This window comes from Microvirga sp. KLBC 81 (assembly GCF_003075415.1).
GTDB lineage: Bacteria > Pseudomonadota > Alphaproteobacteria > Rhizobiales > Beijerinckiaceae > Microvirga.
The window spans coordinates 1-57,671 of sequence record NZ_QDAH01000022.1 but is presented as its reverse complement, the minus strand read 5'-3'; the positions used below and the strand labels follow the sequence as shown (position 1 = coordinate 57,671).

Below are 57,671 nucleotides of genomic sequence, written 5' to 3'. Positions count from 1 at the left end.
TTCCTCAAATGCCGGTCGCTCTTTTCCCCTCCTGGCCTCCGGTCCTTCGCTGCTCGAACGCTTTTCGGTCGTTGCGGGCAAGATACCGCAGCATATCCGGTTGCACGGGATAAAGGCCGCACGACGCGAGGTTCCAGGTAGCACCGGCATTTTCAATATCGACTTGGTACCGGTCTTGATGGTTGGGAAAGCAGACCTACAAACACGAAGGTACCATTATAACATAAACATGTGACAGGTGCATGGGACCCAACGCCTCCCGCCTGCCGGGCTAAAACTACAAATGGCCAGTAGAATAAGGAGTATACAGGATGAGTTCATATTTTGAGCCAGGCACGTATGCCCTGCAGAATGCGGGCGCTGGCTGGAGCTACACCGTAAACGGCGATACGATGCGCTTTGAGGTGCGCGCAGACGAGCGAGCCAGCTTCGACCCCACACGCGTCGAGCGCTCGGAAATTGCTAGTTACAAAGAGGTTGAATTCAACAGAACCTACACGATGAGTTACAAGATGATGATCGAGCCCGGTGCGGCCAATACGGCCGACTGGATGGTGCTCGGTCAGGTCCACCAATTTGAGGATCCCGACGACCTCGGTTGCAGCCCTCCCTTCGCGATCGAGCTTCAAGGCGAGTATATGCAGCTGGATATACGGACCACGGCTGATGCAATCACATCGACCCCACCCAGTGCCAATATCATATGGAAAGACAGCGCTCCCGTGGAGCGAGGGCACTGGTACGATATAAAGCTTGAGGTGCGCTTCGACCCATTCGGCAACGGCCTTGTGAACATGTGGCGCGATGGGGTGCAGGTGGCCCATTATGAGGGGCCTTTGGGCTACAATGACCAGAGAGGTGGCTACTGGAAGTTCGGGGCATACCGCGAAGCCTCTCAAGAAACAATTGCCGTTCAGTACGCCGGCATTTCCCTCGTGGAGGGGGCCAAATTCGGATCGTCCGGCAATGACCAGCTCTATGGCAGCGTCGGCGACGACACTCTTTATGGCGGCTACGGCAACGACACCCTCGATGGGGCGGGCAGCAACGATATCCTTAAGGGCGGCGCCGGCCGTGACACGCTCAGGGGCGAGACGGGCAACGACCAGCTCTGGGGCGGCTTGAGTAACGACTCTCTGATCGGCGGATCGGGCAAGGACATCTTTGTGTTCAACACCAAGCTCGGTACGGCCACGACCGACCGCACGGTGAATCTGGATACGCTCACCGACTTCAGTGTGCTCTACGACACGATCTACCTGGACAATGCAATCTTCAGGAAGCTGGGCGCTGGATCGCTCAGCAGCCCACGCAAGCTGAATGCGACCCACTTCACGATTGACGCAGCGAAGGACGCCAACGACTACATCGTCTACAACAGCAAGACGGGATATCTGTCTTACGATGTGGACGGTTCGGGTGCGAAGGCGGCGGTTGAGTTCGCAAAGCTCAAGGCAGGTTTTAAGATGACCTGTGCCAATTTCTACGTCGTCTGAGGCGGGCTCATCTGGTTGTATCGAAGCGGCCCCGGCACACCGGGGCCGCTTTTGTTTGGCATGAGGTAAAGGGCCCGGACGGCGAAGTGTCCTCAGCACAGCGCATTTTTGATCTGCAAGATCTCATTTTGCAGGCTCAGAATTTGTGAAACGGCACGCCCTCCCCGACCTTTTATAATGCCTGAGATGCTTTGATCGTCATTTGTCCTGATTCCCCACCGGAATCGGGCTATGAAGCGCCATCGCGAGCAAGGAAATCCGCAATGAAGCCTTCTTCTGATATCGCACGGCTCCTGGAGATCATGGCGGCCCTGCGTACGCCCGGGACAGGTTGCCCCTGGGACCTAGAGCAGGACTTCTCGTCCATCGTGCCCTACACGCTTGAAGAAGCCTATGAGGTCGTAGATGCCATTGAGCGTGGCGATCTGGCGGATCTTAAGGATGAGCTGGGCGATCTGCTGCTCCAGGTCGTGTTTCATGCGCGCATGGCCGAAGAAAAAGGCATATTCGCTTTCCCAGATGTGGTTGAGGCCATCACCCGCAAGCTGATCCGCCGCCACCCTCATGTGTTCGGCGAAACCAAGGATCTAGCCCCGCAACAGGTGAAAACGCTCTGGGACGAGATTAAGCGGGAAGAAAAGGCCGAACGCCGACAGGTTCGGGAGAAGATGGGATTACCGCCAGAAGCCCATGGAGGCGGCTTTCTCGGCGGAATTCCAACTGCCCTGCCCGCACTGACCCGCGCTCAGAAATTGACGACCAAGGCTGCGAAAGTTGGCTTTGACTGGCCAGATCCGGCCCAGGTTATCGATAAAATTCATGAGGAACTAGAGGAGGTTAAAGAGGCATCTTCAAGTGGCGAGAGGGGGCGCATTGAGGATGAGATTGGTGATCTTCTGTTCTCTGTCACCAACCTCGCGCGCCACTTCGGGATCGATCCGGAAACGGCGCTGAGGCGTACAAATGCAAAGTTCGAGCGTCGCTTCGGAGCCGTCGAGGAAGGGCTCAGGAGCCAAGGGCGCAGCCTGAATGGCGCTTCGCTGGAAGAAATGGAAGAGCTCTGGGTTCGGGCAAAGCTTGCCGAGCGGGAAACCTAGAGCATCGTGCGGACCCGAAGGTCCGCGTCAGCGAAAAGTGGATCCGGTTTTCGCTGACGCGGACCTCCGGTTCCGCTCGCAACGATGCTCTCATTCAAGGAGAAAGCATCGGACCCAAAAGTGCAAATCCACTTCTGGGTCCGATGTTCTAGAGCCGTTTCCACTTGCGTGGGATCGGCTCTCTTCCTTGTTCTGCCGCATTTTCTGACGGCGAACCGGATCCACTTCGCCGGAAAATGCTCTAAATCACCCTGGCATTCGAGAAGCGGTTCAGGAAACGGGGCTCCTTGCCGGCAACCAAGCGCACCTGGAGAAGGGTATGCCCAGTCTCCAGGGTCTTGCGCCCCAGAATCTCGGTGTTCTCATGAAGCCAGGCCAAGCCCTGTCCGTCCTCCGGAGCCACGTCGACCTCATAGGTCTTCCTGCCCATGGCGAGGTGCTGCTCGATGGTTTCGAGAAGTTCCGGCACACCCTCCCCGGTCAGGGCCGATATCAGGACCGGCCGCCGCTCTACACCGATGCGGTGTGAGGCATTAGCGAGCCGCTCCCGATCTGCAGGCGAGAGCAGGTCTGCCTTGTTCCAAACCTCGATGATCCTCTGCGTATCATCAGGATCAATGCCAAGCTCACGCAGGACCACGGCCACATCCCCAGCTTGGGCTTCCGTCTCGCCGTGAGAGACATCGCGTATGTGCAGCAGAACATCCGCCTCGACCACGTCCTCGAGCGTAGCCCGGAAGGCCGCCACCAACATGGTTGGCAGATCAGAGATGAAGCCGACCGCATCGGAGAGGATTGCCTTCTCGCCGTGGGGGAGGTCGATGGCGCGCGTGGTTGGATCGAGGGTGGCGAACAGCATATTTTCGGCCAGCACCTCGGCCCGTGTCATGCGGTTAAAAAGAGTCGACTTACCAGCATTGGTATAGCCCACGAGGGCCACGATAGGATAAGGCACCCTCCTCCGGCTTGTCCGGTGCAGCGAGCGGGTTTTGACGACGCTTTCGAGATCCCGTTCGATCCGGTTCATCCGCTCCTGGATCAGACGTCGGTCTGCCTCGATTTGCGTTTCGCCAGGGCCTCCAAGAAAGCCGAAGCCGCCACGCTGACGTTCTAGGTGGGTCCAGGATCGAACCAGACGTCCTTTTTGATAGGACAGATGGGCCAGCTCGACCTGAAGAGTGCCTTCTTTCGTACGTGCGCGCCGCCCGAATATCTCGAGGATCAAGCCGGTTCTGTCGATGACCTTGGCGCCCCAGGCCTTCTCTAGATTTCGCTGCTGCACGGGGCTCAGCGCACAATCCATGACCACAAGTCCGATCTCCTCGGCCCGGATCAGGGCCGCCAGTTCGTCGACCTTGCCGCTGCCGATATAGGTGGCGGGGCGCGGGGATGAGAGCGGAGCGATCAGAGACTGGACCACGGACAGGTCGATGGCCAATGCAAGTCCGGAAGCCTCATCCAATCGCGCTTCAGGCGGACGAGGGTTGGGTGTCTCCCCTTCCGCGTCGCCCATACCTGGCCGGCGTTTGCGGGTCAGATAAGGACCGACCACGAGCGTCTTGGTGCCGGCAGCGACCTCTTTTTCAGGCTCGGCCAGTTCTGCGAGACGGTGTTCCCCCGGAGTGCGCGGTTCAGTCACCTCAAGCCTTTTCGCCAGCCTCGTCGATCTGGTCGAACAATTGGACGGGCTGTCCAGGCATGATGGTGGAAATGGCGTGTTTGTAAACCAGCTGAGAATGACCATCCCTGCGCAAAAGAACGCAGAAATTGTCGAACCAGGTGACGACGCCCTGAAGTTTCACGCCGTTCACAAGGAATATCGTCAGGGGAATCTTCTGCTTCCGGACATAATTGAGAAAGGTGTCCTGCAGATTCTGCGCGCGATCGCCCGCCATTGAAGTTGCCTCGCCAGCCCATCACCGCCGGTCTTGGCTATTGGGCCGCTTGTATATGGTTGTCCGCTATCGTGCGGTCGTTAACCGGCATGCATATTACAGGGCGAAGTTGACCGTTCGGCAAGAGGGCCTCGGCCGTTCTACCCCCTTAGAAGCATATTTTCCGTGGATGAGGGTTTGCGGAAAGTTAATCTTGTTTATCCCGCAACCCTCTCCCGCAAGCGAGAAGGCACCCCGTTAGCCGCCAATACCAAGCGATTTCAGCTTCCGGTGAAGGGCCGAGCGCTCCATCCCAATAAACTCCGCAGTTCGGGAGATGTTGCCGCTGAAGCGGGCGATCTGCGCCAGGAGATACTCTCTCTCGAAGATCTCGCGCGCCTCTCTCAGGGGCAGGCTCATGAGCTTCTCGCCCCCTGCTCCACCGGGTGTCGTCGGCACAAGCGTTCCGATCTCCGACGGGAGCATGTCGGCTGTAATCTCTGCATCCGGATCTCCAGAGCTGAGGATCATCAGTCGTTCAACGTTGTTGCGGAGCTGACGGACATTGCCTGGCCAGTCATGAGACTGCAGAACGGCCATAGCATCCTCCGCAATCCGCCGCTTCGGCAGGCCCGTGGTGGAGGAGATCTGGTTCATGAAGAATTCGATCAACTCCGGCACATCCTCGCGCCTTTCTGCCAGCGACGGCACGCGGATCGGAATAACGCCAAGGCGATGGAAGAGGTCTTCCCTGAAATTCCCAGCCGCGATTTCAGAGGGCAGGTCGCGGCTAGACGAGGATATTATACGAACATCCACGTGAACGCGGGTCGTACCACCCAAGCGTTGGAAGTTCTGATCGACGAGAACACGCAGGATTCGGTTCTGCGTCTCCCGCGGCATATCCGCAATTTCATCGATATAGAGTGTGCCGCCGTGGGCTTCCTCAAGGGAGCCGACACGACGTCCGCCACCCTCCCCGCCTTCGGTGCCGAAGAGTTCGGCTTCCATCGTTTCGGGCGTGATGGTTGCAGCCGTCATCACCACGAAGGGGCCATTGGCTCGGTTGGACATGCTGTGAATGGTGCGGGCCGTCAGCTCCTTGCCGGAGCCTGGGGCGCCTGTAATCAGAATGCGCGCGTTGGTCGGCGCCGCACGCTCCACAGCCTGCCGCAGCTGATTGATCACGATCGATTTGCCGGCAATGCGGTTCGCTTGAACCGAGCGGGATCGTAGATCACGCACCTCTCGCTTGAGACGAGATGCTTCAAGAGCGCGCTCCGCCACGAGAACCAGGCGGTCCGCCTTGAACGGCTTCTCAATGAAATCGTAGGCTCCGGCCTTAATGGCGGAAACCGCCGTTTCGATGTTGCCATGCCCGGAGATCATCACAACGGGCAAGTCGGGATGCTGCGCCTTGATGATCTCCAGCACCTGCAGGCCATCGAGACGACTGCCTTGCAGCCAAATGTCGAGAAAAACGAGATGCGGACGTCGCGCCTCGATAGCCGCCAAGGCCTCATCCGAGGTCCCTGCCGTACGTGTGCGATGGCCCTCATCTTCCAGGATGCCGGCCACAAGCTCACGAATGTCGACTTCGTCATCGACGACGAGAATATCAGCGCTCATAGGCTTGCTCTGCGAGTTTCGTTGCGATCCGAGGTAGCAGAGACCTCTTCAGCAACCTGCTTCGTCTTTGGGATCCACATCCGAACCTGTCCGCCCCGTCCTGCGGGATTATCGACGAGGTCCATGCCTCCCCCATGGTCTTCCAAAATTTTCGCGACGATCGGCAGACCCAATCCGGTACCGCCTTCGCGGGTCGTCATATATGGCTCCAGCAGTCTTTGCCGCCCCTCGACCGGAAAGCCCTTTCCATTGTCGGTCACCGCCAGGATCAGGTAGTCGGGATGCGTGTCATCCAGCACTATAGTGATTTGTGGCTGGCCACGTTCATCTTCCGGAACGGCGGCGATCGCCTCGGTCGCATTCTTGACGATGTTCGTGACCGCCTGCGAGATGAGGCGTCGGTCGAAGGGCGCAACTACCGGCCCGGAAGGAAACTGATCGACGAATTCAATCTCGGGGTGTGCGATCCGCATCATAAAGACTACTTGGCGGATGGTCTCGGCCATATCCTCTTGCCCGATAGTGGGTTTTGGCATGCGCGCAAAGGACGAAAATTCATCGACCATACGCTTGATGTCATCCACTTGCCGCACGATCGTATCGGTACACTGATCGAACACCTCGCGATCCGTGGTGATGACTTTGCCGTATTTCCTGCGGATACGCTCGGCCGAGAGCTGGATCGGGGTCAGTGGATTTTTGATCTCGTGCGCGATCCGCCTTGCCACATCGGCCCAAGCAGACGTGCGCTGCGCAACGACCAGATCCGTAATATCATCAAGCGTGATCACGAGATCGCGTTTGTCGTTGCGCGTCTGTTCGCTCGTCACGCGCACGTTGATAGTCCGCTCTTTCCCCTTCCGGGAAATCTGGATCTGCTCTTGCATCAGGCGCTGGCGTCCCTGGATCATCTCCAGAAGGAGTTTAGTCACCTCTGGCAGAACCTCTGTGATCGGACGCCCAACCAACTCCTCTCGGGATGTTTGGAGCAGCGCCTCCGTGGAGGGGTTCACGATCGTGATCAGGCCTCGTGCGTTGATGCCGATGACCCCCGCTGACACGCCTGCCAAGACGGCCTCCGTAAAGCGTCGCCTACGGTCAATCACTTCACTGGCGGCCGTCAGACCATCGTGCTGTCGGCGCAACTCCGATGTCATCTTGTTGAAGGTCTCGCCCAGGTGGCCGAGATCGCCCTCGCCGCGTTTGACAGGGACCTGAACATAGAAATTGCCAGTTGCCACTTGGTCTGTCGCATGGATCAGCCGCCGGATGGGCGCGACGAGACGATTTGCGAAGTTCAATCCGAACCAAATGGCGGAGAGAAGCACGATGAGTGCAATGAGGGTGAACATGGAGGCGAAGGCAATCTGGATGCCTGCCTTCTTCTGGTCGAGAGCCTGATACAGCGCGACACCAGCTTCCGCGACGGGCGGAAACTCGATAGCCCGGGGATCGACCTCCCGCGCGATATAGAGAATGCGCCCTCCATGCGCCTCGAGCTTGAGGACGGAACGGAAGATGTTGCCGGTTCGCGGAAACAGGCAGAGGGCTTCCTGATTGCTCGCCTCCTGAAGATCCCCCGGTGTTGCGTCTGGAACTCCTTCAAGTTTCTTGGCCTCTATCCGTTCGACGACCGTACCATTGGGTTCAAGGATCATGGCCAGCGGAAAGCCGAGGAAGACGGCACGGGAATTCATGAACTCCCGGAACAGCTTGCGATCCGCATCATAGAGGACCTTGGCACGGTTGAGATCGGCGGCCATCAGCTGCGTCTCACGAGCAAGCGTTCTGCACTGCACTTCTCTATAAGAGCGAGCAATTTCGACCGTGTTGAACATCAGCTCCTTGAGTGAGCCGGTAAACCAGGGATCCAGTCCGCGCTCCAGTGTCACCGTTGCGACGCCCGCGACAAGAATCGCCGGCAGGACGGCAACAAGGCTGAAGAGGCCGACGATCCTGACATGTAGGCCAGCCGCCGCCGCGCCGGCGCGATGCTCACGCACCAGCTTCCTGGCCTGCCAAGCCACGATGCCCAGAAGCAGGACGATCAGGATGCCATTCAGGATGAACAGCCAGACAACGACGTTATGCGTCGGCAGAATGGGCGTCGCGCCAGCGAGCACAAGGAAGGTCGTGAGAGCTGAGCCCAGCGCCGCGAGAACGGCAACATAGCCCAGCCAGCCTAGGCCGCCCTGAGCCTGTTCTGCTATTTGGCGTTGTTCCTGTATGCTCTGGTCGGTCAAGACGTGAGGCCCCACAAAACCGGGCACCTTCGATCCAGCACCCTTTGGAGGGTGATGCACCAACACAACACTGTGGTCAAATTATTACAGCTGTCTGCTCAGGACCGGTTGGTCCGAACCACCATGAGCTCCAGGTCACGCACCTTTTTGCGCAAGGTGTTGCGATTGACCCCCAGGAGCTCGGCAGCGCGAATCTGGTTGCCTCGGGTCGCTGCCAGGGCCGCCCCAATCAGGGGACCTTCGATCTCACGTAAGATTCGGTGATACAGGCCCGGAGGCGGCAGACTGTCGCGGAAACCAGAAAAATATTCCGCCAGGTGCCGCTCGACAGCCTCGGAGAGGCCCTCGGAACCTTGCTGCGCCGGCACAGCGGGTTTGCCCGCCGGCTGGGGAGATAGAAGGGGCTGAGAATCGATCTCCGCATCGATGATCGCACCGGTGATCGTGTCCTGCGGATAGAGCGCAGCGAGGCGGCGAACAAGATTTTCCAGCTCGCGGACGTTCCCAGGCCAGCGATAGCGTTTGAGGCGGTCCATAGCCTCCACGTCAAGCTGCTTGCGCGAAAGCCCCTCCTTCTCCACCAGCATGAAGAAGTGGCGGGTGAGGTCAGGGATGTCTTCCACTCTCTCGCGCAGAGGCGGTAAGCGGAGCGGAACGACGTTAAGCCGGAAATAAAGATCCTCCCGGAACAGCCCCTGCTGGATGAGCACCCGCAGATCCTTGTTGGTCGCGGCAACGATGCGGACGTTGGTCTTAATCGGTACTCGGCCACCAACCGTCGTGTACTCGCCTTGCTGGAGGACACGCAGGAGACGGGTCTGCGCCTCCATGGGCATATCACCGATTTCATCAAGGAACAGCGTGCCACCCTCTGCCTGCTCGAACCGACCGGTATTGCGAGACGTAGCCCCCGTAAAGGCGCCCTTCTCATGGCCGAAGAGTTCGGATTCGATCAGCTCGCGCGGAATGGCCGCCATGTTCACTGCAACGAAGGGCCCCTGGCGGCGCTTGCCATAATCATGCAGCGCCTTGGCTACCAGCTCCTTGCCGGTACCAGACTCACCCGTGATCATTACGGTGAGGTCGGTAGGCATCAACCGCGCCAGCGCGCGATAGATTTCCTGCATGGCATGGGAGCGTCCGACCAGAGGAATGTCCTCATTCTCGACGGGGCTTGCGCTCGAAATCGCCGTCCGGGGACGAGAAAGCGCACGCCCGACGACAGCGACAAGCTCCTTGAGGTCGAACGGCTTAGGCAGATACTCGTAAGCCCCCCTTTCGGAAGCCTTGATCGCCGTCATGAACGTGTTCTGCGCACTCATGACGATGATCGGAAGTTCCGGCCGCAGTTTCTTGATGCGCGGCAGAAGATCGAACGCATTCTCATCGGGCATCATCACGTCGGTGATGACGATGTCCCCTTCGCCTTGTGCCACCCAACGCCAGAGTGTGGCCGCGTTGCTGGTCGACCGAACCTCATATCCGGCTCTCGACAAAGCTTGGTTCAGAACCGTTCTGATTGCAGCATCGTCGTCGGCGAGAAGGATTTGTCCGCTAGGCATGTCTTAGCCTCACTTGTCAGCATCAGCGCCGGGGCTGGCGCGATGCATCGGCAAAAGGATTCGGAAAGTCGTGCGCCTCGGCGCAGGCTCGCACTCAATGATGCCGCCGTGGTCTCCGACGATCTTCGCGACAAGGGCAAGCCCTAAGCCGCTGCCCTGAACCTTTGTGGTGACAAAGGGATCGAAGAGATCGCTCATCAGCTCCGGCGGAATGCCTGGACCGTTGTCGCTGACACTCAACTCGATGGGCAGGCTCACACGTTCCTGCGAGCCCGGAACTTGGAGCCGTACCCCGGTACGAAACGCCGTCGAGAGAGTGATTTCCCCATCAGTCGCATCAATGCCAATCGCTTCAGCTGCATTCTTGACGAGGTTCAGGATGACCTGAACGAGCTGATCTCTGTTGCCAAGGACCGGCGGCAGAGAAGGATCATAGTTCTCGACGAACCGGATGTGACGCGCAAAGCCGGATTGAGCCAGACGCTTCACATGATCAAGAACACCGTGGATGTTGACGGGACCGCGTTCAACTGGGCGTTCTTCGCCAAAAAGCTCCATCCGCTCGACGAGCTTCACGATCCGATCCGTCTCATCGCAGATCAATCGCGTGAGGAGACGATCATCCTCATCGGCTGACTGCTCGAGAAGTTGGGCGGCTCCGCGAATTCCGGATAGCGGGTTCTTAATTTCATGAGCCAGAAGTGCGCCAAGCGCCGTGATCGATCTGGCGGCCCCACGGTGGGTGAGCTGCCGGTTCATCTTATCGGCAATGGTGCGCTCCTGGAGCATCAAAACCACGTTGTTGCTCTCATCTCCTAGCGGAGTCGCGAAAACATCAACGATGCGCTCGGGCCCCAATCGTGGGCTGCCGATGTCAACGCGGTGTTCGCTGACACTGGATCCTCTCTGACGAACATCCTCCACAAGAGCCATGACTGGTGAGCCAAAGGGCAGGAAATCCGTAAGCTTCTGACGCTGCATCATGCGCAGGCTCATCTCGAAGAAGGCCTCTGCCGCCGCATTGGCATGGACGATTCTCTGCTCCTCGCCGATGGTCAGAACCGGCAGCGGCAAGGCATTCACAATGAGGTCATTGATGGCTACCGTCATGCCGCCTCCTTCTTCTGCTGGGTATAAAGGGAGCGCAACAGCGATGTGACGACGCTTGGATCGTCCGATGTGACCAGCCCCGTTCGGACCTGGGGTGAGACATGGAAACCTGCTTCGACAGCGGCCTCCGCATAAGCTGCTAGGTGTTTGCGGGCATGACGGATGCCTACATGTGCACCGTAGAGCGAGAGCAGCCCCTCATAATGCTCCAGGGCCAGTTCAGCCTTCTGCTCTGGAGAGGGCTCGGCAATGACGCGCCCTCGGAGGGCAGCGCCTATCTGGCCCACAATCCAGGGCCTGCCTACGGCCGAGCGACCAATCATGACAGCGTCGGCGTTTGACTGACCTAGACACTCCCGTGCGTCCTCAAGGGAACCGACATCGCCATTGGCGATCACAGGAATGCCGATGGCCTGCGCAACGGGAGCGATAGCCTTCCAGTCGGCCTGCCCTTTATAAAATTGCTGCCGGGTCCGCCCGTGCACCGTCACGGCCTTCACACCAAGAGCTTCGGCTCTCCGAGCGAGCTCGGGGGCATTCAAGGTCGTATGATCCCACCCCAGGCGCATTTTCACCGTTACCGGCACTGAGGTCGCTTGGACTGTCGCCTCGATCAGGCGGCATGCATGATCGAGATCTCGCATCAGGGCAGAACCGGAATAGCCTCCAATCACCCGCTTGGCTGGGCATCCCATATTGATGTCGATGATCCGCGCCCCTGCTCCTTCGGCAACGCGCGCGCCCTCCGCCATCCAATGCGGCTCGCATCCGGCCAGCTGAACGACATGAGGATCGATTCCAGCCCCCTCAGCCCGAAGCTGCGCCTCCTCTGAACCCTGAACAAGCTCATCCGAGGCAACCATTTCAGAGACGACAAGCCCCGCTCCCAGGCGCTTGGCTATCCGCCTGAAGACCACATCTGTCACACCGGAGAGGGGCGCAAGGATCGCTGGCGTCCCAACCTGGATCGGGCCGACCTGAAAACCATCGCCTATTTTTTGATCAAGTTTCATTATGCCTATTTACTAGCCATTCCTGCGTCGGACGCAAGTCCCGACTGGAGGATTTGCCTTATTTTCACGTCACGCTTAGGAGATCAGGTGCCGTGGAGAGCCCACTAGATGTCAGTCGCCGCCTTGATCGTTGCAGCAGGACGTGGATCCAGAGCTGGTGTGGGAATCCCCAAGCAATACCGATTCCTGGGTGGGAAGCCCGTCCTGACCCGAACCCTAGAGGCTTTTGTTAGCCACCAGAGGATTGGGAAGGCGCTTGTTGTGATCCACCCGGATGATCGTCAGCTCTATCAAGACTGCATTGCTGCACTTTCTGCCGAGCATGCTGACCTGCTGCTACCCGTGGCTTATGGCGGCGAAACGCGGCAGGATTCGGTGCGGAATGGGCTGGAAGCCCTGTCGGAGCTGGGTCTGCGCCATGTTCTTGTTCATGATGCCGCGCGTCCTTTTGTAGATGCCTCCCTGATCGACCGAACGCTCGGAGCCGTCCTGAGATGGGGGGCCGTGGTGCCGGGGATCGCCGTTACCGATACGATCAAAGTGATTGGCCCTCAGGGCGAAGTTGTATCGACACCGGATCGCGCAAATTTGAGAGCCGTACAAACCCCTCAGGCGTTCGATTTTGCGTCTCTGCTCGCAGCCCATCGGAAAGCCGCCTTGGACGGCCTCAGAAACTTCACGGATGATGGTGCCTTGGCTGAATGGGCAGGGCTTCCGGTGCATGTCTTTCCAGGGGATATTGGCAATATCAAACTCACCCACGCCACGGATTTTGCTGAAGCCGAGAGGCGCCTGAAAGGCTCGACTATGACCTATGTGACCCGGCTTGGAACAGGGTTCGATGTCCATGCCTTTGGCGACGGTGATCATGTCTGGCTTGGTGGGATCAAGATAGCCCACGACCGAGGTGTCGTGGCTCATTCGGATGGCGACGTCATCCTCCATGCTTTGACGGATGCCCTGCTAGGTGCCCTCGCTGACGGTGATATCGGCACTCACTTTCCGCCAAGCGATCCGCAATGGCGGGGTGCATCGTCCGACCAATTCCTCACTCATGCAGCGGGTCTGGTAAGGAACCGAGGCGGGTTGATCGACCATCTCGACGCAACTCTCCTCTGTGAGAAGCCCCGTCTTGGACCCTACCGAGAAGCCATGCGCGAACGCATTGCCGATATCTGTGGCCTTCGGCTCGATCAAGTCTCTCTGAAGGCCACAACGACGGAGAAGCTGGGTTTCACCGGCCGTGGCGAAGGTATTGCCGCGCAAGCCGCTGCAACGATCCGCTTGCCCGAGGTGTCTCATGAATCCTGACCTGAAGCAGCGCGCGGCGGCGCTCCTCAAGGCTTACGAGCAGAAGGGCCTCAAGATCGCCATGGCAGAATCCTGCACCGGTGGCCTTGTCGCTGCCTTGCTTACCGAGATCGCCGGATCTTCTGCTGTCGTGGAGCGAGGGTTCGTAACTTACTCCAATGAAGCGAAAACAGAACTGATTGGCGTTCCAGCCGATCTGATTGCCGCCCATGGCGCTGTCAGTGAGCCTGTAGCCCGCGCTATGGCGGATGGAGCCCTCGCCCATTCCCGAGCAGATGTTGCGGTCGGCATTACCGGAATTGCGGGGCCGAGCGGAGGCACGGTGACGAAGCCCGTAGGTCTCGTCCATTTCGGACTTGCACGAAAAGGCACTCCCACGATCCATCTGGAGCGTCGCTATGGCAATCTGGGACGAGAATCCGTGCGCCTGAGCGCCGTTGAGGACGCCTTGGCTCTCTTTGAAAAAGCGCTCACGGATTGACGCTTCTCAAGTCGCGAGAGCACCGCGCGCGCCGTAGATCGTGTCCGCCCTTTGCTCAAAGGCGTCCGTGAATTTTCGGAAAGCCTTGTCGAAGACGCTGCCCATGAGGATGCTCAGGGCGAAGCTCTTGAACTCGTAGTTGATGTAAAATTCCACCTCGCTGCCCGCGGGGGTATCGCGAAAGGTCCAGCGATTTTCGAGATGCTTGAAGGGCCCATCCACATATTCGACCTCGATGCGCAGGCGCGGCTCGTCGAGAGTGACGCGGGTGGTGAAGGTCTCCTTGATGGCCTTGTAGCCGACGCTCATGGTGGCGACGAGCGTCTCGACGCCCTCCCCGCTCTGCACGCGCCGGATGATGCGCAGGTCCTCGCACAGAGGCAGAAACTCGGGGTAGCGCTCTACGTCCGCGACGAGCGCGAACATCTGGGCCGGCTTGTGCTTGACGGTTCGCGTCATGCGAAAGGTCGGCATTCAGGCGGCCTCCTTGGCAGGTGTGAGAGCGGCCTCCAAGGCCGGAACTTCAGAATGTGAGCGCAGCACGAACGCCCGCTGGTCGGAGCGAAGACGCTCCAACATCCGAGCGGTCTTAGGCCGCATCTTTTCCGGATACGACCAGATCCAGCGCATAAAGGACAGGTCTAAACGCTCTGGACCGGCAGAGCCGAGGTCCGGGCGCTCCCGGCCGTAACTCCTCGCGACACGCCACAGGACACCGAGCGCACAGCGCCACCGTGGCAGATCGAGCCAAACGATGGCCGTGGCGCGGGGTACGCGGATGTCGAAGGTGCTGGCGTAATTCCCGTCCATAACCCAGGCAGGCCGATCAGCGAGAGCCTTTACATGTTCGCGCCATTCGGGCCGTGGCGGCATCGTCCATCCCGGACCGAAATATTCCCGGTCAAGGTGGATCAGCGGCAGGTTGAGCCGCTCACTGAGGCGCCGCGCCAGGGTGCTCTTGCCCGCACCCGGGCTACCGATGACGAGAATGCGCTGCATGCCCCATCCGAAGCTTTAGCCGAGCTTGGCGAGACGGGCCGCCTTGAGCCTGGCAAAGTCCTCTCCCGCGTGATGCGAGGAGCGCGTCAGCGGGGTCGAGGAGACGAGGAGGAAACCCTTGGCATAGGCGGTGGTTTCATAGGCCTTGAATTCGTCAGGCGGGACGAAGCGGATCACGGGGTGGTGCTTCTTCGTCGGCTGGAGGTATTGGCCGATGGTCATGAAATCCACATCCGCAGAGCGCAGGTCGTCCATGAGCTGAAGAACCTCGTTCCGCTCCTCGCCAAGGCCGACCATGATGCCGGACTTGGTGAAGATGGTGGGATCGAGCTCCTTCACCTGCTGGAGCAGGCGGATGGAGTGGAAATAACGCGCGCCGGGGCGAACCTTCAGGTACTTCGACGGCACGGTTTCGAGATTGTGGTTGAAAACGTCGGGCTTGGCCGCAACGACAGCCTCGAGCGCACCGGGCTTCCTCAGGAAGTCGGGGGTCAGGATCTCGATGGTGGTCTTCGGGCTGCGGGCGCGGATGGCGGCGATCACATCCGCGAAGTGCTGCGCGCCGCCATCGGCGAGGTCGTCACGGTCCACGGAGGTGATGACCACGTGCTCGAGGCCGAGCTTCTCGACGGCCTTCGCCACATTCTCCGGCTCATGCGGATCGAGGGCTTCCGGCAAGCCGGTCTTCACGTTGCAGAAGGCGCAGGCGCGGGTGCAGGTGTCGCCCATGATCATGAAGGTGGCGTGCTTCTTCTCCCAGCACTCGCCGATATTGGGGCATCCGGCCTCCTCGCAGACGGTGACGAGCTTGTTCTCGCGCACGATGCGGTTGGTCTCGGCCCATTTGGGCGAGCCCGGGGCCTTCACGCGGATCCAATCGGGTTTTCGGCTCTGAACAGGCTGGTCCGGCCGGTGCGCCTTTTCCGGATGGCGGGGGCGGTTATCCTTGTTCAGAAGGTCGAGAACGACGGCCATGAAGCTAAACCTTTTAAAGGAAGGAACTCTGCCCTTCCGGTTGCGCCTGATTTAAGGGTTTTGCCGCCCTTTCGCAAATGCTCAGATTCCGGGACACATCCCTCAAAACAGCATGGCAGGTCGATCCCAAGCGTTCCAATATCCCCTTTCGTCATCACCGGCCCTGTGCCGGTGATCCCGTTGGGCTATGCGGACGCCCTCCGATCGAGATGGCCGGTACAAGCCCGGCCATGACGTGGAGGATCTCGGGAACTGTCCCTTGCTCGCCTCAATCCGTGGTCACCGCCGTCTCGATATCGGACGGGTCGATCTCCTGCTTGAGGCCGGCATTGAGCTTCTCGCGGTCGAGCTCCCCCTCCCACCAGGCGACGATGACGGCGGCCACGCCGTTGCCGGTGATGTTGGTGAGCGCCCTCACCTCGCTCATGAACTTGTCAATGCCGAGGATGATCGCCATGCCGGGCACCAGAGCCGGGTTCACGACGGCGAGCGTCGCAGCGAGCGTGATGAAACCCGCGCCCGTCACGCCGGTCGCCCCCTTCGAGGTGAGCAGCGCCACGAGGAGAATCGTGAGCTGCTGGCCGAAGGTGAGGTCGATGCCGAGCGCCTGCGCGATGAACAGGGTCGCAAGGGTCATGTAGATGTTGGTGCCGTCCAGGTTGAACGAATAGCCCGTGGGCACCACGAGGCCGACGACCGACTTGGAGCAGCCCAGCCGCTCAAGCTTCTCCATGAGCTGCGGCAGTGCGCTCTCGGAGGAGCTGGTGCCAAGCACGATCAGAAGCTCGTCCTTGATGTAGGCGAGGAACTTGAAGATCGAGAAACCCGCGATCCGCGTGATCAAACCCAGCACGACGAACACGAACAAAGCCGCCGTGGCGTAGAAGGTGGCGATCAGCCCGAACAGGCTGCCGAGCGCAGAGGGACCATAGCGGCCGATGGTGTAGGCCATGGCGCCGAAGGCACCGATGGGCGCGGCCTTCATGACGATGGCGATCACGCCGAACATGGCGTGGGCCACGTCGTCGATGGTGCTGCGCAGCGTCGCGCCGCGATCGCCCAGCACGAGCAGCGCGAAGCCGAACAGGATGGCGAACAGCAGCACCTGGAGAATGTCGCCCGCCGCGAAAGCGCCCACCACGCTGTCGGGGATGATATGGAGCACGAAATCCACCGGTTTCTGCTCGGCGGCCTGCTTCGCGTAACCCGCCACCGCTCCCGCGTCGGGCGTGCCGGAAAAGCCTGCGCCCGGTTTCACGAGGTTGCCGACGACAAGGCCGATGATGAGCGCGAAGGTGGAGACGACCTCGAAATAGACCAGCGCCTTGATGCCGACGCGGCCTACCTTCTTCGCGTCCTGGATATGGGCGATGCCGGACACGACGGTGCAGAAGATGATGGGTGCAATGACCATCTTGATGAGCTTGATGAAGCCGTCACCCATCGCCTTGACCCAGTCGTTCCTGGCAATGTCCGGCGCGAGCCAGCCGAGAAGCGCGCCAAGCAAGATAGCGATCAGCACCTGGATGTAGAGCTGCTTGTACCAGGGCTTGCGGGCGCGGACGGGAGCCTCGGCATGGCCGGCGGCGGCAGGAATGGACGTCATCGCAATGAGCCTCTGTGAGATGGATCAAAAGCCGGCCATCCGGTGGGTCAGACCGACCAGGAGTGGGCGTGCATGCCTTTAGCTCCTCCCTGCCGAACGCGCCCTGTGACCTTTTGAACGGTTAACGCCTGAATTTCAGCAAAGTCCCAGGCTGACGCGAGTGGGTTGTCTTGGTTGTCCCTAACCGTCATCCCCGGACTTATTCCGGGGATCCACGTCTTTGAACCGCAGTGTCGCTTAAGACGTGGATGGCCGGGACTGATCCCCGGATCGAGTCCCGGGGACGGCCATGACGGCTAGGCCCCTATTGAGCCGTCCTGCTCAGCGCCTGAGTTGTGCCTTCATGCCCTCTCCCCGCGAAACAGGGCCGCGATGCTTCTGCGCCGTTCGGCCCAGCGCGTCCGATATTCGGGCATGGCGTCCAGCACCGCATCGGCGAAGAACTTGCGCCGCTCGAAATAGCATGGTGGGCCATAGCCGCCCTGGCAGCGCTCCGCCCGGCGGCAAGCGTGCTTGCGGCAGGTGGCGGGAACGTCGAGCACATCGGCAAGACGCCGCAGGGCGTCGTCGCAATCGGGCAGCGTGGACAGATAGTGCCGGACCCGGCTCATGAGGCAGCCTCCTATGGCAATGAATGGAGCAAAGGAATTTTGGGAAATAGACGAGCGCCTTCGGGCTCCGGGCCGAAACAGCCGAAGCCTGAAAGGGAAACCGAGGGTGGCGCGACGTGCAGCCCGGCTCGATCCTATGGTGTAGCATGAGAGCCGGATGGCACCCCGCGCACGGCTTGTTTAGGCGGACAGGCGGGCTGAAGTTCATCAACTGCCGCACGCGGACACTGCCGGAAGCAGGCGGCGTGCGACCAATCCCGAACCCCAAGCCGCAGCCTGGGCCTCCCGTCGAATGGACCTGCGTTGAGCCCATTCACGAGACCGCGCCCGGCTCCACAATCACGACGCCTCGCGAGCGCGCCCCTCGGTGAGCCGGGACAGGTCACGATATAGTCTAGCTTAAGGCAGGAGTCAAGAACAAAAGAAGAATACAAACCTATCTTGTTACGCTCTCAGACCGGGATCTCCCACGAGTGCTTGATCTTCTGCATCGGAATGTCCGTCTTGATGTTACGGACACCTTTGATGCATCCGAGGTGCTCGATCCGGAAGCGCCGGTAGGCGTCGAGATCGGCCGCGACGATCCGCAGGAGAAGTCGCAATCGCCTGCCATAAGGTGGCATTCGACGACCTGCGGGAGTTGCCTGATCGCTTCCACGAAGGGGTTGGCCGTTTCCTCGTCCTGCCCCGTCAGCCATACGCGGGCGAACACGGCCACCGGCCCGATTTCGTCACCGGCTACCCGGCAGATCTCATTGCGCTTGCCACCATCATGGTGGCGGCGACGCGGCTTTCCGACGGTTGTCATCGCTATTACTTCAGCCACCTTTCTGCGAAAGGTGATGACGTGGTAAGCCACTTCAAACCGAACAAAAACAATATCGCCATGCTCGAAACATCGCACGTCACCATAAAAGAGCAGGAATGCATCATCTCCCTCGAAGAAGGGCGCCTCTTCGCCAAGACCTGGACACAGGAAGGCGATGCGCCCGATCGGATCGCTCCGATCCTGCTGTTTCACGATTCCCTCGGCTGCATTGATCTGTGGCGCAGTTTTCCCAAGCATCTTGCCGCAACGACGCGGCGCCGCGTCATCGCCTACGACCGCCTCGGCTTCGGCCGTTCGGATCCTTATCCGGGGAAGCTGGGATCGGATTTCATTCGGAGAGAGGCGCAGCACATTGTTCCGCAGCTCTGCGCACAGATCGGAATCGCGGAGTTCATCGCCTGCGGACATAGTGTCGGTGGCGGCATGGCCGTCGAGACGGCAGCCTACTTCCAAGCACGGTGTCGGGCGCTCGTGACAATCGCAGCCCAAGCCTTCGTCGAAGACAGGACCCTCGACGGGATCCGCATCGCGCAAGGCAGTTTCCAGGATCCCGCCAATCTCGCGCGGCTCGCGAAGTATCACGGCGACAAGGCCGCATGGGCTGTCAGCGCCTGGATCGAGACATGGCTCTCACCGGAATTTGCACACTGGACCCTGGATGCGGCCCTGGCGGCGGTCCATTGTCCCGTGCTTGCGGTTCATGGCGAGCAGGATGAGTACGGAACGAGTGAACATCCCAAGCGCATTGCCGCAGGACGTGGGACGGCCCATATCCTTCCGAATACCGGACACGTGCCGCATCGGGAGCGGGAGGAGTTTCTCATCGACACGATTCAGCAGTTTCTAAACGGGATTGAACCGCTCTCCCGCTGATCCGCGCGACATTGGCGGAGCCACTGTATCCCACGCCTCACTGCTGTGCCGGCGGCAGCGGATCCGGCACCTTGTTCTTCACCGGCGGGACCTGCCGGAGATAGGCGAATACCGCTTTCAGGTCGTCGTCCGTCATCAGCCCGTAATTCGGCCACGGCATCGGCGGGAGGATCTGGCGGCCCTGCCCTTGATGCCGTCCCGTGCGCATGGTCTGGATGAATTGCTGCTCCGTGAAATCGCGCAGCACACCGGTTTCGGGGTCGGGCGTGAGATTGGCGGAGAAGCTCACGCCCCAGGGGCCTGACCAGCCTGTCGATGTGGGCGTGACCGCACCGCCCCAGGGCTCGGAAACATTGGCCGGCGCTTTGATGACGAGGTCCTGCGGGTGGCCCGAGAGCATTCGCTTCATATCAGGCTCTGGGCCGTTCGAACCCATGATCCAGGGCGTATGACAATCGTTGCAGCCGCCGACCGTCACGAGATACTCGCCGCGCTTCACCTGCGCGCTCTTGGTGTCGTCTTGAGCAAGCACTGGGCCTTGCATTAGCAGGGCCATTGTCAGCAAAGGGAGAGCACGGCGCATCGTCATCGTCCTTCCTGATGGAGGTGAGCCTCTTTGCGGGATTCGCCCCGTTCGGCGATCCAGCGGTACAGCAACGCCACAGCTTCATCGTCGACGAGTTCAGTCCCCAATGGCGGCATCTGCAAGGCGGGATAACGAGACGAGACGCGCTGCATGAGGGCGCTGCGTTCGGGGTACCCCGGTTCGACGCGGTTGATCGCATCGGGCGATTGTCCGGGAGCCGGTTTCCTCACTGCATGGCTCACCGTGCTCGCGATCGCCGCCTGACCATTGCCCTCGATGCTCTGCCGCAGGAAGAGGCCGATATTCTGCAATGGTCCTTGCGCGTTGTGGCAATGGCCGCAATTGCCGTGCATGTAGCCAAGAGCCGCGCGTTCTGTTGCAGACGCGGCGTTGATGCGGGGCGGTGTTTGCAGCACCGATGCGGGCAGTCCGACAACCAGTCCGCGATCGACGAGATCTTTGAGATCGACGCCTTGATCGAGCTTCAGTTCGGCGTGCAGCGCATTCGGATCGCGCTCAGGCGACAGCTGAAGGACGCTGAATCCCAATACCTCGGAGGGACCTCCTTGGTGACAGGCCTTGCAGTCGTTGACACCCGGAATAGTGTGCGTTCTCCCACCTGCGAGAGGATAAGCACCGCGCTTGCCTCTCGGCGAAACGAGTTGGGCCTCGCGACCATCCGCGCTCCAGGCATAAGCCGCATAAAGCCATTGCCCGTCGGCGCGGCGCTCCAGGTAGCGTGTTTCGACACGCTGGCCATTGAAGGAGAACTCCTTCCAGAACTTCGTGCCGACGGGAAAGACGAAGGAATCCGGGTTCGAGCCGTCGATGGTGGAGCCCGGCGGCAGCGAGATCCAGCGGCGCTTGATGGCTCCGTCGCTCCAGAGCGGATATTGCGGCGAGAAGGCCAGGTGGCTGGGATCGATCCGCAGGGTTGCGAAATCCGCGTAGAGGCCGGTCTCCTGCAGCGTTTGCGGAGGAATGGCTATCGCAGGCTGCGGCACGGCCGTGACGCTCTTGAAGAGACCAACGGCGAGGATCAGGAAGCCACCTACGCCCGCCAAGCCATAGCATCGAGCAAGTTTTGAGCGTTGCGTATTGAGGACCATCGCCATGGGTGCATCCCTCCTGGTGAATGCACCTCCAGCAATACGCCGCTTCTCCCGATCTCTCTGTGATCCCGCTCACACGGCCCGCTGTGCGAACTCCGCCACCAGCTCCGGATAACGCTCCATCGGCGGGAATCTCTCGAAGCTGTGCACTGCGGGTGTCTTCGCCCAGGGCAGCGCCTCGCTGGTGTAGGTCTCAACGAAGGGCCTGAAGTCTGTCACGTTGTCGAGCATCGTGGCGCGGACATTGACGAAATCGTCGAGGCCTTCGGGCCGCGTGAAGAGCCAGCTCATGCAATGCGGGCAGAAGAAATGCCGCGTGGCGCCGTGAAGCCCGCCGATGACTGGCTCGCCCTGCACCACTTCGAAATTTCCGGTGGTGTAGAGGGCACTTAGCGAGAAGGCGCTCGCGGTCATGCGCTGGCAGCCTGTGCAATGGCACGCCATGGTGATGACGGGCTTATTCTTCACCCGAAACCGCACCTGCCCGCACCTGCATCGACCTTCCACGGTTGCGTCCTCCGCCATCGACTGCCTCCCTTGCCTTGCAGCAGGGAAAGTCTGTGGCGGCTTGAGGAACGCGTCAATGCAGTGCGGTCACATCCTCACGCGCCCTCCCCGTCTAATGAAGAGGTAAACACCGATGGCCACGACCACGGCGGCAATCGCGATCAATGGGTAAAGCCATGCATCGCCACGCGTCCCGGCTTCCTCGGCTGACGGGACGGCCGGCACGCTCTGCTGTGCATAAGCCAAGGTTGAAACCAGGAGAAATGAAAGACTGGAAAGAACGCGCTGCATCTCATGCTCCATATCCGCCCGCGGGTGGAAAAGAGATGCCAGCGGGCAAGGTTCCTTGGCGAGGCTTCTTGGCGAGGCTTCTTGGATCGTGGAAACACCCATGGGCGGAGCAAGCCTTGCCAAGCCGTTTCGAGCAGGATCAGATGATGATATGCCTCGTCACGAACGACTATCCGGCACGGGATCCGTGCTCATGTCGTAGTTCTTTGAGTTCCGCCCGCAATATCAGCAGCTCAATTCAACGAGCCCTGGTGTCGGGAAGGGAAAGTCATCCTACGTCCGGCTCACTCACCACGCAGGTGTATCCGATGAAGCACTGCGGGGTATCAGCCGTTGGCACCCAAGCCGGCCGCGTGAACTCGCCTGACAGGCAGGAGGCCTGACTGCTCACATAGCGATCAAAAGTATTCTGTCCCGTACTCAGAACTACGGCACCACGGTTAGCGACGAGGGATTGCGCCAGGCTGCAGTTCATCCCGATAGTCTGGGGCCTCGATTGGGCAAAAGCTCCAGTGGTAAACGAGATTACGGCTACGAAGGCCAAGCTCACTGTCTTCATGGCGATCACCCCATTCCGGAGCATCGGCAGAAAGGATCACGTCCATGATTAGACTGGCCTCAGTGAGCTGGCCGTCAAGGACGGAATACAGGATGACCGATTTACCAGAGGCAAGCCATCTTTCTCGGTCATCATGCTCACTCTCTGGCGGAGCGCATCGGGTGGAGTGGAAAGCCGGGTCCCCTTTTCGCTGACGCGGCCCTTCGGGTCACGGGCGTGGCCCTTCGGGTCGCTGATGCGGACCTGCGGTTCCGCACGAGGCGCTAGCGCCATCTGCCCTTCCCTCACTGAGGATCAGATGGTGAACCCACTCTAAGTCCTAGACCCATCGTGACTTGAACTGACCTGAGTCTGGACAAGATGCGCCCACATCCATCTTCCGGGAACCGTCAGAACGATCTGACCGGCCTCATCGGCTGCCTCGACCGTAAAGTCGTCACAAGCTGCGAAAGCTACGCCCTCCCAGGACGATCTACCCTCGACGAGGATCCGGGCCAGCCTCAATGCAACCTCATGCGCCGCTTCGACACTCGGTAGGTTCAGACGCCTCGGATACTTCGTACGGCGAGATTGGGTACGAACGTAAAGATCATAATGGGGCATGGCTTCAATACGTTAGCCAATGAAGCCATGCCCGTATTGTGCTCTTGGGGATTACATCCTCCGGGCCTTAAAACTAGTTCAGACGCTTGAGAGACAACGGCCCTGCGAGCATCAGCCCTTTCTCGTAGGCCAGGGCGGCTCTGAGCATGCACCACCGCTTTTCCGCCTCGGCAACATTGGCACAGGCCTTTTCATAGACTGCCAACCTCGTCTCTTCCTCATCGAACAGGTTTCCAAGAGGACCAAACGACTGCTGCCGATAAGCCTGTTCTAAAGCCTGATCCAGTCGCTCACGGATCGTTCTCAGGACATGAGCCGCGAGCCGGTACCTCAGCCGAGCCTTTTCCAAATCACAATTCGCCTCACGAAGAGCATGGAAGCAAACGAGGCTGGTTACATCCCCATGTCCGATTCTCCCATGACAGTTCTCCAAATCTGAAGGACAAGCAGCCTTGCTCCGCCTCAGCACCGATACCTTCACATAGGTGAAAAAAGGCGCCTGTGGCTGAGACTATTTTGAGGTAGGAAGCTTCTTCAGGAGCATGGAGGATGGCTAAAGCCCAAGCTATTTTGGCCATCACCAGCAAAGCTCAACTGCTGAGCATCGGTGAGCCTACCCGGGCCGCTCGTCATGCGAAAACTCGGAAATAGAAGGGATGCAGCGGCAGCCTCAGGGGAGCATGAAAGCTGAGACCAGCACGCTTGCTATGTAGGTCAACATAGTCAGGAGCGGCACGAGGATAGCGGCTGAAACGACCACGAAGAGCGGTGTGCTAAGAGTTCTCATGGCAAGGTCCTCCACGTCAACGCGTAAAGCCTAGCCGAGACCTTGACCATAATGTGGGCCCCTGGTGCCAAGAAAAAGGCGTCCCCCAGGGAACCTCAGTTCCGTGGGGAGGACCGATGATGTCAGCCCGGACAGTCTCAGCCCGCTGCTCAGACTGATCAGTTCAACAGTCTTCCTGAACGTGAAGACAACGGCATCTCGTCCACACAGGTATAGCCGATGAAGCATTGCGGAGTATCTGACGTTGGCACCCAGGCCGGCTGGGCGAACTCAGTTGCCAAGCAGAAGGCTTGGCTTCTGACATAGCGATCATAGGTGTGCTGCCCAGTGCTCAGGACGATGGCACCACTACTGGTGACGAGCGACTTGGTTTGACGACAATTCATCCCGGTCGTCAGTGGCCTCGGTTGGGCGAAGGCCCCGGTATTCAACAAGACTGTGATGCCGACAATCAGACTCAATCTCTTCATGCCGATTACCGCTATCGACAAGGCTGGCACGCAGGAACGCGCCTAGGTTTGAACTGGCCACGGCACGCTGATCGTCAAGGATTACAACACCCCGACAGTAGCTACCCCGGACAATGGCGCAATCCTGGCACGGTTCGCCTCGCTGACACTCAAGAGAAAACGGCCGTGCAACCCTTCTGAGTTGCACGGCCGTGAAAGCTCAATCAGTAACAGTTCGGCACTACGAGTTTTGAACGGTTGTCCCGTTCTAGATGTGTATCACGCGTCCATAGGCATCCATGACGCTCTCGTGCATCGTCTCCGAGAGGGTCGGGTGCGGGAAGACGGCGTGGATCAGGTCTTCTTCCGTGGTCTCCAGGTTCATGGCGATCACGAAGCCCTGGATCAGCTCGGTCACTTCCGCACCAACCATGTGCGCGCCGAGGAGCTGTCCGGTCTTCTTGTCGAAGATCGTCTTCACGAGGCCATCCGGCTCGCCCAGCGCAATCGCCTTGCCGTTGCCCACGAAGGGGAAGCGACCGACGCGGATGTCGTAGCCCTGCTCCTTCGCCCTGGCCTCGGTGAGGCCGACCGACGCGATCTGCGGGTTGCAATAGGTGCAGCCCGGGATCTTCGCCTTGTCCATGGCGTGCGTGTGCATGCCCTTGATGGTCTCGACGCAGATCACGCCCTCGTGCTCGGCCTTGTGCGCGAGCATGGGCGCGCCTGCCACGTCGCCGATGGCGTAGATGCCGGGCACGTTGGTGCGGCCGAGGCCGTCCGTGACGATGACGCCGCGCTCGATGGTCACGCCGATCTTTTCGAGGCCGAGATTTTCGATATTGCCGACGACACCCACCGCCGAGATCATCCGCTCGGCGGTGATCGTCTGCGTGCCGCCCTTGCCGTCATCGATGGTGGCGGTGACAGAGTTGGCACCTTTCTCCACCTTCGTGACCTTCGCGCCGCTGAGAATCTTCATCCCCTGCTTCTCGAAGCGCTTGCGGGCGAGCCCGGCGATCTCTGCATCCTCAACGGGCAGGATCTGCGGCAACACCTCGACCACGGTCACTTCCGCGCCGAGCGTGCGATAGAAGGAAGCGAATTCCATGCCGATGGCGCCCGAGCCCATGACGAGCAGCGACTTCGGCATGGCCTGCGGAACCATGGCTTCGAAATAGGTCCAGATCAGCTTGCCATCCGGCTCGATGCCGGGCAGCACGCGCGGACGTGCGCCGGTGGCGACGATGATGTGCTTGGCCTGATACGTGCCGGGCTCGAGGATGCCCTTCGGAGCCGGCGCCTGCGGCTGCATTGCAGGCTTCTTCGTGGCGGTGACCACGACCTCGCCGGGCTTAGAGATGGCCGCCTCGCCCCAGATTACGTCGACCTTGTTCTTCTTGAGCAGCATGCCTACGCCGCCGTTGAGACGGCCCGACACGCCGCGTGAACGGTTGACGATGGCCGCAGCATCAAAGCCGATTCCTTGAGCGGACAGGCCGTAATCCCTGGCGTGCTCCATGTAATGGTAAATTTCCGCCGAACGCAGCAGCGCCTTGGTCGGAATGCAGCCCCAATTGAGGCAGATGCCGCCTAGATGTTCGCGCTCAACGACCGCGGTCTTGAACCCGAGCTGCGCCGCACGGATCGCGGCCACATAGCCCCCCGGCCCGCCGCCGATGACGATGATGTCGTATTGGTTTGCCATGGGATTCCCCCGTCATGCCCGGGTTGGCCCGTGCATTGATCTTGCGCTGGGCCGGTGAAATGAGTCGTGGATGGCCGGCACGAGGCCGGCCATGACGATATCCTTAGACGAGCATCCCCATCGGGTTCTCGATGAGCTGCTTGAAGGCCGCAAGAAGCTCAGCGCCCAGCGCGCCGTCCACCACGCGGTGATCGCAGGAGAGCGTCACGGTCATGGCCTGCACGACGGCGGGAGCGCCGTTCTTCACCACCACGCGGCTCTCGCCCGCGCCGACGGCGAGGATTGTGCCGTGCGGCGGGTTGATGACGGCCTGGAAGTCCTTGATGCCGTACATGCCGAGGTTCGACACGGCGGTGGAGCCGCCCGTGTATTCCTCAGGCTTGAGGCGACGGTTGCGGGCGCGGCCCGCCATGTCCTTCACCTCGGCAGAGATCGTGGTGAGCGTCTTCTGCTCGGCCTTGCGCACGACCGGCGTGAACAGGCCGCCCTCGATCGCAACCGCGACGCCGACATCCGAATGCTTCATCTTCAGGATGCGATCTTCAGCCCACACGGCGTTCGCCGCCGGCACGCGCTGGAGCGCGATGGCGAGCGCCTTGATGACGAAATCGTTCACCGAGAGCTTGTAGGCGGGTTTGCCGTCCTTGTCCTTGCCCGCTGCGGCATTGATCTGCTCGCGCAGCGCCATGAGCGCGTCGAGCTCGCATTCGAGCGACAGGTAGAAGTGCGGAACGGTCTGCTTCGACTCCACGAGGCGCCTGGCGATGGTCTTGCGCATGCCGTCGAGCGGCACCTCCTCGTAAGTCCCGGCCTCGAACATGGCCTTGACCTGATCGGCCCCCATGCTCGGAGCCAGCTGCGGTGCAGCCGCAGGCTTCGCAGCGGGAGCACCGGCAACAGGAGCTGCGGCAGCGGGAGCAGCGGCAGGCTTCGCAGCACCACCCTGAAGAGCCACTCGCACGTCCTTCTCGACGACACGTCCATGCGGACCGGAGCCCTGGATGGACGCGATGTCGATGCCGGCATCCTTCGCGATGCGCTTGGCGAGCGGCGAGGCGAACACGCGATTGCCGCCAGCCTGCGGCCCTGCCCCGGTCGGCATCGCGGCTTGCGCCGGACCGGCCGGAGCCTGATCGACGCGGGCATAAGCCATGTGAGCAGCTTGATCGCCCGGAATGGCGTTCGCCTGCGGTCCGGGCGCGGCTGCTGGAGCCGCGGGAGCCCGCGCTGCCTCGGTCTTCGGCGCGGGTGCAGGAGTCGGAGTTACGGCGCCGCCAGCGGCGGGAGCGGTAACGCTCTTCGGATCCTCGCCCTCGCCGGCGATCAGCGCGATCACCTGGTTCACGGGCACATCCGCCGTTCCTTCCGGAATGACGATCTTGGCGAGGACGCCTTCGTCCACGGCCTCCACTTCCATGGTGGCCTTGTCGGTCTCGATCTCGGCGATCACGTCGCCGGATTTCACCGTATCGCCTTCCTTCTTCAGCCACTTGGCAAGGTTGCCCTTTTCCATGGTGGGAGAAAGTGCAGGCATCAGGATATTGATGGGCATGGCGTGTTGGATCCTGATCTGGATTAGTTGACGGCTTGCGAGGAGCCGGGATCGCTCGGATTGTCCAGCTCGGCTTGAATGCCTGAAACGATCTCCGCCAGGGCCTCTTCCTCCGAGAAGTCGGTTTCCATGGCGTAGACGCGCGCGGCGTGACGGGCGAGATCCACCAGGAGCACGCCCCAGGTGAACGGATCGTCGAAGGCGCGGCGCAGCGCGATGCTCACCGCCCCATCGACCACCGAAGCCCTCAGAATCTCGATGCCGCCCTTTTCGAGCGCATCAGGCGGAGCGTTGAGAGCTTCGAATTTCCGCTCTGTCATGATCTCACCTGTAGCAAACGGCCTTCGCGGCCTGCACGACCTCGGCCACCGACGGGAGCGCCAGCTTTTCGAGGTTCGAGGCATACGGCATCGGCACGTCCTTGCCGGTCACGCGAGCCACGGGAGCGTCGAGATAATCGAACGCGTTCTCCATGATGCGCATGGCAATCTCGGCACCCACGCCCGATTGCGGCCAGCCCTCTTCCACCGTCACGCAGCGGCCCGTCTTCATGACGGAAGCGACGATGGTTTCGGTGTCCATCGGGCGGATGGTGCGAAGGTCGATCACCTCGGCATCGATGCCTTCCTTTTCCAGCTCCTGAGCGGCTTTCAGCGCATAGGTCATGCCGATGGAGAAGGAGACGATGGTGACGTCCTTGCCCTCGCGGTGGATGCGTGCCTTGCCGAGCGGCACGGTGAAGTCGTCGAGCTTCGGCACCGGAAAGGATTGTCCGTAGAGAATCTCGTTCTCGAGGAAGATCACCGGGTTCGAATCGCGGATGGCGCTCTTGAGCAGGCCCTTCGCATCAGACGCGGTGTAGGGTGCCACGACCTTCAGACCGGGGACCTGCGAGTACCAGGCCGAATAGTCCTGGCTGTGCTGCGCCGCCACGCGGGCCGCAGCACCGTTCGGGCCACGGAACACGATGGGGCAGCCGAGCTGACCGCCCGACATGTAGAGCGTCTTCGCCGCCGAGTTGATGATCTGGTCGATCGCCTGCATGGCGAAGTTGAAGGTCATGAACTCGACGATGGGCCGGAGGCCAGTAAACGCTGCGCCGACGCCGACGCCGGCGAAGCCGTGCTCGGTGATCGGTGTGTCGATCACGCGCTTCGCACCGAATTCCTGCAGCAGGCCTTGGGTGACCTTATAGGCACCCTGGTACTCGGCCACCTCTTCGCCCATGACGAGGACGGCGTTGTCCTTGCGCATCTCTTCGGCCATGGCATCGCGAAGGGCTTCGCGGACGGTCATGTTGACCAGCTCCGTGCCTTCGGGAATTTCGGCCATGGCGTTGTAGGCGGTGCGGCTCGTGATCACCGAGGGAGCAGCCGGCATTGAGAGATCCGTCTGCTGCGGACGCATGGCAGGAGCCGGACGATCAGCGAGGCCTTCAGCCTGCATGTCCGGAGTAGGTGCGGGCTGCGCGGCCGGAGCGGGAGCAGAAGGCGTCGTGGCAGCGGCCGCCGACACGTCCTCGCCCTCGCCTGCGAGAATGGCGATGGGCGTGTTCACGGCCACATTGTCGGTGCCGTCGGAAACCAGGATCTTGGCGAGGATACCCTCATCGATCGCCTCGACCTCCATGGTCGCCTTGTCGGTTTCGATTTCGGCCAGCACGTCGCCGGGCTTGACCTTGTCGCCTTCCTTTTTCAGCCACTTGGCCAGTTTGCCCTGCTCCATGGTGGGTGAGAGGGCGGGCATGAGAATATCGGTCGCCATGAAAGACTCGTGTTGATTGTCGCTGCGGCGAAAGTTCGGGAGCGGCGCTAGAGAAGCGCCGCCGAGACTTAGAGAAGGATGTCGGTGTAGAGCTCGGACACGTCGGGCTCCGGATCGTGCGTGGCGAACTCGGCCGCCTCGTTGACGATCTCGCGCACCCGGCCGTCGATCGCCTTCAGCTCGTCTTCCGACAGCTTCCAGCTCTCCAGCAGGCGGCGGCGCACCTGCTCGATCGGATCGAACTCCTCGCGCATGCGGGTCACTTCGTCCTTCGTACGGTACTTGGCCGGATCGGACATGGAATGGCCGCGATAGCGGTAGGTCTGCATCTCGAGGATGTACGGGCCCTTGCCGGAGCGGGCGTAGTCGATGGCGCGCTGGCCGGCGGCGTAGACCGCGCGGACATCCATGCCGTCCACCTGCTCGCCCGGAATCCCGAAGGACACGCCGCGCTTCGAGAAATCCGTCTGGGCCGAGGCGCGGGTCACCGCCGTGCCCATGGCGTAGCGGTTGTTCTCGATCACGTAGACGACGGGAAGTTTCCACAGCGCCGCCATGTTGAAGCTCTCGTAGACCTGGCCCTGGTTGGCCGCGCCGTCGCCGAAATAGGTCAGGCAGACATTGCCGTTGTCGCGATAATGGTTCGCGAACGCGATGCCGGTGCCGAGCGACACCTGGGCGCCGACGATGCCGTGGCCGCCATAGAAATGCTTCTCCTTGGAGAACATATGCATGGAGCCGCCCTTGCCCTTCGACAGGCCGCCACGGCGGCCTGTCAGCTCGGCCATGACGCCTTTCGCATCCATGCCGCAGGCCAGCATATGGCCATGATCACGGTAGCCGGTGATCACCTGGTCGCCGTCCTTCGTGGCCATCTGCATGCCGACGACGACGGCCTCCTGGCCGATATAGAGGTGGCAGAAACCGCCGATGAGGCCCATGCCGTACATCTGGCCAGACTTCTCTTCGAAGCGACGGATCAGCAGCATGTCGTTGTAGGCTGCGAGATCCTGGTTCTTGTCGAATTGGGGGGTATTGGGAGCAGCTCCGCGCGCAGAGCCTTTGCTGGAAGTGGACTTGTTAGCCGCGCCTGCACCGGCACGGCCCGCCTTGCGGGCAGCAACAGCCATCGGTTCCTCCGAAGGGTTTCCTCGACGAAAGTTCTAGCGCAGTCGATATCGGAAAGCGAGAGGCCGGAATGATGTTTTGCGCTGCACAATAAATCGCGCAAGGTACTGTAATATCAGGAGAATTAGCGATTAACACAAATCCAGTTAAGCAGTTCTTTCGGGCTAATGCGGTTAAGGGCCCGTGATAATGACGAGATCGTTACGATGTACACGACCCAGCATTACGCGCGCCCGCTCCTCCAGGAGATCGCGGTCGATCTGGTCACTTCTCAACAACGCGATACGACGCTCCCAGTTCGTTCGCTCCGTTTTGAGAGTACCGAGTTCCTTGTTCAACTCGGCCACTTCGGCTTCGTATTGCTGCTGAGCCTCGATGCCGCGTGCGCCGCTATGGGCATGGTGTACGAAGTATGCAGCGACAGCCGCCGAGACGCTGTAGAGCATCAGCGGAATCAAAAATCGTCTCAGTCGCCTGCGGATCACCATGCCCCGAGTCCTACACCCGGCATGGTTAAGAACCCGTTAGGGAGCCGGCGCCGCCCCGCCTTTCGCGCCCCCCGGCTCTCCCCGTCCCCGGACTTGTTCCCGGGATCCATGGCGGGAATTCACGTCTTTGTCCGGTGTGGCTCTCAAGACGTGGATGGCCGGCGCAAGGCCGGCCATGATGGAGGACGGTCACGACGAAGATAGTCCTTCAAAGAAAAGGACCGCTTCAAGCAGCCCCTTCCTGACTCGCTCCTGCCGTGCATCCCGTCAGATGACGGTGAACTCGGAATAGGTGAGCACGGCCTTGTTGGTGAACTGGGCGATCAGCACCTGCGCGGCACTGCCCGAGCCGTCCCCATCGTAGTAGAGATAGCCCTTGGCCCGGTCGTAGATCAGGTGGTCGTTGGCATCCAGAGCCTTCGGGCCGAGCACGAACTTCGCGCTGCTCAGGCGGCCGGCGGCCCCCAGCTTCGGCATGTAGCGGTTGTCGAGCTGGAGGCTGTCATAGCTCCGGTTGTAGTCGCTGATCTTGTCGACGTTGCCGGTCGTGCTCAGCCGGTCCTTGAACACAAAGGTGTCGTTGCCTGTGCCGCCCGTCAGGATGTCATTGCCGGTGCCGCCGTCCAGCGTGTCGTTATCGTAGCCCCCGTTCAGCCGGTCGTTGCCGGTGCCGCCGATGAGCTGGTCTGCCCCCCGGTCGCCATTCAGAGTATCGTTGCCGGCATTGCCAGAGAGGGTATCATCGCCCCAGCCGCCGACGATGGCATTTGCCCCCGAAGTTCCAGCCAGGTTGAAAGCCAAAGCGAATTCGGCATCGTCGAACCTCACCGACCGCACGTTCCGCAGAACGTCCGTATCACCTCCAGCTGACGTAATCGTAAAGCTGCGGTCCGGATTGGACACAATCGCGTAATTAGCCCGATTATCAAAATAAAGGACGACATCTGCGCCACCGCCGCCGTCGATCGTGTCGTTGCCGAGGCCCGGATCGATTGCCTCTGCGCCGGTGCTGCCAAAGAACTTGTCGTTGCCGCCACCCATAAAGACCGTTCCGGTCACCGATCCGCCGCGGCCTTCATAGACGTCGCTTTCGTTTCCCAGCAATATGGCTCCCTCGATATGCCCATAATTGAGGATTTTGCTTATTGCCATACTACTGCTGACGTTGACTGCCGTGCTGCCCTGGATTGTGCCCTCATTGACGAGGGTGAGAGCCCGCCCCAAGCGGAAGGTGATCCCGGAAATTGATCCTTGAATCAGACCCGCATTTTCGACCAAGGCATCTCCCACAATATCCAAGCCATGGCTGTCTGCTCCCGTTCCGATGATCGAACCGGATGCGGATTGTTGGATAATGTTTCCGGATGCAAAATTGCCGCCGATCTTGGCTCCAGTTGCGCCGCGAATGGTACCTGAATTACGAATTAAATTTGAACTGCCATCCAGGGTCACGCCATACTGAGCCCCGGCGACCGTCGCGTTGCTATCGACTACGACTGCGCCTCCGCCAACGGAGCCATTCACTAGCCCGGTGAGGGCTATACCGATCCCTTGCGTGCTTGAGACTAGAGCACCCGAGCCAACGCTGACGACACTAACCGCAACATTCGAAAAGATGCCGTGCGCTCCCGCTCCGCCCACCGCTACGGTAATTCCTGGGTTGACCATAACGCCATCCCCGACCTCCACGAACCCGTCGTAACCGTGATCGCCGGGACCGATCGTAGTGATGTTTGCATTGATGGTGTTTACCGTAGACATGCCTCTCCTCCATTGCAGCGAAGTTCATTGAGAGGATATATCATTCAATCGGTTTCTACCGCAATAACACTGCGAAAGGTGCGGTGAGGAAGGTTGGTTTTGTAATATCAGACGTCGCGGTAGCACGCCTTTTTGCGCCTTATGCGTCTTCTTCCCCGCCTGGAAGAGTACCCAATAGAAGGCTGCAAAAGCCGAGATGCTATAGAGCGTCGGCGACGCCATTGGCCGTATCCCGCATGTCATTACCGACCTTGTGCCGGTAATCTCGATTTCTGAGGCGCTGCGCCAGCAATGATCGAGATGGCCGGGACGAGCCCGGCCATGACAGAGATGGACAAGACAAGGGCCGCTTCGTGCGGCCCTTCCCCATATTAACTGAAATGTAGTTACCTTACGCCAAAGCCTTCAGCGCCGCGCGTCCTGCGTAGCGCGCCTGGGATCCCAGCTCCTCCTCGATGCGGATGAGCTGGTTGTACTTGGCCAGCCGGTCCGAACGGGCGAGAGAGCCGGTCTTGATCTGTCCGCAGTTGGTCGCGACGGCGAGATCCGCAATCGTGGAGTCTTCCGTCTCGCCCGAGCGATGGGACATGACGGCGGTGTAGCCGGCGCGGTGGGCCATATCGACGGCGGAAAGCGTCTCGGTGAGCGAGCCGATCTGGTTCACCTTCACGAGGAGCGAGTTGGCGACGCCCTGCTTGATGCCCTGCGAGAGACGGTTCACGTTGGTGACGAAGAGGTCGTCGCCGACGAGCTGGCACTTGGAGCCGACGAGGTCGGTCACGGCCTTCCAGCCCTCCCAATCGTCCTCGGACATGCCGTCCTCGATGGTGGCGATCGGATAGGCGGAGACGAGCTTCGCCAGATACTCGGCCTGCTGCTGTGGCGAGAGCTTCTGGCCTGTGCCTTCATAGTGATAGGCGCCGTCCTTGAAGAACTCGGTGGCGGCGCAGTCGAGGCCGATCACCATGTCCTGGCCGGGCTTGTAGCCGGCCTGCTCGATGGACTTCATGATGAAATCGAGCGCAGCCTCGGCGGAAGGCAGGTTCGGGGCGAAGCCGCCCTCGTCGCCCACGTTCGTGTTATGGCCGGCATCCTTCAGGGCCTTCTTCAGGGTGTGGAACACCTCGGCGCCCATGCGCACGGCCTCTGCCAGGGTCGGCGCGCCGACCGGCATGATCATGAATTCCTGGAAGTCGATGGGGTTGTCCGCATGCGCGCCACCATTGATGATGTTCATCATCGGAACCGGCAGGACGCGCGCCTGCGTGCCGCCCACATAGCGGTAGAGCGGCAGGGTCGAAGCCTCGGCGGCGGCCTTCGCGACGGCGAGCGAAACGCCGAGGATGGCGTTGGCGCCGAGGCGGCCCTTGTTCGGGGTGCCGTCGAGCTCGATCATGGTCTCGTCGATGGCGACCTGCTCCTCGGCATCCATGCCGCCGATGGCCTCGAGAATCTCGTTGTTCACGGCGTCGATGGCCTTCAGCACGCCCTTGCCGAGATACCTGGACTTGTCGCCGTCGCGCAGCTCGACAGCCTCGTGAGCGCCGGTCGAAGCGCCGGAGGGAACGGCCGCACGGCCCATGGAACCGTCTTCGAGAGTGACATCCACCTCGACCGTGGGATTGCCACGGCTGTCGAGGATCTGGCGGGCGAAAACGTCGATGATCGCGGTCATTAAGCTGACTCCTGGGGCTGAAGGGCGGCCGGTGCGGCCTCACGTCATGAAAAGGCTTATTGACCGAAATGCGTAAGCGGGCAAGGACGAGAGCAACCGATCACGTCTTGATCCAAGGTGAAATATGATGACGGAGACCCATCTCCAGCTCGGCCAGGCCAGTGCCCTGCCCCAGACCCCCGAAGAAGCCCAGCTCGACCGGGTGCCGAACCCGCACCCCGATACGGATTATCTCGCCCGCTTCACGGTGCCGGAATTCACCTCACTCTGTCCGGTGACCGGCCAGCCCGATTTCGCGATCCTCGTGATCGACTACGTGCCGGGTCCCTGGCTCGTGGAATCGAAGTCGCTGAAGCTCTACATGCACAGCTTCCGCAACCATGGCGCCTTCCACGAGGATTGCACGGTGGCTATCGGCAAGCGCCTCGCTGAGCTGCTGGAGCCTCGTTACCTACGGATCGGCGGCTATTGGTACCCGCGCGGGGGAATCCCGATCGACGTGTTCTGGCAGACCGGCGAGTTGCCGAAAAACCTCTGGCTGCCCGACCAGGGCGTTGCGCCCTACCGCGCCCGTTGAGGAGCCGGCCGCCTCAGAACGAGCGAGGCGGTCAGGCCAACCACGAGGATGATGAGGGCGGCCGTCAGGGTCGAGGCGGTGAGCCCGATGTGACGCAGGCCGAAGCCCATAAGCACGACACCGAGTGCCTGGCCGCAGAAGAAAGAGAACGCGTGGAGCGCGACCGCAGAGGCGCGCGCTCCCGGAGCGACCTCGGTTACCTGAGCCTGGAAGGTGTTGTGGAGCATGTAGAAGCCGAGGCCCATGAGAAGCAGGGCCACGAAATAGAACTTCCAATCCCCGACAAAGCCCAAGGCCACCAGAGCCGCCGCAGCGAAGAGCCCGCCGCCAAGAAGGATGCGGCTGATCCCCAAGTGCTTCAGCATCCAGCTCACGAGCGCCGAGTAGACGAGCCCGCCAATCGCGAAGCCGCCTATGGCGAACCCGGCCTCGGTCGCCCCGCCCCCGCCGCGCTCCTCCAACAGCGGCGCGACATAGGGGAAGACGGCGAAGACCGCGATGGCCTCCACGAAGACGGAGCCGAAGAGGAACAGCGCACGGGGATTGGACAGGATGTCCCGGTAGCGCAGGATCGCCGCGTGAGGATCGAACCTGCCGCCCGGAAGCGCTCCGCGAAACCCGATGGCTGTCGCGGCCAACGCACAGGCCATCATGAGCGTCGAGAGGCCGAACACGCCGCGCCAGCCGATCCATTCCGCCAGAAGTCCCGCCAGCGCCGAACCGGCGAGCTGGCCGACGATGACGGCCACGAGATAGCGGCTGAGCGCCACCTGGCGCTGGGCCATCTCCACCCGGTCGCCGATGAGCGCGATGGAGAGCGGCACGGCACCGCCGGCAGCAGCGCCCGCGAGAATCCGCAAGCCGAAGAGCGTTTCGGCGTTGGGCGCGAAGAAGGAGCCCGCAAGAGCCAGAAAGAGAAGCGCGAGAGCCACCTTCATCACACGCTCCTTGCCGAGTGCATCCCCAACAGGACCGAGGATCGGCTGGATGAAGGCGTAAGGCAGCGCGAAGGCTGCCGAGAGCAACGCGATGGTCTGCGTCGTGGAGTTGAGGTCCCGGGCAATCACCCCGACCATGGGCTCGACCGCGCGGGCGGAGAAGGTGCTGGCAAAGCCGCTGACGGCGAGGATCAGGATGAGGTTGCGGGAGGACATGACGCTCTAACGAAGAAGGCCACGAGATGGAGCCTTATCGCTCCATATCATGACCCCTAGTCAGCGGGAGAGGCAGAAATGCACATCTGCCCTCTCATAACGTCATAAGAAGCTCTTCAACACTGCTCTCACACTCACGTCATCACCGGCCCTGTGCCGGTGATCCCGATGCGGAGAGCGCTGCGCTTTTTCGGATCGGGATGGCCGGGACAAGCCCGGCCATGACGAAGGACGGCCCGGATTCTCACTGGGTTAGTCTTGTCCAGTGCGTCAGGCGCTCAGGAAGACGAGAGATCGATGAAATTCGATGAAATCCTAAACCGCCCTGCCCTTGGCGAGCGCGTCGAACGCCTTGAGCTGCGCGAGCAGGCTCTCCAACTCCCTCAGCGGCACCATGTTGGGACCGTCGGAGGGGGCCTTGTCCGGGTCTTGGTGCGTCTCGATGAAGACGCCCGCCACGCCCACGGCAACCGCAGCACGGGCCAGAACCGGCACGTATTCCCGCTGGCCCCCCGAAGTCGTGCCCTTGCCGCCGGGCTGCTGCACGGAATGCGTGGCGTCGAAGATCACCGGCGCGCCGGTTTCCGCCATGATCGGCAAGCTGCGCATGTCGGAGACGAGCGTATTGTAGCCGAAGGAGGCTCCACGCTCGGTGAGCATCACGTTCGGATTGCCGGCAGCCTTCACCTTGGCGGCGACGTTCGCCATGTCCCAGGGGGCCAGGAACTGGCCCTTCTTCACGTTCACCACACGGCCCGTCTTGGCGGCGGCGACCAGGAGATCGGTCTGGCGGCAGAGAAACGCCGGGATCTGGAGAATATCGACCACCTCGCCCACGGGAGCGCATTGATCGTTCTCGTGCACGTCGGTGATGACGGGAAGGCCGAACTTTTCCTTGACCTCGGCGAAGATGCCGAGAGCCTTGTCGAGACCGATGCCGCGGGCGCTCGAAATCGAGGTCCGGTTCGCCTTGTCGAAGGACGACTTGTAGACTAGCCCGAGGCCGAGCCTGCCCGTGATCTCCTTGAGAGCGGCGGCCATTTCCAGTGCGTGGTCGCGGCTTTCCATGGCGCAGGGGCCAGCAATGATGCTGAGCGGGAGATGATTGCCGAAGCGGACGGAGCCAGCCTCGACGACGGCAGGGGACTGTTTGATATCGGTCATGAACCTTCACCTAACCTGTTTCGGCCAAGACGAAAAGCGGTGATGCATCATAACCAGTCCGCTCCGGTGTCATTCCCGGCCGGAGCGCAATGGAGGGGAAGGGAATCCACGTTCAGGCACTGTGCTATTATGGATCCCCTTCCGGATCCTTTCGCACCACCAGGGATGACACGAGCCTGTCAGAACGTCATCGACGCCGCGTTGATGATGCCCGCCGACAGCGAGGCTGCCCCCAAGAACAGGGCCGCGGCCATCTCGCCGGAAGCGATCCGCTGGGAGAGATTCGGCATCACGATACGCACGAGCCAGTACACGACGATCTGAACCGCCAGTGCCACGAGGCCCCAGACGAGCAGGTCGGGAATCCCCTGCGCATGCACGATGGCGCTGCCGAGAGGAAGAGCAAAGCCGACGAGGCTGAAGCCTAGGGCTGTCGAGGCCGAGATCACGTTCTGGCGGATCAGGGTGAACTCGTTGTGCATCGTCGCAACCGTGTAGGTACCGAGATACAGCGCCACGAGCGCAATGGCGATGACGAAGAAGATCAGGAAGTCGAGCAAGCCCGCCAGAATTGAAGTCATGATCAGCCCCTTACGGTTAACTTCTTATATCGTTACAGGGCTATGGTTAATTTATTATGCAGCCTCGAAGGCTATCGCGACGCCGAAGGCCGCACTCGCCGGCACGACAAGCCGGCTCCCCACATGCTGGTATGGAACTTCCGCCGCATCGAGGCGCTTGGCCTGATTGTGAATGTCTTCCACACGCACGGCGAATGCGACAAACGATGGCTGATCCAGCTCGGCTTCGACCGAGATATAGGTTTCGCCCGCATCGTCCGGGGTCATCACATCGAGATGCGCATCAGCGAGTCGGAATGAGAGATCATGCAAGGCCGGAGAGGTCGGAATTGAGCCGGTGAAGTCCGTCAGGAACTTCTTGCAGTGATCCGGCTCTGGTATCGCGAGGGCGACCGTCGCCACACCCGTGGCCCCATTTTCATGGACCTGAAAAGCCGGGTTCCAGAAATTCTCTGGATAATGCTGCTGACACACGAAGAAACCTGCCTTCGGCGCAATCGGGTCCGCCGCGAAGGCGAGCGTGAAAGCCACCTTGGTTTCGCTTCCGTCAGGCCTCTTGCCGCTGCGCTCGAAATGGAACGGCTCGAACGAGCCGATGCCCTTCTCGGCGAAGGAGTTCGCGTCTTCCTTGGCATCATGGCTGTCGAGCACGAGCATCGCGAGACCTTCGCGATCCCGCAGGTAATCCTGAACGAAGGCACCGAAGCTGAAATGCCCGGGCTTGTGCGGCGGGATCCGAGCCCCCTCGCCCACCGTGATCAGCTCGAGGAAAGTTCCGGGAAATTGAATGATCCGGTTTTCCGTGCCCCAGGAATGCCGGTTGCGCGTGCCGACCTGAAAACCAAGACGCCGATAGAAGTCGGCGGCTTTGTCGAGGTCGTGAACGGCAATGACGAGGTGATCGATCCGGCGGGTCATGGAGCCTCTATGTGGGGCCTCAAGGGTGCGACGGCAAGGACGCTGAAGTGGAGAACAGCGTTGCTAATGCGAGTTGCAGACAGGCATCGCTGTAATATAACAGCATCCTGTTCCTTCCGGTCTGCGGGCTGGACAGGAGAATCAGCTAGGAACGAGAGACCACATGACGATATCCGTGATCAATGCCGGCCCGGAAATCTTGATCAACACGGTTACGGGAGGCACTCAGGACAGCCCAAGCATAACCGTGCTCGCCGAGGGCTGGGTTGTGGCCTGGGTAGGAGTGGGCGTGGGTATCGACCTCTACCAGCAGCGCTACGATGCTCAAGGTGATCCGGTCGGCGTAGAGACGAAGATCAACGTGACCGGCACGGACTCTCAGCAGGCCCCTGTCCTGACGGCGCTGCCCGGTGGTGGCTGGCTCGCCACCTGGCACTCTCGCAACCAAGATGGATCGGGCTACGGGATCTATCAGCAGCGTTTCGATGCGGACGGTGCGCCCCAGTTTCTAGACAGTTCGAATAACCCGCAGGACCGGCTGATCAATACCACGACAACGGGTGACCAGCTGTACCCCAGCGTCACCGTGCTTCCGCTGGCTCCTGACGGCACGGGCGGAGGCTGGGTCGTTACCTGGCAAGGCCCGGGATCCAGTGGCCAGGAGATCTATCAGCAGCGCTACGCCCGGGACGGCACGGCGATCGGAGGGGAGACACAGGTCAATACGTTCGCCGTCAATTCTCAGGAGAGCCCTAGCGTAACGACCCTTGCAGACGGCGGATGGATCGTCACGTGGGAGTCCGGCGATATCCGGCAGCGGCGGTATGACAAGAATGGGGATCCCGTTGGAGACGACATCACCGTCTACTCATCCTCTAGTACGAATCTTTTTGGATCTGAATCCAGCGTGGCAGCTCTTTCCGACGGCGGATGGGTCGTCGCCTGGGAGATCATGAACAATAAGGACGGCTGGGGGCGCGGCATCTATCAGCAGCGCTTTGACAGCGATGGCGATCCGGTCGGCGCGATAACCAGAGTCAACACAACGATCGCTGCCGATCAAAAGAATCCGAGCGTCGCTGGACTGGCCGACGGAAGCTGGGTCGTCACTTGGGAATCCGACATGCAGGATGGGTCGGGTGTCGGTATCTACCAGCAGCGTTATTTCGCGGATGGGTCACCCATCGGTGGCGAAACCCTCGTGGCGACAACGGTCATAGCCGATCAATACACCCCTCAAGTCACCGCCTTGGCCGACGGAAGCTGGCTGGTCGCCTACACCTCCTATAGTCAGGCAACCGCCGGCCCGGATGTTTTCGTGCGCCATTTCTCGCCAACTTCCAGCGAGACGCTCACCAACAGCAGCGATATCGCTGTTGGTGCCGATGTCAGCGAGACTCTTTCCGTGGTGCCAACAACGCTCAATGCCGGCGACAGGGTTTTCGGCAATGGCGGAGTCGATACGCTTGCCATGGCAGAGGCCGGAACCTTGGACCTGACCGTTGCGGCGGCCTTGTCCGGCTTCGAAGTCATTCGCGGTTCGGCGGGCAATGACACAATCGTCGCGAACGCGGCCCGGCTGGCTGAGTTCGCCGTGATCGACGGACGTGGTGGAACCAATGCGCTCCGCCTCTCCGGCAATGCCTTTGACCTGAGCAACAAGATGTTTCTGAATGTCGGCATCGCGCTGACTGATGCTGCCGGAACGAATGTCACGCTCAACGACAAGACCGCCGCATTCTTGCTGGATGGAACAGCCGGCACGGCAGACAGAGTGATCCTCGTTGGGGATGCTTTCACCGTTCGCGAGCGCGGTCTGCTCTTCCAGCACGGCATCGAAGCGGTGACGGACATCAGTGGCACCTATGCCAATGCCCAACCAACCGATATCGATCTTTCAGGAGGGACCGTCCTGGAGCTTTCCGGCGCAGGCACCGTCGTAGGAACTCTGCAAGCCGAGGATCCGAATACCTGGGATGAATTCGACTATACCTTGCTCGACGACGCGGGCGGCCGCTTTGCGCTCAGCGGCAACCAGATTGTGGTGAAAAACCCTGTCTTGCTCGATTACGAGCAAGTGTCCTCCTATCAGATCAAGGTCAGCGTCAAGGATGCCGGCGGGCTGAGCTTTGAGAAGGATCTGACCGTCACCGTGGCCGATCTCACCGTCGAACTAACGTCTGGAAGCAGTGCTGCGGACAAATTCGTCGGCGGTGTTGGCAATGACCGCCTGGGTGGCGGCGCCGGCAACGACACCCTGGTCGGCGGGGGTGGCAACGACACCCTCTCGGGCGGCACCGGCAAGGACACGCTGACCGGCAACAGCGGCAGTGACAAGTTCCTGTTCGATGTCACGCCCAACCGACTCTACCCGGACGCGATCACCGACTTCTCGTCGCGTTACGACACGTTCCTGCTCAAGCGCACGATCTTCAAGACGCTGCCGACGGGCACCCTGCCGAGCAAGGCGTTCGTTCTGGGCAAGGTGGCCAAGGACGCGGACGACCGCATCCTCTACGACAAGGGCACGGGCGGCGTGTACTACGACGCCGACGGCAGCGGCCGGATCGCCGCCGTGAAGATCGCCACGCTGACCAACAAGCCGACCCTCTACCACCACGACTTCGTCGGGATCTGAAAGAAACAGGCCATGGCTGAGTTGCGCTCAGCCATGGCCTCGAACAAATCGATCTCTTCCGTTCGTGCGTTAGACGAGCCGGCTCTGCTCCACGGCCGCGTGGATGAAGCTCTTGAAGAGCGGGTGCGGCTCGAAAGGACGCGACTTCAGCTCGGGATGGTACTGGACGCCGATGAACCAGGGATGGTCCTCGTACTCCACGATCTCGGGCAGAACGCCGTCCGGGGAAACGCCGGAGAAGCGCAGGCCCTTGGCTTCCAGCCGCTCGCGGTAAGACATGTTCACTTCATAGCGGTGACGGTGGCGCTCGGAGATTTCCGTGCCGCCATAGATCTCGGCCACCTTGCTGCCAGGGGTGAGCTTCGCCTGATAGGCCCCCAGGCGCATGGTGCCGCCGAGGTCGCCGCCCGCCACGCGCTTCTCGAGCTCGTTACCGCGGAGCCATTCGGTGAGAATGCCGACGACCGGCTCCGGCGTGGGGCCGAACTCCGTGGAATTCGCGTCCTTGATGCCGGCGAGTGAACGCGCCGCCTCGATCACGGCCATCTGCATGCCGAAGCAGATGCCGAAATACGGCACCTTGCGCTCGCGGGCGAACTGCGCCGCGCGGATCTTGCCTTCCGCGCCGCGCTGGCCGAAGCCGCCCGGCACCATGATGCCGTGAATGCCTTCAAGGAACGGAGCCGGATCCTCGTTCTCGAAAACCTCGCTCTCGATCCAGTGCAGGTTCACCTTCACTTGGTTGGCGATGCCGCCGTGGTGCAGCGACTCGATGAGCGACTTGTAGGCGTCCTTGAGGCCCGTGTACTTGCCGACGACGGCGATGTTCACCTCGCCCTCGGGATTGTGCACGCGCTCGGAAATCCTGGTCCAGCGCGACAGGTCCGGAGCCTTTGCATCCGTGATGCCGAAAGCCGCCAGAACCTCGGTGTCGAGACCGGCCTCGTGATAGGCGAGCGGCACGTCATAGATGGACCGCGCGTCGCGCGCCTCGATCACGGCCGACTCGCGCACGTTACAGAACAGGCCGAGCTTGCGGCGCTCGTCCTTCGGGATCTCGCGATCCGTGCGGCAGAGCAGGATGTCGGGCTGGATGCCGATGGAGCGAAGCTCCGCGACGGAGTGCTGGGTCGGCTTTGTCTTCAGCTCGCCCGCCGACGGAATGAACGGCAGGAGCGTCAGGTGAACATAGATCGCCTGGCCGCGCTGCAGCTCGTTGCCGAGCTGGCGGATGGCCTCGAAGAACGGCAGGCCCTCGATGTCGCCGACTGTGCCGCCGATCTCGACCAGCACGAAATCGAAGCCCTCGTTGCCCGTGAGCACGAAGTCCTTGATGGCGTTCGTGACGTGCGGGATCACCTGGATCGTCGCGCCGAGATAGTCGCCTCGGCGTTCCTTGGTGATGATGTCGAGATAGATCCGGCCCGTGGTAATGTTGTCGGCCTTGGTGGCCGGAACGCCCGTGAAGCGCTCGTAATGGCCCAGATCCAGGTCGGTCTCGGCACCGTCGTCGGTCACGAAGACCTCGCCGTGCTGATAGGGGCTCATCGTCCCCGGATCGACGTTGAGATATGGGTCGAGCTTACGAAGCCTGACCTTGTAGCCGCGAGCTTGGAGAAGCGCTCCCAGGGCTGCCGAAGCCAGACCCTTGCCGAGCGAAGACACCACGCCGCCGGTGATAAATACGTACCGCGTCATGGACCCCTATCCATCAATAAGGAGCGCCGATTCGCAATCGCGAATCGTGCCACTCCAAAACCATCCACAAAAGAAGAGGGCCGGAGTTCCGGCCCTGCTGCTCGGCTTACTGCTGAGGCGCTGCGGGCGCCGGCGCCGGAGCGCCAGGAGCCGGAGTTGCCGGAGCCGCCGGCTGGTCACCCTGAAGGCGTTGCAGCTGCTCGAGCACGTTGCCACCCTGCGGGGCCGCGGGAGTCTGCTGGCCGGCCGGAGCCGTCGGGGCAGCGCCATCAAGAATCGAACGAGGACCGCGGCCGGTGGTCGCCATGACGGTCAACGCGATGCTCGTCAGGAAGAACAGGCCGGCGAGAACCGCCGTGGCACGGGTGAGCGCGTTGGCCTGGCCACGGCCCGTCATGAAGCCCGACACACCGCCGCCGCCGCCGCCGAGGCCCATGCCGCCGCCTTCGGAGCGCTGCAGGAGAACCACGCCGATCAAGGCGAGCACGATGATCAGGTGGACAATGATGAGAACTGTTTGCATCGTTCCAAAAACCTCAAGCGGCTGCGCTTGAAACGCGTCAGCCGCTCGCAATCCGTTCGTTGCGGCGGCCTGTAGCATAGGTGGGCGCAGGATCAAAGACCCGCAAGGGCGCTTTTATTGTTGAAGCACCCAGCCCGTCATGGCCGGACTTACGCCGGCCATGACGGGCTGGGTGCGCGGTTAAGGACTATCCCAGATAAGCCCCGGCAATCGCCAGGAAATCGGCGGCAATCAGGCTCGCCCCGCCCACAAGGGCGCCGTTCACGTTCTCCACAGACATCAGCTCCGTGGCGTTCGAAGGCTTCACGGAGCCGCCATAGAGGATGCGCACTATCGAATGGTCGGCCTTACCGACGAGGCGGCGCAGTTCCTCACGGATGGCAGCGTGCACCTCGGCCACGTCTGCCGCCGTTGGGGTCAGGCCCGTGCCGATGGCCCAGACGGGCTCATAGGCGATCACAAGGTTGTGGCTGTTGGAATCGACCGGGATCGAGCCGCGCAGCTGCCTGCGAACGACGGCGAGCGTCTTGCCGGCCTCACGCTCCTCCCGGGTCTCGCCCACGCAGACGATGGCCGTCAGACCCGCACGATGGGCCGCGACGGCCTTGGCGCAGACATCGGCATCCTTTTCCTTGTGGTACTGGCGGCGCTCGGAATGGCCGACGATCACATAGGTTGCGCCGGCATCGGCCAGCATCTCAGCCGAAAGATCGCCCGTGAAAGCGCCCGATTCCTTGGCATGGCAATCCTGACCGCCGATACCCACTCGGGAGCCGACGCAGGCGACTGCAAAACTGTGCACAAGGGTTGCCGGTGGGCAGACCACGAGGTCGACCTTGGCCTTCAGGCCTGGGGTATAGCCAACCTGAATCTCGCTCAAGACCTCGCTCGAGGACTTGAGCCCGTTCATTTTCCAGTTCCCCGCCACCAACGGGCGCGGCCATTCGACGCTCATTCCAGGACTCCTGTCATGCTTGATAACTTGGCAGTAGCAGAGGCTTAAGGCCTCTTTCAATCGGACTTGCCCTTTTCCCCGGGCCTTTGATGGGCTATCGGCCTGTTAAACGAGTTTTTTGAGAACGGGTTCACGATGCTTCGGAACATGCGCAAGGCTGGGCAGACCCTGGTCGGCAAAATCATCGCTACCGTATTTTTCGCGGGGTTGATCATCAGCTTCGCGATCTGGGGAATTGGTGACATCTTCCGCGGCCAACCGGCTTCGACAGTGGCGGAGGTCGGCGACACCTCCATCTCCATCAACCAGGTTCGCAACGCCTATACCAACCAGCTTCAGCAGCTGGGCCGCCAGTTCCGAACGGTGATCACCCCCGAGCAGGCCCGCATGCTCGGCCTGGACCAGCAGGTGATCAACACCCTCGTCACCGAGGCCGTGATGGCCGAGGAGGCCAAGCGCTTGGGGCTCTCCGTCTCCGACGAGCTCGTCGCCAGCTCGATCATGGAGAACCCCGCCTTCAAGGGGGCGGACGGACAGTTCAACCGTGCCCTGTTCGATCAGGCGCTGCGCAATGCGGGCCTCGCCGAGACCGGCTTCGTGCAGGAGCAGCGCGCCGCTATGACGCGCCTCCACCTCGCCGAGGCGATTGCCGGCGACGTCCCGGTTCCGGCAGCCGCGAAGGAGGCCCTGCACCGCTATACAAGCGAGCGCCGCAGCGCTGCCTATCTCATGCTCACCGCGGCTCTCGCGGGCGATATCCCCGCTCCCACCAACGAGCAGCTGCAGAGCTTCTACGAGGAGCGCAAGGGCACCTACCGGGCTCCCGAATACCGGGCGGTCAACGTGATGGCGCTCGATGCCGCTTCCATCGCCAAGCCCGACGCCGTTTCGGATGCCGACGCCCGCCAGCGTTATGAGCAGCAGAAGGCGAAATACGGCCAGCCGGAACGCCGCGCGATCCAGCAGATCCCCTTCACCTCGATGGAGGATGCGCAGGCCGCTTCGACCAAGATCAAGGAAGGCGCGGATTTCGCAGTCGTTGCCACCGAGCGCGGCGTTTCCGCTTCGGGCCTGGAGCTCGGCACCTTCACGAAGGCCGAGATGCTCGATTCCGCCGTGGCCGATGCCGCCTTCAGCCTCCCGCAGGGCGGCGTGAGCGAACCGATTCAAGGCCGTTTCGGCCCGGTGATCCTGCGCGTCACGCAGATCCAACCGGAATCCGTCCGCGCCTTCGAAGAGGTGGCCGCTGAGATCCGCCAGGAGGTCGCTCGCGAGCGCGCCCAGAGCCAGATCGAGAAGATCCACGATGAGATCGAGGATCTGCGCGCCGGTGCGAAGCCGCTCGCTGATATCGCCAAGGAAAAGGGCCTGACCTTGGTTCAGGTCCCGGCCATGGACGCTCAGGGCCGGGACAAAGCCGGCAATCCGGTGAACATGCCAGAGCGCGATGCCGTGTCCAAGGCGGCCTTTGCCTCCGACATCGGCGTCGACAACGAAGCCCTGCGGGTTGGCTCCGGGTATGTTTGGTACGACGTGACCGGAATCGAGCCCTCTCGCGAGAAGACCCTCGACGAAGTGCGCGATCAGGTGGCCACGCAATGGCGTGAGGACCAGGTGGCTCAGCGCCTCTCCGAGAAGGCACGTCAGCTGACGGAGCGTATCGAGAAGGGCGAGACCATCGAGGCTTTGGCGCAGGAAGTGAATGCGCAAGCCAAGACCGTGGCCGATCTTGCGCGCGGCTCCGCCAAGGATGACCTCTCCGCCGAGACCGTGAACCGTATCTTCGCCACCCCCGTGGGCGAGGCAGGCAATGCGACGAATGCCGCCGACACTCGCGCCGTGTTCAAGGTCACGGCTGCCACCATGCCGCCGCTCGCCACCACGACGCAGCAGGCGCAGAACATCGAGAACCAGTTGCGCAACGGCATGGCCGACGATCTCATCAACCAGTACATTGCCCAAGCCCGCCAGGATCTCGGTGTCACCATCAACCAGCAGGCGCTGCAGCAGGCCATCGGCAGCGGCGAATACTAATCCATGAGCATTGCGCCCGATTTCGAGACTTTTGCGAAGGCTTATAAGGATGGCGAGGCAGGTGTCCTGCGCGCCACTCTCGTCGGCGATCTTCTCACTCCCGTCGCAGCTTTCATCAAGCTGCGGCACCATCGGAAGGGCTCGGCCTTTCTGCTGGAATCCGTCGAGGGCGGCGCTACGCGCGGGCGCTTCTCGATGATCGGTCTCGATCCGGATCTCGTGTGGCGATGCCAGGATGGCGTCGCTTCCATCGACCGGAATGCTCTCACCCGCGACAGGCACTTCGTCACAGACGAGCGCCCTGCCCTCGAGAGCCTGCGCGCGCTGATCAAGGAAAGCGCCCTGCCGCTCTCAGACGATCTTCCGCCCATGGCGGCAGGCCTGTTCGGCTATCTCGGCTATGACATGGTGCGCATGATGGAGCGCCTGCCCGAGCCGAACCCGGACGTGCTCAAAGTGCCGGACGCCATCCTCATCCGCCCGACGGTGATGGTGGTGTTCGACGCGGTGAAGGATGAGATCTCGCTCATCACCCCCGTTCGCCCGCAATCAGGCATTTCCTCAAAGGCGGCCTATGAGGCGGCGCTCTCGCGCCTCGACGAGGTGACACAGGCGCTCGAACTGCCGCTGCCCATCGAGGATCGCAGCGACCCCGCATCCGTCCATTTCGATCCGCCGGTGTCGAACACCACGCCGGAAGAGTTCGAGGGCATGGTGGCGAAGGCGAAGGAATACATCCGCGCCGGCGACATCTTCCAGGTGGTGCTCTCCCAGCGCTTCGAGTCAGTCTTCCCCCTGCCTGCCTTCGCGCTCTACCGGTCGCTGCGTCGGGTCAATCCGGCTCCGTTCCTCTGCTATCTCGACTTTGAGGATTTCCAGATCGTCTGCTCCTCGCCGGAGATCCTGGTGCGGGTACGCGACGGCAAGGTCACGATCCGCCCCATTGCCGGCACGCGGCCGCGCGGTGCGACGGCGGCCGAGGATCGCGCGCATGCTGAAAGCCTGCTCGCCGACCAGAAAGAGCGCGCCGAGCACCTGATGCTCCTCGATCTCGGACGCAATGATGTCGGCCGCGTGGCGGAGATGGGCACCGTGCAGGTCACGGATTCCTTCTTCCTCGAATATTACAGCCAGGTGATGCACATCGTATCGAACGTGGAAGGTCGCCTCGACCCCTCATTCGATGCGCTCGACGCCCTGATCGCGGGCTTCCCGGCAGGAACGGTCTCCGGTGCGCCGAAGGTGCGCGCCATGCAGATCATCGACGAGCTGGAGAAGGACAAGCGCGGGCCCTACGCCGGCTGCATCGGCTATTTCGGCGCCAATGGCGAGATGGATACCTGCATCGTGCTGCGCACCGCCGTGGTGAAGGACGGCCGCATGGCGGTCCAGGCGGGCGCGGGCATCGTCTACGATTCCGATCCGGCCTCCGAGCAGCAGGAATGCATCAACAAGTCGAAGGCCCTGTTCCGGGCGGCCGAAGAGGCCGTGCGGTTCGCGAGCCAGGCGAGGATCGGACAATGACCTTCGAGTTCTGCCGCATTTTGGAACGGCGAACCGGAACCACTTCGCCGCAAAATGCCATTGGGGCAACGCTTCCCTTGACCGCGCCTCCCGCATACGCGAACGTCGGTGTGCTATGACCCGCGTTCTCGTCATCGACAATTACGACAGCTTCACCTGGAACCTGGTGCATCTGCTCGGCCCTCTCGCAACCTCCGTAGAGGTGCTGCGCAACGACGCCATTACCACGGACGAGGTCCTGGCCTCCTCGCCCGATGCCATCGTGCTCTCGCCGGGCCCCTGCACGCCCAATGAGGCCGGCATCTGCCTCGATCTCGTGAAGCGCGCCTCGCCCACCATTCCGACCTTCGGCGTGTGCCTCGGCCTTCAGGCCATCGGCCAGGTCTTCGGCGGCACGGTCTCCCGCGCGCCTCTGCCCATGCATGGCAAGGTGTCCGAGGTGGAGCACAGCGGACAGGCGGTCTTTCGCGGCATCAACGGTCCCTTCAAGGCGACCCGTTATCACTCGCTGATCGTGGACCGGGAGACCTGCCCGGCGGACCTCAACGTGACGGCTGAGACCGCGGACGGCCTCGTGATGGGCCTGTCGCATCGCTCGCTCCCGATCCATGGCGTGCAATTCCACCCTGAGAGCATCCTGTCGGAGCACGGGGTGACGATCATGCGCAATTTCTTCGATCTGGCGGCCGCCTGGAACGCCAAGCATCGCCCCAGTGGCGCGAGCGCCGCTTAACCCCAAGGCATAGACCCGATGGAATCCTTCAAGTCCTATCTCGCTAAAGTCGCTACCGGCGCATCGCTGACGCGTGACGAAGCGCGATGGGCATTTGACGATCTCCTCTCCGGTGAGGTGACACCGGCCCAGGCCGGCGCGTTCCTCATGGCCTTGCGGGTTCGCGGCGAGGCGCTCGATGAGATCGTCGGCGCGGTGACGGCCATGCGCGGGCGCATGCTGCCGGTGAAAGCACCTGAGAATGCCATCGATATCGTTGGCACGGGCGGCGACCATTCCGGCAGCTACAACATCTCGACACTTGCTTCGATTATCGTCGCGTCCTGCGGCATCCCGGTCGCCAAGCACGGCAACCGCGCCGCCTCCTCGAAATCCGGCACGGCTGATGTTCTCTCGGCCCTCGGCGTGAAGCTCGGTCTCGACCCGGAGGGCCTCGAGCGCTGCGTGAATGAGGCGGGTCTCTGCTTCATGTTCGCCCAGACGCACCACGCGGCCATGCGGCATGTGGCGCCGGTGCGCGTGGAACTGGGCACCCGCACGATCTTCAACCTGCTCGGCCCCCTCGCCAATCCGGCAAGCGTGAAGTATCAGCTTCTAGGAGTTTTTTCAGAAGCTTGGCTCGATCCATTGACCCAGGTTCTGAAGGAACTCGGCTCCCGCAAGGTATGGACCGTGCACGGCTCGGATGGCCTTGATGAGATGACCACCACGGGCCCGACCTTCGTGGCGGCGCTTGAGGACGGCGCGATCCGCCGCTTCACCGTGACGCCTGACGAGGTGGGTCTTCCGACCGCAAAGCCCGAGGATCTGAAGGGCGGCGATCCTGAGCACAATGCAAAGGCGCTGCGTGCCGTTCTCGATGGTGCGCGTAATGCCTATCGCGATGTGGCCCTGCTCAACGCTGCCGCCTCTCTCGTGATCGCGGATGCTGCGGCGAACCTGCGCGATGGTCTGGAGCGTGCTTCACAGGCGCTCGACAGCGGCGCGGCCAAGGGCACGCTCGAGCGCCTCGTCAAAGTCTCGAATGCGTGAGGCTTTTTCGATGAGCGACGTGTTGAGCAAGATCGAAGCCTATAAGCGCCAGGAAATCGCAGCGGCGAAGACAGCCATTCCTTTGGAAGAGATGAAGCGTCTCGCCCTCGAAGCCTCGCCCCCGCGTGGCTTTGCAATGGCTATCGAGCGGCATCTCACCGAGGGCCGCCCCGCCCTGATCGCGGAGGTGAAGAAGGCAAGCCCTTCGAAAGGCCTGATCCGCGCCGATTTCGATCCGCCGAGCCTCGCGAAAGCTTACGCGGACGGCGGCGCGACCTGTTTGTCCGTGCTCACCGACGAGCCTTCGTTTCAGGGCAAGCCCGAATACCTGAACCAGGCCCGCGAGGCCTCCGGCCTTCCTGCATTGCGCAAGGATTTCCTGTTCGAGCCCTATCAGGTCTACGAGGCCCGCGCTTGGGGTGCGGATTGCATTCTCGTCATCATGGCAAGCGTCTCCGACGATGAAGCACGTGCGCTCATCGACACCGCGCACGAACTCGGCATGGATGTGCTGGTCGAGGTGCATGACCGCGCGGAACTCGAACGCGCCATCCCGCTCGGCACAAAGCTCATCGGCATCAACAACCGCAACCTTCGCACCTTCGAAGTGTCCCTCAACGTGAGCGAAGAACTCGCTCCGCTCATCCCGTCCGACCGCATCATCGTCGGCGAGAGCGGCATCTTCACGCTTGAGGACATCGAGCGTCTCCGACAAGTCAACATCCGCACCTTCCTCGTGGGCGAAAGCCTGATGCGCCAGACGGATGTGACGGCGGCCACCAAGCGCCTGCTCTTCGGCGAGGCGGCATGACGAAGCTCACGCATCTCGACGCGAGCGGCGAGGCCAACATGGTCGATGTCTCCGAAAAAGACGTCACCAGCCGCACCGCGATTGCCGAAGGATGCGTGGTGATGCAGCCCGAAACGCTGGCGCTGATCCGACAGGGCGATGCGAAAAAGGGCGATGTGCTCGGCACCGCACGGCTTGCTGGCATCATGGCATCCAAGCGCACGCATGAGCTGATCCCGCTCTGCCATCCGCTGCTGATTTCCAAGGTGAAGGTGGATTGCTCACTCGACGACTCGCTGCCCGGCATACGCGTCACGGCGGAGGTGAAGGTGTCGGGCCAGACGGGCGTCGAGATGGAGGCACTCACCGCCGTCTCCGTCGCGTGTCTGACGATCTACGACATGGTCAAAGCCGCCGATAAAGGCATGCGGATCGAAAATGTGCGGCTTCGCATGAAGAGCGGCGGACGCTCAGGAGTATACCAAGCACCATGAGCCTGATCCCGGTCGAAGATGCTCTGTCCCGCGTTCTGGCGAGTGTCGAACAGCCGGTCTCGATCGAACATGTGCCATTGTCTGCCTGCGCGGGACGCGCTTTGGCTGAGGATGTGAGCGCGCTTCGCGACCAACCGCCCTTCCCGGCTTCCGCCATGGATGGCTATGCCGTCCGCAGCATCGATGTGGACCATGTGCCAACACCTCTTCAGATGATCGGCACCAGCGCGGCGGGGCAGCGCTTTTCCGGCGCGGTCGGGCCGCAGCAGACCGTGCGCATCTTCACCGGCGCGCCGTTGCCGGATGGCGCGGATACCATCGTGATCCAGGAGGACACGGAAGCTAAAGGCGATCAGGTCCTCGTGAAAGAGCGCCCGCGCCACGGCCAGCACATCCGCAAAGCCGGTCTCGATTTCACGGCAGGCGACGTGCTGCTTCAGGCTGGCCTTTGCCTCGATGCACGTCACATCGCGCTTGCCGCCGCCATGGGTCACGGAACGCTTCCCGTGCGGAGGAAGCCTCGCGTCGCCATTCTCGCCACCGGCGACGAGCTGGTGCGCGCAGGCGAACCAGCGGGCCCGGATCAGATCACAGCCTCGAGCCTTCCCGCCACCGCCGTGATGGTCGAGAAAGCGGGAGCCGAAGCCATCGATCTCGGCATTGCCCGCGATACGCTCGAATCGCTGGAAGAGCGCATTCAAGCTGCGCGCGATGCAGGTGCGGACATTCTCGTGACGCTGGGCGGCGCATCGGTCGGCGAGCACGACCTCGTGCAGAAGGCATTGCAGCGCCAGGGCATGGAACTCGGCTTCTGGCGCGTGGCCCTGCGCCCCGGAAAGCCGCTGATGCATGGCAAGCTCGGGGACATGCTGCTGCTGGGTCTGCCCGGCAACCCGGTCTCGTCCCTCGTCTGCGCCGTCCTGTTCCTCATCCCCGCCATTCGCGCGCTGCTCGGCGATGCGCAGGCCGACGCGGACCCAACCGAGATCGCGATTCTAGGCGCGGATCTTCCCGCCAACGGCCCGCGACAGGACTACATGCGCGCCTCGCTCGCATCGGAGGAGTTCGAAATCTCCCTCACCCAGCGTACCGAGCGCATGCCGCTGCCGGTCGCCACGCCGCACCTGATTCAGGATTCGTCGATGCTGAGCATCCTCGAACGCTCGGACGCCCTGCTGGTCAGGCCACCTCATGCGCCGCCAGCCCAGGCCGGAGAACCCTGCCGGATCATCCGGCTGGAGAGGTTTTGCTGAAAATTCCACCTCAGCTTGAGCACGCACTTGCAGAACACAGCAAGAACAGTTACCCTGTTCTTGCTTTGTTTTCCAGAATCGCTCCTTTTCCTGGAGCAGTAAGGGTCTGTCATGCTCACGCGCAAACAGCACGAATTGCTCCGCTTCATTCATGAGCGGCTGCGTGAAACCGGGGTTCCGCCGTCCTTCGACGAGATGAAGGACGCGCTCGACCTCAAGTCGAAATCCGGCATCCACCGCCTCATCACGGCGCTCGAGGAGCGCGGCTTCATCCGCCGCCTGCCGAACCGCGCCCGCGCGCTCGAGGTGATCCGCCTGCCCGAATCCGTCGGCGCAGCCGCCGGCCAGCGCCGCTTCACGCCGAGCGTGGTCGAGGGCGGCCTCACGGAGAAGAGGCCCACGCCCCAGCCCGTCGCCGAGGAGCGGTATCGCGACACGGCCACGATCCCGGTCATGGGCCGGATCGCTGCCGGTACGCCGATCTCCGCGATCCAGAACCGCAGCCATTCCATCACTCTCTCGGGCGACTTCCTCTCTCAAGGGGACCACTTCGCTCTGGAAGTGCGCGGCGACTCGATGGTGGAAGCCGGCATTCTCGACGGTGATCTCGTGGTGATCCGCAGGCAGGACACGGCGAATACCGGCGACATCATCGTGGCCCTCATCGATGACGAGGAAGCAACCCTCAAGCGCTTCCGCCGCCGCGGCTCCTCGATTGCGCTGGAAGCCGCCAACCAGGCCTACGAGACTCGCGTGCTTGGTCCCGACCGGGTCAAGATTCAGGGCAAGCTCGTCAGTCTGGTTCGCCGGTACTGATCTCATCCTCAGGCAAATCCTGCTCGGGAACGGGCCGCGCCAAGCGCGGCCTCTCCTGAGCAGGAGGCACTGACGCTTTTGCCATGGCCGACCATGGCTGAACTTCCCGTCCCCTCTTCACCGACTGAATTTCCGCTGCCTCGGGGGTCAGGCGAATGGCGGTTGCGCCGCGCTCGACAAGTGCCTTGCGGTCAAGAACTACAGGTGCTCTGCAGTTCGACGGCGCATCGAGCCGCGTGATGACAATTGCCGCGCGGCGGCAATCCTCCTCGAAAGCCGAAAACTCGTGGACGAAAGCGACAGCGCGCTGCTCTCTGATCTCCACAACGCAACCGAGCCCGTCGCATCGCGCGGCTTGTTTGAGCGAAGCATCGTCAGCCTTACGTCCGTCTCCATCCGCTCTCAGCCATTGCTCCACGACGAAACCGGAAGGCCTTCCGACCAGCGTCAGTTCTCCAAGCACGTTGCGGATCGCAGCCCCAGCTCCGTCGCGGTCGACGTAGATGTCATAGCGATGGGGCGTTGCGGCGAAGGCCAATCCGGCACCGGCTGGAATGAGTGCCAGCCACCGCAAGTGCGAGGCCGGGATCGTCAGCACGAGAAGGCCCGCGCTCAGCAACACCAATGCGCCGACGCCGAGCGCCGGTACCACGACGGTCGAGCCGCTGAAGCCGCCAACCCAGGCGGAGACATCGAGCACCTTTTCGACCGCAAGTCCCATGACATTCCAGATCGGCGCATCGAGGCCAAAGGGATAGGCCAGCACGCCGAGTACGGCGGCGGGCATCACGACGAGCGACACGAGCGGCAGAGCGAGCGCATTGCCGATCAGGCCGTAAGGATTGAGGCTCTGGAAGTGGTAGGCTGCGAAGGGAGCCGTGGCGAGGCTCGCAACGAGCGTTGTCGTCACGAGGCCGAAGGCTGATCGGCCGCCCCAGGAGAGTGCCTTGTCGATCAGCATTGTGGGTGCGCCTGCAGCTCTTCGCCATTGAATCAACGGCACGAGCGTCATCATCGCCGCCACGGCGCCGAACGACATCTGGAAGCTCGGGCCCAACAGCGCTTCAGGCTCACGGGCCAGCACGATGACGGCGGCGATCGAGAGGTTGCGTATGCTCAGCGCGGGACGATCGACCAGAACCGCGCCGAACATCACGAGCGTCATGACGAGCGAGCGTTCGGTCGCGACATCCGAGCCTGAGAAGACGCAATAAGTCGTCGCTCCCGCCATCGCAACGACGGCAGCGATCTTCTTCACCGGCCAGCGCAAAGCGAGGTTCAGACTGAGCGCCAGAAACGCACGTACGAGCCAGAAGAACGTGCCTGCGGCCAGAACCATGTGCAGACCGGAGATGGAAACGATGTGATAAATGCCTGCCGCGCGCAGCACATCGTTGGTCGGCTCGCTGATCAGCCCACGCTTGCCCGTGACGAGCGCAGCGCCCACACCACCGGCTGCGCCACCGATGGATGCAGCAATGCGTTGCGTGAGCGTATTGCGGGCTTCATCGACACGCGCCGCCAGCCACAGCGACCAGCCGGGAGAGGTCGGCGGGTCAAGCTGACGCACGGCTCCCGTGAAGGAACCGACCGCGCCAATTCCTCGGTAATAGGCATCGCGCGCGAAGTCGTACCCGCCCGGCCACGCCGGCTGTGGTGGTGGTAACAGGCGCGCCGTGCCGGCGATGAACTGACCTGCCGAGAGATGATCTCCGCTGCGGATGGAAACGCGCACGAGAAGCGGCCGCTCGGCCTCGGTCACCCCCTGCAGGCTGTGGAGCTGCAGCAGAATGCGTTTGCCCTCCTCCCGATCCTCCACCGCTTCGATGAAGCCGGAAACCGGCGCGATCACGGTTCGGGTCAGCACCGGAGCGGCAACGCTGCGTGTGCGGTTCACGCCCGCTGAGAACCCGGCAAAAACGGCGGCTAGGCCGACACAAACAGAAAGCACCAGGAGATTATGGCGCAGCCACACGGCTGCAGCAGCCAAGACCGCCAGGGCTCCCAGAGGAGCCCAAAGCGCAGGCCGCTCGGCCTGGAAGAACAGGATGATCCCAAGGCCGAAGCACACGGCAAGCCACGGGAACAGCCGCCGCTGTTCGACTTCGCGCGCAAGGTTGCGTTCCAGCCAGCCACGCCAGTCGAAGGCATCCCAGTCCAGGGCCAGGCCGGACGAGCGAGGCAGCGCCACGGCCCGCGCGAGGCTGCGCGGGATCCGGTTTGGCTCTCCTTTGTTGTCTACGGTCATGGCTTTGGCTTAACGCGGGGTCGGTTGCATGGTAGACGAGCCCACGCTTCGGCCCAAACCGCCCTGTGGATGAGCCGGACACATGCGTGCTTGCTGTCCAGGCCGCGCAATCTTTTGAGAATTTCAAGTTAAGGTTCCCTGCGATGACCGTTGTCACCCGCTTCGCTCCCTCGCCTACCGGCTTCCTGCACATTGGCGGGGCACGCACGGCCCTGTTCAACTGGCTCTATGCCAAGCGGCATGGCGGCAAGATGCTGCTGCGTATCGAGGACACGGACCGGGAACGCTCGACAGAAGCCGCCATCCAGGCGATCCTCGACGGCCTGACATGGCTCGGGCTCGATTGGGACGGCGACGTGGTCTACCAGTTTTCCCGCGCTGCCCGCCATCGCGAGGTGGCCGAGACCCTGCTTGCCCAGGGCCGTGCCTATTACTGCTACGCGACGCCGCAGGAACTGGAGGAGATGCGCGAGACCGCCCGCAAGGAGGGCCGCCCTCTGCGCTATGACGGCCGCTGGCGCGACCGCGATCCGTCCGAGGCGCCGAACGACGTGAAACCTGTGATCCGTCTGAAGGCCCCCACCGAGGGTGAGACCGTGGTGGAGGACGAGGTGCAGGGCCGCGTCGTGTGGCAGAACAAGGATCTCGATGATCTGGTCCTTCTGCGCTCCGACGGCACGCCCACCTACATGCTCGCCGTGGTGGTGGACGACCACGACATGGGCGTCACGCACGTGATCCGCGGCGATGACCACCTGACGAACGCCGCCCGCCAGACACAGATCTATCAGGCCATGGGATGGGATGTGCCGAGGATGGCGCATATCCCGCTCATCCATGGTCCGGACGGCGCGAAGCTCTCGAAGCGTCACGGCGCGCTCGGCGTCGAGGCCTATCGCAGCATGGGTTATCTCCCGGTCGCTTTGCGCAACTACCTCGTGCGTCTCGGCTGGAGCCACGGCGACCAGGAGATCTTCTCCACCGAGGAGATGATCCAGGCCTTCGACCTCAAGAGCATCGGCCGCTCGCCCGCGCGCTTCGATTTCGCGAAACTCGAGAGCATCAACGGCCATTACATGCGTCAGTCGAAGGACGAGGATCTGGTCAATGCCCTTGAAGATCTTCTGCCGGAACTTGGCGGCGACGAGCATCATCTAGGCCGCAAGTTCACTCCTGCTCTGCGCGAGAAGCTCAAGGCCGCCATGCCCGGCCTCAAGGAGCGCGCCAAGACCCTCGTGGAGCTCCTGGACAGCGCCTATTACCTCTACGCCCAGCGTCCCCTGAAGCTGGATGAGAAAGCAGCAAGCCTTCTCGCGGAGGGTCGCGCGCGCTTGGCCGGCGTTCCGGAGAAGCTGCAGGCCGTGTCCAACTGGAACGCCCAGAGCGTGGAAGCGGTGATCCGCGAGCATGCGGAGTCTATCGGAGCCAAGCTCGGACAGGTGGCGCAACCCCTGCGCGCGGCTCTGACGGGCCGGGCCACCTCCCCCGGCCTCTTCGACGTGATGGCGGTTCTCGGCAAGGACGAAACCCTGTTGCGGCTTCATGATCAGCTGAAGGACGCGCCTGCTGCATAAACAGGCGCACCCCACCTTTAGACGTGCTTGCCCGGCTTCAACGGATAAGCTACCGAAGGCGCCATTCTCCTACCTGACCGGCTGACCTCGGTCCGGCAACTGAAGCTCGGAGGCCTCCTCTGAAAACTTGGTTGCTCTAGGTTATGCCCGGCCTCCTGCTGAAAGGGCGAAGACCCATGAGTTCCAACTCCACACTCTCAGTCGACAACAAGGCCGTGGAACTAGCGGTGAAAGAGGGCACCATCGGCCCGAGCGTCATCGATATTTCGAAACTCTACGGTCAGAC

At 61.8% G+C, this 57,671-nt stretch carries 51 protein-coding genes; 16 read left to right on the top strand and 35 right to left on the bottom strand.

Going from position 1 to position 57,671, the window contains the following annotated elements; all coding sequences use genetic code 11:
* The first annotated feature begins 311 nt into the window (after positions 1–311).
* Entirely contained in the window at positions 312–1,496 is a 1,185-nt protein-coding gene (locus DC522_RS35410) for a heparin lyase I family protein (RefSeq protein WP_116529568.1), read from the top strand.
* Positions 1,497–1,759: 263 nt separating this feature from the next.
* Positions 1,760–2,593 carry a nucleoside triphosphate pyrophosphohydrolase gene (gene mazG, locus DC522_RS15435; protein ID WP_116529567.1) on the top strand — a complete coding sequence of 278 codons (834 nt, stop codon included), beginning with the start codon at positions 1,760–1,762 and terminating at the stop codon, positions 2,591–2,593.
* 241 nt (positions 2,594–2,834) lie between these two features.
* On the opposite strand, the gene hflX is transcribed toward mazG, so the two are convergent.
* From hflX to dusB, 7 genes are all read right to left on the bottom strand, one after another.
* Positions 2,835–4,232, bottom strand: a complete 1,398-nt coding sequence (gene hflX / locus DC522_RS15430) for a GTPase HflX (RefSeq protein ID WP_116529566.1) — start codon at positions 4,230–4,232, stop codon at positions 2,835–2,837.
* 1 nt (position 4,233) lies between these two features.
* Positions 4,234–4,488, bottom strand: a complete 255-nt coding sequence (gene hfq / locus DC522_RS15425; protein ID WP_009491222.1) for an RNA chaperone Hfq — start codon at positions 4,486–4,488, stop codon at positions 4,234–4,236.
* A gap of 237 nt (positions 4,489–4,725) precedes the next feature.
* Positions 4,726–6,096 carry a sigma-54 dependent transcriptional regulator gene (locus tag DC522_RS15420; protein ID WP_116529565.1) on the bottom strand — a complete coding sequence of 457 codons (1,371 nt, stop codon included), beginning with the start codon at positions 6,094–6,096 and terminating at the stop codon, positions 4,726–4,728.
* Positions 6,093–8,339, bottom strand: a complete 2,247-nt coding sequence (locus DC522_RS15415; protein WP_116529564.1) for a PAS domain-containing sensor histidine kinase — start codon at positions 8,337–8,339, stop codon at positions 6,093–6,095. The genes DC522_RS15420 and DC522_RS15415 overlap by 4 nt, the downstream gene beginning before the upstream one ends.
* Before the next feature lie 98 nt (positions 8,340–8,437).
* On the bottom strand, positions 8,438–9,901 hold the full coding sequence (gene ntrC / locus DC522_RS15410) for a nitrogen regulation protein NR(I) (RefSeq protein WP_116529563.1): 1,464 nt from the start codon (positions 9,899–9,901) through the stop codon (positions 8,438–8,440).
* Positions 9,902–9,910: 9 nt separating this feature from the next.
* Positions 9,911–11,011 (bottom strand): nitrogen regulation protein NR(II), encoded by a 1,101-nt coding sequence (locus DC522_RS15405; protein ID WP_116529562.1) that lies wholly within the window; start codon positions 11,009–11,011, stop codon positions 9,911–9,913.
* On the bottom strand, positions 11,008–12,024 hold the full coding sequence (gene dusB, locus DC522_RS15400; RefSeq protein WP_116529561.1) for a tRNA dihydrouridine synthase DusB: 1,017 nt from the start codon (positions 12,022–12,024) through the stop codon (positions 11,008–11,010). The genes DC522_RS15405 and dusB overlap by 4 nt, the downstream gene beginning before the upstream one ends.
* Before the next feature lie 108 nt (positions 12,025–12,132).
* On the opposite strand from dusB, the gene DC522_RS15395 reads away from it, so the two are divergent.
* Together DC522_RS15395 and DC522_RS15390 are read left to right on the top strand one after the other, a co-directional pair.
* A complete protein-coding gene (locus DC522_RS15395) occupies positions 12,133–13,335 on the top strand; it encodes a bifunctional 2-C-methyl-D-erythritol 4-phosphate cytidylyltransferase/2-C-methyl-D-erythritol 2,4-cyclodiphosphate synthase (protein ID WP_116529560.1) in 1,203 nt (400 codons plus the stop codon).
* A complete protein-coding gene (locus DC522_RS15390) occupies positions 13,325–13,816 on the top strand; it encodes a CinA family protein (protein ID WP_116529559.1) in 492 nt (163 codons plus the stop codon). Before DC522_RS15395 ends, DC522_RS15390 begins: the two co-directional genes overlap by 11 nt.
* Positions 13,817–13,822: 6 nt before the next feature.
* On the opposite strand, the gene DC522_RS15385 is transcribed toward DC522_RS15390, so the two are convergent.
* The 6 genes from DC522_RS15385 to DC522_RS35930 form a co-directional block, all read right to left on the bottom strand.
* On the bottom strand, positions 13,823–14,290 hold the full coding sequence (locus DC522_RS15385; protein WP_116529558.1) for a type II toxin-antitoxin system RatA family toxin: 468 nt from the start codon (positions 14,288–14,290) through the stop codon (positions 13,823–13,825).
* A complete protein-coding gene (locus DC522_RS15380; protein ID WP_116529557.1) occupies positions 14,291–14,815 on the bottom strand; it encodes an AAA family ATPase in 525 nt (174 codons plus the stop codon).
* 15 nt (positions 14,816–14,830) lie between these two features.
* Positions 14,831–15,790, bottom strand: a complete 960-nt coding sequence (gene lipA / locus DC522_RS15375; protein WP_116529556.1) for a lipoyl synthase — start codon at positions 15,788–15,790, stop codon at positions 14,831–14,833.
* A gap of 268 nt (positions 15,791–16,058) precedes the next feature.
* Complete coding sequence (locus tag DC522_RS15370; RefSeq protein ID WP_116529555.1) at positions 16,059–17,396, bottom strand: dicarboxylate/amino acid:cation symporter; 1,338 nt, start codon at positions 17,394–17,396, stop codon at positions 16,059–16,061.
* A 341-nt stretch (positions 17,397–17,737) separates the two neighbouring features.
* Positions 17,738–18,007 carry a hypothetical protein gene (locus DC522_RS15365; RefSeq protein WP_116529554.1) on the bottom strand — a complete coding sequence of 90 codons (270 nt, stop codon included), beginning with the start codon at positions 18,005–18,007 and terminating at the stop codon, positions 17,738–17,740.
* A gap of 452 nt (positions 18,008–18,459) precedes the next feature.
* On the bottom strand, positions 18,460–18,630 hold the full coding sequence (locus tag DC522_RS35930) for an Lrp/AsnC ligand binding domain-containing protein (protein ID WP_371679670.1): 171 nt from the start codon (positions 18,628–18,630) through the stop codon (positions 18,460–18,462).
* Between DC522_RS35930 and DC522_RS15355 the strand changes: the two genes are divergently transcribed.
* Positions 18,624–19,709: an alpha/beta fold hydrolase gene (locus DC522_RS15355; protein ID WP_245444190.1), complete on the top strand. Its 1,086-nt coding sequence runs from the start codon at positions 18,624–18,626 to the stop codon at positions 19,707–19,709. The genes DC522_RS35930 and DC522_RS15355 overlap by 7 nt on opposite strands.
* 37 nt (positions 19,710–19,746) lie before the next feature.
* On the opposite strand, the gene DC522_RS15350 is transcribed toward DC522_RS15355, so the two are convergent.
* From DC522_RS15350 to eno, 14 genes are all read right to left on the bottom strand, one after another.
* Positions 19,747–20,292 carry a diheme cytochrome c-553 gene (locus DC522_RS15350; RefSeq protein WP_116529593.1) on the bottom strand — a complete coding sequence of 182 codons (546 nt, stop codon included), beginning with the start codon at positions 20,290–20,292 and terminating at the stop codon, positions 19,747–19,749.
* Between the two features lie 2 nt (positions 20,293–20,294).
* Positions 20,295–21,410 carry a hypothetical protein gene (locus DC522_RS15345; RefSeq protein ID WP_116529553.1) on the bottom strand — a complete coding sequence of 372 codons (1,116 nt, stop codon included), beginning with the start codon at positions 21,408–21,410 and terminating at the stop codon, positions 20,295–20,297.
* Positions 21,411–21,479: 69 nt separating this feature from the next.
* Positions 21,480–21,932, bottom strand: coding sequence for a GFA family protein (locus DC522_RS15340; protein WP_116529552.1), 453 nt, complete (start codon positions 21,930–21,932; stop codon positions 21,480–21,482).
* 69 nt (positions 21,933–22,001) lie between these two features.
* Entirely contained in the window at positions 22,002–22,205 is a 204-nt protein-coding gene (locus DC522_RS15335) for a hypothetical protein (protein WP_133239293.1), read from the bottom strand.
* Between the two features lie 871 nt (positions 22,206–23,076).
* On the bottom strand, positions 23,077–23,367 hold the full coding sequence (locus DC522_RS37270) for a hypothetical protein (protein WP_371679666.1): 291 nt from the start codon (positions 23,365–23,367) through the stop codon (positions 23,077–23,079).
* Positions 23,368–23,440: 73 nt separating this feature from the next.
* On the bottom strand, positions 23,441–23,572 hold the full coding sequence (locus tag DC522_RS36885; RefSeq protein WP_256369863.1) for a hypothetical protein: 132 nt from the start codon (positions 23,570–23,572) through the stop codon (positions 23,441–23,443).
* Between the two features lie 1,299 nt (positions 23,573–24,871).
* On the bottom strand, positions 24,872–26,311 hold the full coding sequence (gene lpdA / locus DC522_RS15310; RefSeq protein ID WP_116529548.1) for a dihydrolipoyl dehydrogenase: 1,440 nt from the start codon (positions 26,309–26,311) through the stop codon (positions 24,872–24,874).
* A 103-nt stretch (positions 26,312–26,414) separates the two neighbouring features.
* Positions 26,415–27,863 (bottom strand): pyruvate dehydrogenase complex dihydrolipoamide acetyltransferase, encoded by a 1,449-nt coding sequence (locus DC522_RS15305; RefSeq protein ID WP_116529547.1) that lies wholly within the window; start codon positions 27,861–27,863, stop codon positions 26,415–26,417.
* Between the two features lie 23 nt (positions 27,864–27,886).
* A complete protein-coding gene (locus DC522_RS15300) occupies positions 27,887–28,183 on the bottom strand; it encodes a DUF5076 domain-containing protein (protein WP_116529546.1) in 297 nt (98 codons plus the stop codon).
* Positions 28,184–28,187: 4 nt separating this feature from the next.
* Positions 28,188–29,627: a pyruvate dehydrogenase complex E1 component subunit beta gene (locus tag DC522_RS15295; RefSeq protein WP_116529545.1), complete on the bottom strand. Its 1,440-nt coding sequence runs from the start codon at positions 29,625–29,627 to the stop codon at positions 28,188–28,190.
* A 68-nt stretch (positions 29,628–29,695) separates the two neighbouring features.
* A complete protein-coding gene (gene pdhA / locus DC522_RS15290) occupies positions 29,696–30,757 on the bottom strand; it encodes a pyruvate dehydrogenase (acetyl-transferring) E1 component subunit alpha (protein WP_116529544.1) in 1,062 nt (353 codons plus the stop codon).
* 171 nt (positions 30,758–30,928) lie between these two features.
* Positions 30,929–31,243 carry a septum formation initiator family protein gene (locus tag DC522_RS15285; protein WP_116529543.1) on the bottom strand — a complete coding sequence of 105 codons (315 nt, stop codon included), beginning with the start codon at positions 31,241–31,243 and terminating at the stop codon, positions 30,929–30,931.
* Between the two features lie 267 nt (positions 31,244–31,510).
* Entirely contained in the window at positions 31,511–32,911 is a 1,401-nt protein-coding gene (locus tag DC522_RS15280) for a calcium-binding protein (protein ID WP_165820172.1), read from the bottom strand.
* A 484-nt stretch (positions 32,912–33,395) separates the two neighbouring features.
* Complete coding sequence (gene eno / locus DC522_RS15275) at positions 33,396–34,679, bottom strand: phosphopyruvate hydratase (RefSeq protein ID WP_116529541.1); 1,284 nt, start codon at positions 34,677–34,679, stop codon at positions 33,396–33,398.
* A 127-nt stretch (positions 34,680–34,806) separates the two neighbouring features.
* Between eno and queF the strand changes: the two genes are divergently transcribed.
* The gene (queF, locus tag DC522_RS15270) at positions 34,807–35,256 is read left to right on the top strand and encodes a preQ(1) synthase (RefSeq protein WP_116529590.1); all 450 of its coding nucleotides are present in this window, start codon (positions 34,807–34,809) and stop codon (positions 35,254–35,256) included.
* On the opposite strand, the gene DC522_RS15265 is transcribed toward queF, so the two are convergent.
* The 4 genes from DC522_RS15265 to DC522_RS15250 all read right to left on the bottom strand — a co-directional run bounded on the left by DC522_RS15265 (position 35,241) and on the right by DC522_RS15250 (position 39,073).
* The gene (locus DC522_RS15265) at positions 35,241–36,410 is read right to left on the bottom strand and encodes an MFS transporter (RefSeq protein WP_116529540.1); all 1,170 of its coding nucleotides are present in this window, start codon (positions 36,408–36,410) and stop codon (positions 35,241–35,243) included. The two genes, queF and DC522_RS15265, sit on opposite strands and share 16 nt — an antisense overlap.
* A gap of 315 nt (positions 36,411–36,725) precedes the next feature.
* A complete protein-coding gene (gene kdsA, locus DC522_RS15260; RefSeq protein WP_116529539.1) occupies positions 36,726–37,574 on the bottom strand; it encodes a 3-deoxy-8-phosphooctulonate synthase in 849 nt (282 codons plus the stop codon).
* Between the two features lie 179 nt (positions 37,575–37,753).
* Complete coding sequence (locus DC522_RS15255; RefSeq protein ID WP_116529538.1) at positions 37,754–38,155, bottom strand: DUF350 domain-containing protein; 402 nt, start codon at positions 38,153–38,155, stop codon at positions 37,754–37,756.
* Between the two features lie 54 nt (positions 38,156–38,209).
* Positions 38,210–39,073 (bottom strand): VOC family protein, encoded by an 864-nt coding sequence (locus DC522_RS15250; protein ID WP_116529537.1) that lies wholly within the window; start codon positions 39,071–39,073, stop codon positions 38,210–38,212.
* Positions 39,074–39,248: 175 nt separating this feature from the next.
* Between DC522_RS15250 and DC522_RS37085 the strand changes: the two genes are divergently transcribed.
* Positions 39,249–41,711, top strand: coding sequence for a calcium-binding protein (locus DC522_RS37085; RefSeq protein WP_305777710.1), 2,463 nt, complete (start codon positions 39,249–39,251; stop codon positions 41,709–41,711).
* Between the two features lie 69 nt (positions 41,712–41,780).
* On the opposite strand, the gene DC522_RS15240 is transcribed toward DC522_RS37085, so the two are convergent.
* The 3 genes from DC522_RS15240 to tpiA form a co-directional block, all read right to left on the bottom strand.
* The gene (locus DC522_RS15240) at positions 41,781–43,409 is read right to left on the bottom strand and encodes a CTP synthase (RefSeq protein WP_116529536.1); all 1,629 of its coding nucleotides are present in this window, start codon (positions 43,407–43,409) and stop codon (positions 41,781–41,783) included.
* Between the two features lie 106 nt (positions 43,410–43,515).
* Positions 43,516–43,932, bottom strand: coding sequence for a preprotein translocase subunit SecG (gene secG / locus DC522_RS15235; protein ID WP_116529535.1), 417 nt, complete (start codon positions 43,930–43,932; stop codon positions 43,516–43,518).
* A gap of 187 nt (positions 43,933–44,119) precedes the next feature.
* Complete coding sequence (gene tpiA, locus DC522_RS15230) at positions 44,120–44,887, bottom strand: triose-phosphate isomerase (protein WP_116529534.1); 768 nt, start codon at positions 44,885–44,887, stop codon at positions 44,120–44,122.
* Positions 44,888–45,034: 147 nt separating this feature from the next.
* Between tpiA and DC522_RS15225 the strand changes: the two genes are divergently transcribed.
* From DC522_RS15225 to lexA, 8 genes are all read left to right on the top strand, one after another.
* Entirely contained in the window at positions 45,035–46,921 is a 1,887-nt protein-coding gene (locus tag DC522_RS15225; RefSeq protein ID WP_245444188.1) for a SurA N-terminal domain-containing protein, read from the top strand.
* A 3-nt stretch (positions 46,922–46,924) separates the two neighbouring features.
* Complete coding sequence (gene trpE / locus DC522_RS15220) at positions 46,925–48,445, top strand: anthranilate synthase component I (RefSeq protein ID WP_116529532.1); 1,521 nt, start codon at positions 46,925–46,927, stop codon at positions 48,443–48,445.
* A 115-nt stretch (positions 48,446–48,560) separates the two neighbouring features.
* On the top strand, positions 48,561–49,178 hold the full coding sequence (locus tag DC522_RS15215) for an aminodeoxychorismate/anthranilate synthase component II (protein WP_116529531.1): 618 nt from the start codon (positions 48,561–48,563) through the stop codon (positions 49,176–49,178).
* 18 nt (positions 49,179–49,196) lie between these two features.
* Entirely contained in the window at positions 49,197–50,210 is a 1,014-nt protein-coding gene (gene trpD / locus DC522_RS15210; protein WP_116529530.1) for an anthranilate phosphoribosyltransferase, read from the top strand.
* A 10-nt stretch (positions 50,211–50,220) separates the two neighbouring features.
* The gene (gene trpC, locus DC522_RS15205) at positions 50,221–51,021 is read left to right on the top strand and encodes an indole-3-glycerol phosphate synthase TrpC (RefSeq protein WP_116529588.1); all 801 of its coding nucleotides are present in this window, start codon (positions 50,221–50,223) and stop codon (positions 51,019–51,021) included.
* Positions 51,018–51,494 carry a cyclic pyranopterin monophosphate synthase MoaC gene (gene moaC, locus DC522_RS15200; protein ID WP_116529529.1) on the top strand — a complete coding sequence of 159 codons (477 nt, stop codon included), beginning with the start codon at positions 51,018–51,020 and terminating at the stop codon, positions 51,492–51,494. Before trpC ends, moaC begins: the two co-directional genes overlap by 4 nt.
* Entirely contained in the window at positions 51,491–52,747 is a 1,257-nt protein-coding gene (gene glp, locus DC522_RS15195) for a gephyrin-like molybdotransferase Glp (RefSeq protein ID WP_116529528.1), read from the top strand. The genes moaC and glp overlap by 4 nt, the downstream gene beginning before the upstream one ends.
* Before the next feature lie 111 nt (positions 52,748–52,858).
* Positions 52,859–53,563 (top strand): transcriptional repressor LexA, encoded by a 705-nt coding sequence (gene lexA / locus DC522_RS15190; protein ID WP_116529527.1) that lies wholly within the window; start codon positions 52,859–52,861, stop codon positions 53,561–53,563.
* Here the strand turns inward: lexA and DC522_RS15185 are convergent.
* Entirely contained in the window at positions 53,541–55,811 is a 2,271-nt protein-coding gene (locus tag DC522_RS15185; protein ID WP_116529526.1) for a ComEC/Rec2 family competence protein, read from the bottom strand. The two genes, lexA and DC522_RS15185, sit on opposite strands and share 23 nt — an antisense overlap.
* A gap of 143 nt (positions 55,812–55,954) precedes the next feature.
* On the opposite strand from DC522_RS15185, the gene gltX reads away from it, so the two are divergent.
* Positions 55,955–57,385, top strand: a complete 1,431-nt coding sequence (gene gltX, locus DC522_RS15180; protein ID WP_116529525.1) for a glutamate--tRNA ligase — start codon at positions 55,955–55,957, stop codon at positions 57,383–57,385.
* Positions 57,386–57,671: the final 286 nt, after the last annotated feature.

Excerpts from the sequence above, each read along its gene's own strand:
- DC522_RS35410 (WP_116529568.1), top strand. The coding sequence starts at position 312 with ATGAGTTCATATTTTGAGCCAGGCACGTATGCCCTGCAGAATGCGGGC.
- mazG (WP_116529567.1), top strand. The coding sequence starts at position 1,760 with ATGAAGCCTTCTTCTGATATCGCACGGCTCCTGGAGATCATGGCGGCC.
- hfq (WP_009491222.1), bottom strand. The coding sequence starts at position 4,488 with ATGGCGGGCGATCGCGCGCAGAATCTGCAGGACACCTTTCTCAATTAT.
- DC522_RS15420 (WP_116529565.1), bottom strand. The coding sequence starts at position 6,096 with ATGAGCGCTGATATTCTCGTCGTCGATGACGAAGTCGACATTCGTGAG.
- ntrC (WP_116529563.1), bottom strand. The coding sequence starts at position 9,901 with ATGCCTAGCGGACAAATCCTTCTCGCCGACGACGATGCTGCAATCAGA.
- DC522_RS15405 (WP_116529562.1), bottom strand. The coding sequence starts at position 11,011 with ATGACGGTAGCCATCAATGACCTCATTGTGAATGCCTTGCCGCTGCCG.
- dusB (WP_116529561.1), bottom strand. The coding sequence starts at position 12,024 with ATGAAACTTGATCAAAAAATAGGCGATGGTTTTCAGGTCGGCCCGATC.
- DC522_RS15395 (WP_116529560.1), top strand. The coding sequence starts at position 12,133 with ATGTCAGTCGCCGCCTTGATCGTTGCAGCAGGACGTGGATCCAGAGCT.
- DC522_RS15390 (WP_116529559.1), top strand. The coding sequence starts at position 13,325 with ATGAATCCTGACCTGAAGCAGCGCGCGGCGGCGCTCCTCAAGGCTTAC.
- DC522_RS15385 (WP_116529558.1), bottom strand. The coding sequence starts at position 14,290 with ATGCCGACCTTTCGCATGACGCGAACCGTCAAGCACAAGCCGGCCCAG.
- DC522_RS15380 (WP_116529557.1), bottom strand. The coding sequence starts at position 14,815 with ATGCAGCGCATTCTCGTCATCGGTAGCCCGGGTGCGGGCAAGAGCACC.
- lipA (WP_116529556.1), bottom strand. The coding sequence starts at position 15,790 with ATGGCCGTCGTTCTCGACCTTCTGAACAAGGATAACCGCCCCCGCCAT.
- DC522_RS15370 (WP_116529555.1), bottom strand. The coding sequence starts at position 17,396 with ATGACGTCCATTCCTGCCGCCGCCGGCCATGCCGAGGCTCCCGTCCGC.
- DC522_RS15365 (WP_116529554.1), bottom strand. The coding sequence starts at position 18,007 with ATGAGCCGGGTCCGGCACTATCTGTCCACGCTGCCCGATTGCGACGAC.
- DC522_RS35930 (WP_371679670.1), bottom strand. The coding sequence starts at position 18,630 with ATGCCACCTTATGGCAGGCGATTGCGACTTCTCCTGCGGATCGTCGCG.
- DC522_RS15350 (WP_116529593.1), bottom strand. The coding sequence starts at position 20,292 with ATGCGCCGTGCTCTCCCTTTGCTGACAATGGCCCTGCTAATGCAAGGC.
- DC522_RS15345 (WP_116529553.1), bottom strand. The coding sequence starts at position 21,410 with ATGGCGATGGTCCTCAATACGCAACGCTCAAAACTTGCTCGATGCTAT.
- DC522_RS15340 (WP_116529552.1), bottom strand. The coding sequence starts at position 21,932 with ATGGCGGAGGACGCAACCGTGGAAGGTCGATGCAGGTGCGGGCAGGTG.
- DC522_RS15335 (WP_133239293.1), bottom strand. The coding sequence starts at position 22,205 with ATGCAGCGCGTTCTTTCCAGTCTTTCATTTCTCCTGGTTTCAACCTTG.
- DC522_RS37270 (WP_371679666.1), bottom strand. The coding sequence starts at position 23,367 with ATGCCCCATTATGATCTTTACGTTCGTACCCAATCTCGCCGTACGAAG.
- lpdA (WP_116529548.1), bottom strand. The coding sequence starts at position 26,311 with ATGGCAAACCAATACGACATCATCGTCATCGGCGGCGGGCCGGGGGGC.
- DC522_RS15305 (WP_116529547.1), bottom strand. The coding sequence starts at position 27,863 with ATGCCCATCAATATCCTGATGCCTGCACTTTCTCCCACCATGGAAAAG.
- DC522_RS15300 (WP_116529546.1), bottom strand. The coding sequence starts at position 28,183 with ATGACAGAGCGGAAATTCGAAGCTCTCAACGCTCCGCCTGATGCGCTC.
- DC522_RS15295 (WP_116529545.1), bottom strand. The coding sequence starts at position 29,627 with ATGGCGACCGATATTCTCATGCCCGCCCTCTCACCCACCATGGAGCAG.
- pdhA (WP_116529544.1), bottom strand. The coding sequence starts at position 30,757 with ATGGCTGTTGCTGCCCGCAAGGCGGGCCGTGCCGGTGCAGGCGCGGCT.
- DC522_RS15285 (WP_116529543.1), bottom strand. The coding sequence starts at position 31,243 with ATGGTGATCCGCAGGCGACTGAGACGATTTTTGATTCCGCTGATGCTC.
- DC522_RS15280 (WP_165820172.1), bottom strand. The coding sequence starts at position 32,911 with ATGGTCAACCCAGGAATTACCGTAGCGGTGGGCGGAGCGGGAGCGCAC.
- eno (WP_116529541.1), bottom strand. The coding sequence starts at position 34,679 with ATGACCGCGATCATCGACGTTTTCGCCCGCCAGATCCTCGACAGCCGT.
- queF (WP_116529590.1), top strand. The coding sequence starts at position 34,807 with ATGACGGAGACCCATCTCCAGCTCGGCCAGGCCAGTGCCCTGCCCCAG.
- DC522_RS15265 (WP_116529540.1), bottom strand. The coding sequence starts at position 36,410 with ATGTCCTCCCGCAACCTCATCCTGATCCTCGCCGTCAGCGGCTTTGCC.
- kdsA (WP_116529539.1), bottom strand. The coding sequence starts at position 37,574 with ATGACCGATATCAAACAGTCCCCTGCCGTCGTCGAGGCTGGCTCCGTC.
- DC522_RS15255 (WP_116529538.1), bottom strand. The coding sequence starts at position 38,155 with ATGACTTCAATTCTGGCGGGCTTGCTCGACTTCCTGATCTTCTTCGTC.
- DC522_RS15250 (WP_116529537.1), bottom strand. The coding sequence starts at position 39,073 with ATGACCCGCCGGATCGATCACCTCGTCATTGCCGTTCACGACCTCGAC.
- DC522_RS15240 (WP_116529536.1), bottom strand. The coding sequence starts at position 43,409 with ATGACGCGGTACGTATTTATCACCGGCGGCGTGGTGTCTTCGCTCGGC.
- secG (WP_116529535.1), bottom strand. The coding sequence starts at position 43,932 with ATGCAAACAGTTCTCATCATTGTCCACCTGATCATCGTGCTCGCCTTG.
- tpiA (WP_116529534.1), bottom strand. The coding sequence starts at position 44,887 with ATGAGCGTCGAATGGCCGCGCCCGTTGGTGGCGGGGAACTGGAAAATG.
- DC522_RS15225 (WP_245444188.1), top strand. The coding sequence starts at position 45,035 with ATGCGCAAGGCTGGGCAGACCCTGGTCGGCAAAATCATCGCTACCGTA.
- trpE (WP_116529532.1), top strand. The coding sequence starts at position 46,925 with ATGAGCATTGCGCCCGATTTCGAGACTTTTGCGAAGGCTTATAAGGAT.
- DC522_RS15215 (WP_116529531.1), top strand. The coding sequence starts at position 48,561 with ATGACCCGCGTTCTCGTCATCGACAATTACGACAGCTTCACCTGGAAC.
- trpD (WP_116529530.1), top strand. The coding sequence starts at position 49,197 with ATGGAATCCTTCAAGTCCTATCTCGCTAAAGTCGCTACCGGCGCATCG.
- trpC (WP_116529588.1), top strand. The coding sequence starts at position 50,221 with ATGAGCGACGTGTTGAGCAAGATCGAAGCCTATAAGCGCCAGGAAATC.
- moaC (WP_116529529.1), top strand. The coding sequence starts at position 51,018 with ATGACGAAGCTCACGCATCTCGACGCGAGCGGCGAGGCCAACATGGTC.
- glp (WP_116529528.1), top strand. The coding sequence starts at position 51,491 with ATGAGCCTGATCCCGGTCGAAGATGCTCTGTCCCGCGTTCTGGCGAGT.
- lexA (WP_116529527.1), top strand. The coding sequence starts at position 52,859 with ATGCTCACGCGCAAACAGCACGAATTGCTCCGCTTCATTCATGAGCGG.
- DC522_RS15185 (WP_116529526.1), bottom strand. The coding sequence starts at position 55,811 with ATGACCGTAGACAACAAAGGAGAGCCAAACCGGATCCCGCGCAGCCTC.
- gltX (WP_116529525.1), top strand. The coding sequence starts at position 55,955 with ATGACCGTTGTCACCCGCTTCGCTCCCTCGCCTACCGGCTTCCTGCAC.